Here is a 56,097-nt window from a genome sequence, read left to right as displayed (position 1 = left end):
GAAGATCGGCGAGCGGCTCGCGCGGCGGGTCTCGGTGGTGCTGGCCGCGGTGATGTTCGTGGAGCAGGCGCTGATCCTCATGCAGGTGGTGCGGGGTCGGGGTAGCCACTTCAACGTGCTGACGCCGTTCGACTCGACGGTGTTCGGGGTCATGGGGGTGTCGATCGCGGTGCTGTGGACCGGCACGCTCATCCTCACGGTCCTGGTGCTGCGGACGCCGTTCGCCGACCGGGCGACGCGCTGGGCGTTGCGGATCGGCGCGGTGGTCTCGCTGGCGGGCATCGGCACGGGGGCGCTGATGACGTCGCCGACGTCGACCCAGCTCGACTCGATGAAGGACGGGACGTTCAAGGGGGTCATCGGCGCGCACACGGTCGGGATGGAGGACGGCGGCCCGGTCATGCCGGTCACGGGCTGGAGCACGACCGGTGGCGACCTGCGCGTCCCGCACTTCATCGGCATGCACGCCCTCCAGGTGCTGCCGCTGCTGGTGCTGGTCCTGGCGCTGCTGGCGACCCGCGTGCCCGCACTGGCCGACGGCGCCGTGCGCGCCCGTCTGGTCGTCGTGGCGGGCGTGGGGTACGGGCTGCTGTTCGGCCTCGTGCTGTGGCAGGCGGAGCGCGGGCAGCCGCTGCTGGAGCCGGACGCCCTCACGCTCACCGCGGCGGCCGCGATCGTGGTCGGCGTGGTCGTCGGCTCGGTCGTGGCCGTGACCGCCCGGACCAGGGTGGCCGCCTGATGAGCACCGAATTCCTGTTCGACATCACGTTCTACCTCGCGGTGCCGTTCTGGGCGCTGATGATCTTCGCTCCCACGTGGCGCGGGACGGCGCGGGTCATGAGCACGCCGTGGGTCGCGGCGGTCCCACTGGTCGTGTACTTCGTCCTCGCGCTCCCGCACCTCGGCCAGCTCTGGGACGTGGTCAGCAGGCCGAACCTCGGTACCCTGATCGACTTCGTCGGCGAGCCGTACGGGGCTGCGGCGATCTGGGCCCAGATCATCTCGTTCGACCTGTTCATCGGCCGCTGGATCCACCTCGAAGCCCGCGAGCTCGGCCTGCACCCGCTGGTCGTGGGCCCGATCCTGGTGTTGACGATCCTGCTGTCGCCGTTCGCGCTGGTCGTCTTCCTCGCGCTGCGGACGGTCGCGGCGAAGCGGAAACTGGACGCGGTGGGCCCGGCACCAGCGACGGCGTAGAAACCTACACCGATCCGACACCCGATCTGCTCTGGTCATCTGTCTGGGTTCACCCAGAGGGCTGATCGGTCTAGCGTCGAGCACCCCCTCGATGCTCCGATCGACGGCACCTGTTGTCGACCAGGTAGGGAGCGTGCCCGTGAACGACCTCGACGCCCAGGGTCCGTCGCCAGTGCAGGAACCCGCCGAAGAGCAGGTGAAGCCCCAGGCGCCGCAAGCGCAGCGGCCGAAGAACGGCCTGGAGTGGTTGGTCAAGCAGGCCGAGCGCAAGCGTCCCGGCCAGGCACAACCCGAGTAGGCAGACACCACCGCGCGAGGGCCACCCGTCACCCCGACGGGTGGCCCTCGCGGCGTCCGGCCACCACCGGGTCTAGCCCGCTTCGGCTTGGAACGCCGCCCACAGCAGGTTCAACGGGTGGTCGGCCGGGAACTTGGCCCGCTCCTCCTTGCGCGCGAACACGCCCACCAGCCGCTCCAGCACGGGCTCGCGGTCGTTCTTCAGCTCCACGACCCGCAGCCCGGTGCCCTCGCGCAACTCCTGGTTCGCCGCGACGACGCCCAGCCCGGACGTGACGATCATGCAGCCCTGCACGAGCCCCGACCGCAGCAGCGACATGCCGTACTGGATCTCGTCGATCTCGGCCGCGATGTCCAGTTCGTTGCGGTAGTCGGGCCCGAACCAGCCGCGCAGGAACTCGGCGATCAGCCCGTCACCCGGCACCACGAGCGGCAGCCGCGGCAGTTCGCCGACGCCCGCGCTCTCGCCGAGGCGCTTCTCCGGCAGGTTCGTCAGCAGCGCCAGCCCGCCGCGCCGCCACTCGATGACGTCGAACTCGTCGAGGTGCCCGGTGCGGCCCGCGTGCGTCACGACGCTGCCGCACACCACGTCCACCTCCTTGCTCTCCAACTTCGTCCAGATGTCCCGCGTGCGGATGTGCACGACCTTCAACTCGACATCGCGCTCCTTGAACTCGTCGGCCACGTGGTGCCACGCCTTGGCCAGCGAGTCGAGCATGAAGCGGGTCGTGCCGACGGTGAGGGTCGTGCCGAGCTTTCGCCTGCACTCGTGAATTGAGTCGAGCCAATCGCCCAGCGTGGTGCGCGCCAATTCCACCAAGGCTTCGCCGGTTTGCGTGATGAGCACATCTTTTCCGCGACCCTGCTTGACGACGAGAGGTTCGCCGCACAGCGATCGGAAGTTCCGGTTCAACGTGTCGATCTGCTTCTGCACGCTCGACTGCTCGCGGCCGAGTACCCGCGCCGCCCGGAGCGCTGACCGGGTCTCGTGCACGGCGAGCAACGTCCTGAGCTGGTCCAACGTCGTGTCCAGCAGCGCGTTCGGGGAGTGCAGGAGTCTGCTGAGCTGGTTTCCCGCCGGAAGCAGAAGCTGTGCCGAGCTGGACATGGAGGCCTCTCAGGTCGTCGCGTCGGGCCGCGAGATGTTCTACCGATCAGTTGTACTGAACCTGACCACAGTTCGGCTACAAATAACCCTTAGATTCTGACCCATTTCCCTGGACACGTATAGGCGTTCCGTAAGAGACTTCCAACGCAACCAGCGCCAGTTCGCGGGATGCAATCCTATGGGGGGATTTGGGGGGTTGGGGGCTCGCCGGGCGGAAGCCAGGCGGGCCCCCACGTATTAGCCTTCCGGACCGTGACCGTTTCCACGCCCGCCGAGCGCGGGCCGCGCCTCGACTGGGGCACCACCTACCGGATCACCGTGCTGGACCTCGGGCTCGCGTGCTGCGGCGTCGAGGTGATGGCCGCCTTCGACGGCCGTGGTGCCGCCGATCTCGCGGCGCTGGGGGTCGACCCGGTGCGCGACGGGGGAGAGGCGCACGTGCTCATCGTCTCCGGCACGGTCACCGACGTCATGCTGCCCGCGGTGATCGCGACCTACGAGGAGATGCCGGAACCGCGGTACGTGCTGTCCGTGGGGGCGTGCAGCAACACCGGCGGCCCGTACTGGGACTCCTACAGCGTCACCAAGGGCGTCGACCAGGTGCTGCCCGTCCACGTCGCCGTGCCCGGCTGCCCCCCGCGCCCCGAGGCGCTGCTCGAAGGCCTCGCGGCGCTGCACCGGCTGGTCTCCTCGTGAGCGCCGCCTCCGCGGAGCTGGCCGCGCTGGTCCCCGACGCCGTGGTGAAGACGGCGTTCGGCCAGAGCACCGCGCACGTCCCGCTGGACCAGTGGTCCACGGCGGCGCGCTTCGCGCACGACGACCTCGGCTGCCTCGCGTTCGACTGGCTCGGCGTCGAGGACGCCGGTCGTCCGGGTGCCAGCGGGGTGCGGCACGCCGTGCTGCTGCACGTCCTGCGCCCCGACACCGGGAACGGGCTGCTGCTGCGCACCGAACTGGGCGCGGACGAGGTGCTGCCGAGCGTCGCGGGCCTGTGGGCGGGTGCCGCGTGGCACGAGCGCGAGGCCGCCGAGATGTTCGGCGTCGAACTGACCGGGCCCACGCCCCACCTGCTGCTGCCGGACGCGTTCGCGGGCCACCCGCTGCGCAAGGATTTCGTGCTGGCCGCCCGCGTCGTGCGGCCGTGGCCGGGCAGCCTCGAACCGGGGGAGGACTCCACGTCCTCGCCGAGCCGCCGCCGCACGCTGCCGCCCGGCGTCCCCGACCCGTCGACCTGGGGCCCACGACACGAGGAGGACCAGCGGTGACCGCCGAACTCCCGCCCCGGACCCGCGGCGTGATCGCGCTGCTGGAGTCCAACTGCACGGTCTGCATGATCTGCGCCCGCGAGTGCCCGGACTGGTGCATCCACATCGAGTCGCACACCGAGACGGTCGAGACCCCCGGTCACGCCCGCCCCCGCGCGCACAACGTCCTCGACCGCTTCGCGATCGACTACGGCCAGTGCCTCTACTGCGGCATCTGCGTCGAGGTGTGCCCGTTCGACGCCCTGCACTGGGCCCCGGAGTTCGGCTACCCCGGCACCGGGAGCGCCGACGGCGACGGCGCGGTCGCCGAACTCGTCCACGAACGCGACGTGCTGGGCACGTGGGCCGCCGAGGTGCCCCCGCCCCCGCCGCTGGACGCCGCCGCCGACCCCGCGCCGGAGACGACCGCCACACGTCCGGTACGGGGCGGTTCAGGAACCGCCGGCAGGCCGGGAGCGTTGAGGAGGAGGACGTGAACCCGGAGGCGAACCAGCGTGCACAAGCACTACAACGGGTTGAAGACCGCGCTGCTGCTCGGCGCGATGGGCGGCCTGATCCTCTTGATCAGCTCGTTCTTCGGGCGCACGGCGCTCTACTTCGGTCTGCTGCTGGCGCTGGGCGTCAACGCGTACGCGTACTTCAACTCGGACAGGCTGGCGCTGCGGGCGATGCGCGCCAGGCCCGTGTCGGAGGTCGAGCAGCCGTCGATGCACCGCATCGTCCGCGAGCTGTCGATGGCCGCCCGGCAGCCCATGCCGCGCCTCTACATCAGCCCCACGCAGGCGCCCAACGCGTTCGCCACCGGCCGCAACCCGCGCACCGCGGCCGTCTGCTGCACCACGGGCATCCTGGAGCTGCTGGACGAGCGTGAACTGCGGGCCGTCCTCGGGCACGAGCTGTCGCACGTCTACAACCGCGACATCCTCATCTCGTGCGTCGCGGGCGCGCTGGCGTCCGTCGTCAGCCTGGTCGCCAACATCGCGATGTTCGCCGGGATCTTCGGCGGGAGCGACGACGACCGGCCGAACCCGCTCGCGCTGCTGCTGATCGCCCTGCTCGGACCGGTCGCCGCGGGCATCGTGCAGATGGCCGTCAGCCGGTCCCGCGAGTTCCAGGCGGACGCCTCCGGCGCCGAGCTGACCGGCGACCCGCTGGCGCTCGCGTCGGCGCTGCGGAAGCTGGACCTCGGCACCAAGGCGGCCCCCCTGGCGCCGGAGCCCGCCGTCGTGGCCCAGTCCCACCTGATGATCGCCAGTCCGTTCCTGCCAGGCGAATCCCTCAGCAGGCTCTTCTCCACCCACCCGCCGATGGCGGAGCGCATCCGGCGGCTGGAGGAGATGGCCGACCGCCGCTAGACGGTCGCGCCCGCCTCTCGTGCGACGTTCATCACGTACTGGCCGTAGCCCGACTTCGCGAGCGCCGAACCGAGCCGGTAGCACGCGTCCGGCGTGATGAACCCCATCCGCAGCGCGATCTCCTCGAGGCACGCGATGCGCACGCCCTGCCGGTGCTCCAGCACCTGCACGAACTGGCCCGCCTCCAGCAGCGAGTCGTGCGTCCCGGTGTCCAGCCACGCGAAACCGCGGCCGAGGTCCACCAGGTTCGCCCGACCCTGGCGCAGGTAGGCGAGGTTCACGTCGGTGATCTCCAGCTCGCCGCGGGGCGACGGCTCCAGCTCGCCCGCGATCGACACGACCTGGTTGTCGTAGAAGTACAGGCCGGTGATCGCCTTGTTCGACTTCGGCTTCGCGGGCTTCTCCTCAATGGAGATCAGCGTCCCGCCCGCGTCGACCTCGCCGACGCCGTACCGCTCCGCGTCCTTCACCGGGTAGCCGAACAGCACGCACCCGTCGAGCTTCGCCACCTGCTCCTGGAGCATCCGCGAGAAGCCCTGGCCGTAGAAGATGTTGTCGCCCAGCACCAGCGCCACCGTGTCGCCGCCGATGAAGTCCGCGCCGATCACGAACGCCTCGGCCAGCCCGTTCGGCTCGGCCTGCTCGGCGTACTCGATGCGCAGCCCGAACTGCGACCCGTCGCCGAGCAGCCGCTGGAACTGCGGCAGGTCGTTGGGTGTGGAGATCAGCAGGATCTCGCGGATCCCGGCGAGCATCAGCACCGAGATCGGGTAGTAGACCATCGGCTTGTCGTAGACGGGCAGCAGCTGCTTCGAGACCGCTTGCGTGATCGGGTGCAGCCGTGTGCCGCTGCCGCCCGCCAGGACGATGCCCTTCACGCCGCTACCGGTAGTTCGTGAACTGGAGGGCGATCCCGAAGTCCGAGCCCTTGAGCAGCGAGATGATCTCCTGGAGGTGGTCCTTCTTCTTGCCGGAGATCCGCAACTGGTCGCCCTGGATCTGCGCCTGCACGCCCTTCGGGCCCTCGTCGCGGACCTTCTTCGCGATCTCCTTGGCCTTCTCCGACGTGATGCCCTGCACCAGCGTGCCGGTCACCTTGTAGACCTTGCCGGAGATCGACGGGTCCCCGATCTCGAACGCCTTCATCGAGATGCCGCGCTTCACCAGCTTCTCCTGGAAGACGTCGATCGCCGCCCGGCACCGCTCCTCGGTCTCCGACTGGAACGCGATGGCCTCCTCGCCGGACCACGACACCTCGGTACCGGTCCCCCGGAAGTCGAACCGCGTACCCAGCTCCTTGGCCGCCTGGTTGAGCGCGTTGTCGACCTCCTGCCGATCGACCTTGCTCACCACGTCGAATGACGGATCTGCCACGTGCTCGGTACCTCCGCGTAGATGGGCTTTTGACGAGCCACGATGTTACCGGGGTATCCCGGTTGCGAACCCCTCCACGGGGTTATGTAGTCTCTTGTTCGCACCCGGCACCACCGGGCGCAAGGCGGGTTGCCCGAGCGGCCAATGGGAGCGGACTGTAAATCCGTCGGCTTACGCCTACGTAGGTTCGAATCCTACACCCGCCACATTTGGGTAACACCCCGTGACCTGGGAAAACAGGTCACGGGGTGTTTTTTGTCCCGGTGTTGTCACATTCGTGTCCCGCTGTGCGCGCCATTCCCGCCAGGGCTGACGCGTTCGGCCGCCTAGCGCTCCGAGGCCAGCGTTCCGCCGATCGCCCAGTTCTCCGGTTCGACCTCGCGCAGCACCACCCACACGCCTTCGGGCTTGGCGTCGCACGTCCGCACCATCGCCTCGGTCAGTTCGCGCACCAGCGCGCGCTTCTGCTCCGCGGTCCGGCCGGGGAACATGTCTACGGTGATCATGGGCATGCACGGACCTTGAACTGGACGAGGCCTGCGCGCAAGGGCTTCCTCTCCCTTGCGTGCAGGCCTCGCGCGAGCAGCATAACGCATGTCGAACACATGTTCGACTGGTCACGCCGCTCCGAGTGCCGCCCTGCCCTCGTCGGTGAGCTCGGCGCGCACCCGCAGGCCCCACGCGACCACCGAGGTGGGGCGGAGGAGGCCTGCGTGGACGAGGTCGTGGGTGACGGTCTGGTCGCAGCAGGGGAGGCCGTCGACGTAGAGGTCCGGTTCGCGGGCGCTGGTCAGTTCGGCGCGGCCCGCGCCGACCGCGCGCAGCGTCGCGAGCGCTCTGCCGGACAGTTCTCGTGTCGTGGTGGTCATCGGGTTCCCCCTGCTCTACCGGTCGTGCTCCCTGTTCGATAGGAGGCAGGACCTGCACCGCGAAATACCTCCGCGGGTCGCGCGCTCCCACCTTGCTCCGGTCGGGCGTCCGGATCATGTCGCCACGCCGATCGGCCGGGCTGTTCAGCCCAACCGAAGTTCGGCGACCGGCCGGCGCTCGGTTCGGACCCGTTGCCGCGCGAGGGGGCCGTGAGCCGGTGCCCGCTGCCGATGACCGGGACATGAGCGAAATGCTGATCGCACTGGCCGCCCTCGCCGCCGGGGTGCTGCTGGGTCTGTTCCTGCGTCGGCCGCGGCCCCGCTCAACCCCGCTCCCCGGACCGCCCCGGCCGCGTTCCGCCCACCGGGAACTCCTCAACGCCGCGGACGACCTCGGGTACGCCCTGGACACGATCCGGAACTTCGGCCCCCTCTGCGCCTCCGAGCTCCGCAACGTCGACCTGCCCGCGAAACTCGACCGGCTCGCCGCGGCGGGCGCGCCGCCGGACGTGTTCGCGGAACTGCGGGGGAGGACCGAGCAGATCGCGTTGCACCCGTTCCCCGAGCAGCGCGAGCTGGTGTCGGCGGTGCGCTCGGACGAGCAGCCGTCGCCGCTGTCGGCGGTGTGGCTGCTGATCCGGGAGGCGTCGGGCAGCGGTGCGGCGCAGCACCTCGCCGCCGGGCAGGCGAAGACGTGCCTGGACGCGCTGAGGCTGGAACTGGCGCGGAACGCGCCCGAGGACGAGCCGGTGCTGGTCTAGCCTTGAGCCGCGTGGAGATCTTCGTGGTGGACGCGTTCACCGACCGCCCTTTCTCCGGCAACCCGGCCGGAGTCGTCCTGCTCCCCGAACCGGCCGATCCCGCGTGGATGCAGTCCGTCGCCGCGGAGATGAAGCACGCCGAGACCGCCTTCGTGGAGGTCGGCGGCGCCGACCCGCTGCCGCTGCGCTGGTTCACCCCGACGACCGAGGTCGACCTGTGCGGCCACGCGACCCTCGCGACGGCGCACGTGCTGGGCGGCTCGGCCGTGTTCAGCACCCGCAGCGGGTTCCTCACCTGCAAGGCGGGGCCGGACGGCTGGGTCGAGATGGACTTCCCGGCCGACCCGCCGGTGCCCGTCGAGGCGACGCCGCTGCTGCGCGCGGCCCTCCCCGGCGTGACGGTCAAGGCCGTCGCCCAGGGCGTGTCGGACGTGCTGGTGGAGGTCGGGTCGGCCGAGGAGGTGCGGTCCCTGCGGCCGGACCTCGTGCTGCTCGCCGACGTGCCGGGCCGGGGCGTCGTCGTCACGGCGCGCGGCGACCGGCCGGACGTCGACGTGGTCAGCCGGTGCTTCTACCCGTCGTTCGGCGTGCCGGAAGATCCGGTGACCGGATCCGCGCACTGCACGCTCGCCGCGTGGTGGGCCCCACGCCTCGGCCGAGTGTCGTTGCTCGGCGAACAGGCCTCCCCACGCGGCGGACGTGTCCAGATGACGCTGCGTGATGACAGGGTCGGATTGGCGGGTCAAGGTGTCACCGTGTTGCGCGGAGAGCTGACCGTGTGACCGGTTTCGTCACTTCCCGTGGTATATGCCTCGTCGACCTGCCATTTCATCGCCCAACCGAGGTACATTGATGCTCTTAGAGGGGTCCTGGTCACTGTTCGGGACCCCTCAGTCACGCCGAGTTCGACGGCCGCGACCCGGCCCACCGACACGAGGGCCGACGAGGAGGCTGGATGTCCGACCGCGCGTCGGCCACGCTGTCGGACTCGGCAGTTCGCGGGTCAGGCAGGTCCGCCAACAGGTCGTTGAACTTCAACCTCTTCGCCGCCGTCCTCCTGGTCGCCGGGGTCGCCTCCGCGGTCGCCGTCGGCGGCTGGCTGCCCGACCACCCGGTCGACGCCCGCCTGTTCTGGACGGGGCCGCTGCTCGTCATCGGCTTCCTGCTCGCCGAACAGCTCGCCATCAACGTCGACGTCCGCAGCGGCGTCGCGTGGACCATCTCCTTCACCGAGATCCCGCTGGTGCTCGGCCTGCTGGTGGCGCCGTTCGAGGTCGTGCTCGCCGCGCACGTCGTCGCGGGCGTCGGCACGCTGCTCGGCCGCCGCGTGCTCAACCGCGTCGCCTACAACGCGGGCCTGATGTTCATGGAGATCTCGGTGGCCTTCGCGGTCGCCCACGGCGTCAAGCAGTTCCTCGGCCCCGAAGGCCCGTTCTGGGCGGGCCCGTTCCTCGGCACGATCGCCGTCCCGCTGCTGGCCAGCGTCCTCGGCCTGACGGCGTTGCGGATCATGGGCAAGGGGATGCGGGTCACCGCGAGCCTCCGGCTGGTCGGCCAGACCCTGATCGTCGCCCTGCTGAACACCTCCGCGGGCCTCGTGGCCTACGAGATCGCGTCGACCACCCAGTGGGGCGGCCTGCTGATCGCGCTGGTGTTCGCGGGCATCACCGCCATCTACGTGGCGTACTCGTCCCTCCTGCGCGAGCAGCGCGACCTGGAGGCGCTCAGCGAGGTCTCGCTCCGCGTCGCCCGCTCCGGCCAGAACGCGACCGGCCCGCGCAACGCGCCCGGCCAGGACGAGGACGGCGACGAGGACGACGAGTGGCAGCTCATCGCGGACCGCATCCGCGAGCAGCTCAACGCCAACCGCGTCGTCCTGCGGCTGCGCACCGACCCGCAGGAGCCGATGCGGACGCTCGTCGCCGGTGAGCCGCTGCCGGACGGCATGCGCGAGGCCGACTCCCGCGTGGTCCGCGAAGACCCGATGCTCCAGCTCCCCGGCACGCACGTCCGCTACTTCCGGGTCGTCGACTCGAACGAGGACGTGACCGAGGCGCTGGCCCGCCGGGACGCGCAGGAGGCGCTCGTGGTGCCGTTGCGCGGCGCGACGCAGCTCCTCGGCGCCGTCGAGGCGCACGACCGGCTCAGCCGGTGGCGCGGTTTCGGCAAGGCGGACATCCAGCTCCTGCGCACCCTCGCGAGCCACCTCGCCACCGCCGTCGACAACCGCAGGTTGCTCGCCCGCCTGCGCCACGACGCGTACCACGACCCGCTGACCGGCCTGCTCAACCGCGCGGGCTTCCGCGAGGCCGCCGCCGAACCGCTGCACGAGCACACCGGCGCCGTCGTCCTGCGGATAGACCTCGACGTCCTGTCGACCGTGTCCGACGCGCTCGGCCAGGCCTGGGGCAACCGGATGGTCGTCGCCGCGGGCCGCAGGCTGCGCGACGAGCTGGGCCCGGAGGTCTCCCTCGCCAGGCTGGAGGGCGGCATGTTCGCCGCGCTCCTGGTCGACCGCAAGGCCGAGAAGGCCCAGGAGATCGCCGAGGTGCTCCGCTCGGCCCTCTCCGTGCCGTACCCCGTCGACCGCCTCACCGTCGAAGCCAGCGCCGTCGTCGGCTACGTCTCGACGGACGAGTCCGAGGACGACCCGGACGTCGACGTCCTGCTGCAACGCGCGGACGTCGCCGTCCGCGCGACCAGCGAGGCCGAGCCGGTGCGCTCGTACGCGCCGAGCATGGGCCAGATCTTCCTGCGCCGCTTCCAGCTCGTCACCCAGTTCCGCCAGGCGCTGGAGAGCGGCCAGATCTCCGTGCACTACCAGCCGAAGGTCGCGCTCCCGAGCCGTCAGGTCGTCGGCGCGGAAGCGCTGGTCCGCTGGAAGCACCCCGAGTTCGGCCGCGTCGACCCGGACGAGTTCGTCCCCGCCGTCGAGGCCACCGGCCTGGTCGACGTGCTCACCGACTTCGTCATGGACAAGGCGCTCGAACGCGTCCGCGGCTGGATGGACCGGGGCCTGCGGATGTCCATCGCGGTCAACCTGTCCGTGCGCACCCTCGCCGACGAGGAGTTCCCGGACCGCGTCGCGAAGGCGTTGGAGCACCACGACGTGCCGCCCCAGCTCCTCACGTTCGAGCTGACCGAGTCCGGCGTCATGGCGGACCCGGAACGCGCACTCCCGGTGCTGCGCAGGCTTCACGCGCTCGGCGTCGTGCTGGCCGTCGACGACTTCGGCACCGGCTACTCGTCGCTCGCGTACCTCCGCCAGCTCCCGGTGGACGAGGTCAAGATCGACAAGAGCTTCGTCCTCGGCATGGGCACCGATCTCGGCGACATGGCCGTCGTCCGCTCGATCGTCGAACTCGGCCACTCGCTCGGCCTCACGGTCGTCGCCGAGGGTGTGGAGGACGACGCCGCGCGCGACCAGTTGGTCAGCATGGGCTGCGACATCGCCCAGGGCTACCTGATCTCCCGGCCGCTGTCCGAGGAGCGCTTCGAAGCGTGGCTGGGAGCGCGAACGGTGCAGGTCAGGGGAGCCCGCGATGAGACGGTGCTCACCTTGGTCCACTAGAGGGACCCCCCGATTTCCCTTGGGCGGCACCCATTGTGTAGAGTTCTTCTTGCCCCGCAAGGAGCAAGTGCCCCAATAGCTCAGTCGGTAGAGCGTTTCCATGGTAAGGAAAAGGTCTACGGTTCGATTCCGTATTGGGGCTCCACAACCCGGCCGCGGTGCAGAGCAGTAAGCACCGCGGCCGAGTCGTGTAAAGCGGTGTAGCTCAGTTGGTAGAGCAAGCGGCTCATAATCGCTGTGTCGCCGGTTCAAGTCCGGCCACCGCTACACAGTTCCTCCCAGCCAGGCTCGTCCTGGATCCACAGCCGGGCGACTGGGCGCCCGGACCTCGCCGCGGGGGTAAGCCCTCCGCGGAGTCTTCGAGGCGAAGCGAGCTCTAGAAAGGCAAGGCCGTGGCTGCAACCGACGTACGTCCGAAGATCACTCTCGCGTGCGAGGAGTGCAAGCACCGGAACTACATCACCAGGAAGAACCGTCGGAACGACCCTGACCGCCTGGAGATCAAGAAGTTCTGCCCGAACTGCAAGACGCACCGCGCGCACAAGGAAACCCGCTGACACCAGCGTTTCCCCGAGTTCACGAAGAGGCCGTCCCCGTCCGGGGGCGGCCTCTTCGCGTAACCTGCCCCGGTGGCACTGGACCAATCGTTCATCGGACGTTCCTACCCCCCGTCACCCGCGTACGAGGTGAGCCGGGAGAAGATCCGCGAGTTCGCCGACGCGGTCGGCGAGCGGAGCGAGATCCACCGCGACCCCGAAGCGGCGAAGGCCGCGGGCTACCCCGACGTGATCGCCCCACCGACCTTCGCGATCCTGGTGTCGATGAAGGCCAACGAGGTCCTCGTCATGGACCCGGAACTCGGCCTCGACTACACCCGCGTCGTGCACGGCGACCAGACGTTCGCCCACCACCGCCCCATCCAGGCGGGCGACCGCCTGGTGGTGACGACCCACGTGGACGCCATCAACTCGCGCATGGGCAACGACATCGTCTCCGTCCGCGCGGAGATCAGCACGGAGGACGGCGAACAGGTGACCACCGCCCGCTCGACCCTGGTCGCCAGGGGCACCGCAGCTACGGAGGACCAGGCGTGATCCGCGCGGCGGACGTCACCGCGGGCGACCAGCTCCCCCCGCTGACCCTCACCATCACCCGAGCCGACCTGGTCCGCTACGCGGGCGCGTCGCTCGACTTCAACCCGATCCACTGGAACGAGCGCTTCGCCCAGGAGGTGGGCCTTCCGGGCGTCATCGCCCACGGCATGCTCACGATGGGCATGGCGGCGCGGGTGGTCACGGACTGGACCGGCGACCCCGGCGCGGTGGTCGAGTACGGCGTCCGCTTCGGCAGGCCCGTACCTGTGCCCGACGACGCCGAGGGCGCCCGCGTGGAGGTCACGGCCAAGGTCGCCAAGGTCCTGGACGACGGCACCTTCAAAATCGCGATCACGGCCGCCTTCGAGGGCAAGTCGGTGCTCGGCGGCGCGACCGCCCGCGTTCGCCTACCGTAGCCGGCACCGCGCGGCGGCCACCGGGTGGCCGCCGCGCCACGGCGGTGGGCGCCCGTCAGAACCCGCTGCACAGGGCCGTGCTGAAGGCCCCGGACCCCGTGGCCGACTTCTTCTCCACGCCGTCCACCGTGATCCGGCAGGCCACGGCACCGCCCTCGGCGGGCGAGGTCACCGTCAGCGTGCCCCCGCCCAGCAGCCCCTTCACCGTCATCTCCTTCTTCCACGGCAGCGACGTCACGGTCTCCTGGTTGGTGGACCCGCCATCGGCCCCGAACGTCGAGTACGTGATCGACGCGCCGACCGCGTCCCCGGACACCTCGTAGACGACGAGGTGCTCTTGGTCCGCCTGCTTGTCGACCTCGGTGGCCACGGCGCCGAACAGCGCCGTCCACAGCACGCACACGACCAGCCCGATCACCGACAGCACCGCTCCGGCGATGGCCAGCCCGCGGTTGTTCGCGATCCCCTTGGACGCCCTGGAGAAACCCACGAGCGACAGCACCAGGCCCACGATCACCAGCGGCCAGGCGATGACGCCGATGATCGGGACGAAGCTGAAGAGGAACCCGAGCAGCCCGAGCACGAACCCGGCGGTCCCCACCCCGTTGCGCGGTTGGACGACCAGTTGGGGCTGAAAGATCGGCGCGCTCATCTACGTCTCCCTCGAACCGGCGATACGACTGAACAGACCATCGCGATGGTCCGTTAGGCGGTTACGCCATTCACCCGTTCAGGGAACGAGGGAGACTCCGTGTGGGCTACTCGACCTCACCCAGGAGCGCGGCCATCCGGGTCACGCCCTCGACCAGGTCCTCGTCGCCCAGCGCGTACGACAGCCGCAGGTACCCCGGCGTCCCGAACGCCTCACCGGGCACCACCGCCACCTCCGCGTGCTCCAGCACCAGCGCCGCCAGCTCGGCCGAACTCCCGATCACGGCACCCCGCAGCGTCCGCCCGACGAGCGCCTTGACCGACGGGTAGACGTAGAACGCCCCGCGCGGGGTCGGGCACTCCACGCCGGGGATCCCCGACAGCAGCGACACGATCGTCCGCCGCCTCCGGTCGAACGCCGCGCGCATCTCGTGCACCGCGTCCAGCGACCCCGAAACGGCCTCCAGCGCGGCCCGCTGCGACACGTTGGCCACGTTCGACGTCAGGTGCGACTGGAGGTTCGCCGCGGCCTTGACGACGGCGGCGGGCCCGATCAGCCACCCGACCCGCCACCCGGTCATCGCGTACGTCTTCGCCACCCCGTTGACCACGATCGTCCGCTCGGCGGCGGCGGGCACAGCGGCGGGCAGCGACACCGCCTCCGCCCCGTCGTACACCAGGTGCTCGTAGATCTCGTCCGTCACGACCCAGAGCCCGTGCTCGACGGCCCACTCGCCGATCGCCACGACCTGGGCGCGCGAGTACACCGACCCCGTCGGGTTCGACGGCGAGCACAGCAGCAGCACCTTCGTGCGCGGCGTCCGAGCCGCCTCCAGTTGCTCCACCGTCACCAGGTAGTCGGCCGACTCGTCCGCTGTGACCTGCACCGGGACCCCGCCCGCGAGGGTGATCGCCTCGGGGTACGTCGTCCAGTACGGCGCGGGCAGCAGCACCTCGTCGCCGGGGTCGACGATGGTCGCGAACGCCTGGTAGACGGCCTGCTTGCCGCCGTTGGTGATGAGCACCTGGCTCGCCGAGACCTCGTGGCCGGAGTCGCGCAGCGTCTTGGCCGCCACCGCCTCGCGCAGCTCGGGGAGGCCCGCCGCGGGCGTGTAGCGGTGGTTGCGCGGGTCGGCGCACGCGGCCTGCGCGGCGGCGACGATGTTCGCCGGGGTCGGGAAGTCCGGTTCGCCCGCCCCGAAGCCGATCACCGGACGGCCCGCGGCCTTGAGCGCCTTCGCCTTCGCGTCGACCGCGAGGGTCGCGGACTCGGCGATCCCGCCGATCCGCCTCGACACCCCGGAAGCGGGAGAAGTGCTGGTCGCGGTGGTCGTCTCAGGTGTTGGCATGACTCCCATCGTGGCAGACCGCGCCGTTTTCGAGGCCCTCGGCGGCACGCCTTCCCGAGGTGTGGGTAGGCTGTCGCTCGACAGTCCAGTCAGTGCGCTGACCGGGGCAGTTGGAGTGTGCGGGTGTTCGTGCCGTATGCTTCCGGACTTGGAAGTCCAACCAGGTGCCCCATGGGTAGCTATGGGGAGGCTGGAAGGCGTCCAAAGCCAGGGGCAGTGGTCGGGTCCCAAAGGGGCGTAGCTCAATTGGCAGAGCAGCGGTCTCCAAAACCGCAGGTTGCAGGTTCAATTCCTGTCGCCCCTGCGTCGAAATGCACGGCGAGTGGAGGACGGCATGAGCGACGACCGCGAGCAGGATCAGCCGGAGGAGCGCGAGAGCGCGGCTCGGCCGGTCACCGCTGCGGCCCGGCGTGAGCGTCGTGCTTCCGCCCGTCCGGCTTCCCGCAAGGACGACGCCAAGAAGGTGTCCAAGTCCGAAGAGGACGAGGATGCGGCGTCGAAGAAGGGCCGTGCCACGCGGGCTCGGGACGCCCAGGAGAAGCGGCCTTCGCTGATCTCCAGGGGTTTCCGCTACATCCGCGAGGTCGTCAGCGAGCTGCGCAAGGTCATCTGGCCGACGCGCAAGCAGCTCGTCACGTACACCGGGGTCGTGCTGGTCTTCGTGACCTTCATGGTCGCCCTCGTGTACGGACTCGACGTTGGCTTCGGCTGGGCCGTGTTCGAGCTGTTCGGCTGAGCCGAGCAGCGACGGCCCCCGGTGAGGTGGCCGAACACGTGATGCACGAAAGGAAGCGAGACCCGCAGTGACCTCCGAGAACGGCGTTGACGCCCACGAGCTGACCGACCTGACCGACGAAGAGGTGTTCGCGGCCGCTCAGGACGGCGACTCCGTGCACGTCGAGCCGGTTGGTGAGCTGGAGGACACCGAGGAGTCCGCGACCGACACCGTCGACGGTGACGAGCCGACCGACGTCGAGCCCGAGTCGGGTGGCGACGTCGAGTCGGTCGAGGGTGACGAGGCGGCCGCTGCCGAGCTGCCGGACATCCACGCCGAACCCGCCGACCCGGTGGCCGAGATGCGCGACGCACTCCGTGCGGCGCCCGGCTACTGGTACGTCGTGCACTCGTACGCCGGGTACGAGAACAAGGTCAAGACGAACCTCGAGACGCGCATCCAGACGCTCGACATGGAGGACTACATCTTCCAGGTCGAGGTGCCGACCGAGGAAGTCACCGAGATCAAGAACGGCCAGCGCAAGCAGGTGCAGCGCAAGGTGCTGCCCGGCTACATCCTGGTCCGCATGGAGCTCAACGACTCGTCGTGGAGCGCGGTGCGCAACACGCCTGGCGTGACCGGCTTCGTCGGTGCGACGTCCAAGCCCTCCCCGTTGACCATCGACGAGGTCCTGAAGTTCCTCCTCCCGCAGGTGGAGCCGAAGGCGGCCGAGGGCAAGAAGTCGACGTCCGGCCCGGCCAAGTCCACCATCGAGGTCGACTTCGAGGTCGGCGAGTCGGTCACCGTCATGGACGGCCCGTTCGCGACGCTGCCCGCGACGATCAGCGAGGTCAACGCCGACGGCCAGAAGCTGAAGGTCCTGGTGTCGATCTTCGGTCGCGAGACCCCGGTCGAGCTGTCGTTCAGCCAGGTTTCCAAGATCTGACCGATCCCCTCGGGGATCGTCGGCCACGCTGCGGCTGGCAGGGCCGCGCGCGGACACTGCAATAACAGGAAGTATTGAGATGCCTCCCAAGAAGAAGAAGCTTTCAGCGATCATCAAGCTCCAGATCAAGGCCGGCATGGCGAACCCCGCCCCGCCGGTCGGCCCCGCGCTGGGTCAGCACGGCGTCAACATCATGGAGTTCTGCAAGGCCTACAACGCCGCGACCGAGTCGCAGCGCGGCACCGTCGTGCCGGTCGAGATCTCCGTGTACGAGGACCGCACGTTCGACTTCAAGCTCAAGACCCCGCCCGCCGCGAAGCTGCTCCTCAAGGCCGCAGGCGTCGAGAAGGGCTCGGGCGAGCCGCACCGCGTCAAGGTCGCCAAGGTGACCATGGCCCAGGTCCGCGAGATCGCCGAGGGCAAGATGGTCGACCTCAACGCCACGAACGTCGACCAGGCCGCGAAGATCATCGCTGGCACCGCCCGTTCCATGGGCATCACGGTCGAAGGCTGATCCACCAAATACATCGTTGTACGTGGGAGAGCTCAGCGCAGCTCGCACCACAACTGATCCACTGAGTTAGGGAACAGACATGAAGCGCAGCAAGGCCTACCGTCAGGCCGCCGAGCTGGTTGACCGTGAGCGGCTGTACTCGCCGCTGGAGGCAGCCAAGCTCGCCAAGGAAACTTCCAAGGTGAAGCTCGACGCGACCGTCGAGGTCGCCATCCGCTTGGGCGTCGACCCTCGCAAGGCCGACCAGATGGTCCGCGGCACCGTGAACCTGCCGCACGGCACCGGCAAGACCGCTCGCGTCATCGTTTTCGCGACCGGCGACAAGGCGACCGAGGCTGAGGCCGCGGGCGCCGACGCCGTCGGCTCGGAAGACCTGATCGAGCGCATCCAGGGCGGCTGGCTCGACTTCGACGCCGCCATCGCGACCCCCGACCAGATGGCCAAGGTCGGTCGCATCGCCCGCATCCTCGGCCCGCGTGGCCTGATGCCGAACCCGAAGACCGGCACCGTGACGCCCGACGTCACCAAGGCGGTCCAGGACATCAAGGGCGGCAAGATCAACTTCCGTGTCGACAAGCAGGCCAACCTGCACCTCGTCATCGGCAAGGCGTCGTTCGACACCGAGAAGCTGGTCGAGAACTACGCGGCCGCGCTCGACGAGGTCCTCCGCGCCAAGCCCTCCGCGGCGAAGGGCCGGTTCCTGAAGAAGGTCACCGTCTCGACGACGATGGGCCCCGGCATCCCGGTCGACCCGAACCGCACGCGCAACCTGCTGGTCGACGAGGTCTGATCGACCCGCAATTCTGACGAAGAGCCCCCGGCGACCTCGGTCGCCGGGGGCTTCGTCGTTCAGGGGCCGACGCAGTCGGCGGGCTCGGCCTCGTAGTCGGTGATGATCCAGGCACCGCTACCGGTCTGCTTGGTCAGCACGAACTTCCCCAGCAGCGGCCCGCCCTTGACGATCAGGTCCTTGCAGGAGCTGATCTCGGTGGTGGTCGTCAGCGGTTCCTTCAGCATCGTGTCGGGGAAGTACGGCTGCTCGTAGGCCGCGACGTCCCGCACCTTCCCGCGCAGTTCGCGGATGGCCGCTTCGCAGTCCGGCGCGGAGAACGCCGTCGTGAACTTCTGCCGCGCCCGCCCGTCGTCGGCGAACAGGTTGCACGCGCGCCCGTCCGACCCCTGCGACACGTGCTTGTAGAAGATCCCGACGGTGCCCTGGAGGCCGTAGGCGTTGGTCGGGGCGATGACGTTCCCCTTGTTGCCCCCGCTGTCGACGGCCTTGTCACCGGGATCGTCGCCGCCGCCGAACCACCTGTTGTAGCCGTAGTTCGCCAGCAGCAGCAGGATCACCAGCATCACCAGCCACCGCACCAGCTTGCTGCCCAGGATGATCTGCCACACCGGCTTCGGCGCGGGCTTCACGTAGATCGTCTGCCCCGGCGGCAACGCGGTGGGCGGAACCTGCCCCGGCGGCAATGCGGGCGGTCCGGGCACGCCACCGTTCTGGCCTTGGGCGGCTTGGAACTTCTGGTACTCCTGGAAGCGCTGGAACTCCTGGAACTGCCGCAACTGCTCCGCGTCGATCTCCGCGGGCGGCTGCGGTCCGCTGCCCGTCCCACCCGTGCTGCCAGTGCTGTCCGTCACCCGTACATCATGCCGCCTCGATTTGGAGCCGCGACCGCCCATCAGCTACCTTTGACGTGTTCCACCAAAGACCGCCGGTCTTCCCGCAAGGGAACGAAGGCCCCGTTGCAATGGGGGCGGCCCGCGCAGGAGGACGAGGAAGCATCCCGGTCGCGGTTCGCCGCGTCTGAAGATCCACGCCCCGTGCCCGTTCTGCGCCGGGGCGTTTTTGTTGTTTCGGGACCTCTCAGGCCGCGGTAACACCCAGCCCAGAGAGGAGGCGATCATGGCGAAGCCCACCAAGGTGTCGGCCGTCGCCGAGATCACGGAGAAGTTCCGTGGCAGCTCGGCAGCAGTCATCACCGAGTACCGCGGCCTCTCCATGGCGCAGCTCACGACGCTGCGTCGCGCTCTCGGCACGGGCGCCACGTACACCGTCTCGAAGAACACGCTGGTCAAGCGTGCCGCTCAGGACGCCGGCGTGGAGGGCATCGAAGCCCTCCTCATCGGCCCGACCGCCATCGCCTTCATCGATGGCGAGCCGGTCGACGCGGCCAAGACCCTGCGCGACTTCGCGAAGGACAACAAGGCCCTGGTCATCAAGGGCGGCTACATGGATGGCCGCTCCCTCTCGGTGGACGAGGTCACCCGCATTGCGGACCTCGACTCCCGTGAGGTGCTGCTCGCCAAGCTGGCGGGCGCGATGAAGGGCAACCTGTCGAAGGCTGCGGGCCTGTTTGCCGCCCCCGCCTCCCAGGTCGCTCGCCTGGCCCAGGCACTTGCGGACAAGCGCGCCGCGGAGGGGTCCTCGGACACCGCCGCTCCGGCCGCCGACGCCGCAGAGCCCGCCGAGAGCTGATCACACACCCAAGCACTCGCGTCCCCTAACCGGGACGTGGTTACCGAAAGGACCGCCACCATGGCGAAGCTCAGCAACGACGAGCTGCTCGACGTCTTCAAGGACATGACCCTCCTGGAGCTGTCCGCGTTCGTGAAGCAGTTCGAGGAGACCTTCGAGGTCACCGCCGCTGCCCCCGTCGCCATCGCGGGCCCCGCGGGCCCCGGCGCCGCGGCAGCCGAGGTCGAGGAGCAGGACGAGTTCGACGTCGTCCTCGAGTCGGCTGGCGACAAGAAGATCCAGGTCATCAAGGTCGTCCGCGAGGTCGTCTCGGGCCTCGGCCTGAAGGAGGCCAAGGAGCTCGTCGAGTCCGCTCCCAAGGCCATCCTGGAGAAGGTCGCGAAGGACGCCGCAGAGGCCGCCAAGGAGAAGCTGGAAGCCGCTGGCGCCAAGATCACCGTCAAGTGATCTAGCAGCACACCAAAAGCGGGTGTCCCACGGGACACCCGCTTTTTTGCTGCAACAAAAACCCGACCACCACAGACCTCAGCCTCACCGCAGCGCCAGGGGGCCCGGCCGCAACCCGCCCTCCCGGACCTACCGCAGCCGCTCGTTTGGGCCCCCGGCCGCAACCTGCCCCCGGACCTACCGCCGCTTGATCGGCCCCCGGCCGCAACCCGCCCCGGACCTACCGCCACCGTTCGTTGGGCCCCCGGCCGCAACCAGACCCCGTCCCAAGTCTGGCTACCCACCGCTTTTCCAAACCCTTCCCCCGGCCGGATCCCGATTCTTAGCGCACGTCGTGCCTCTTTTGCTTTGTCAAGGCATCTTTCCCGCCTTGACAAAGCAAAAGAGGCATCGAGACAATCGCGCAATCGGGGTTCGACCGACCCACCCAAACCAAAACCGGGGTCCCCCGGCCGTGAGAACCCCCCGATTCACACGCTAGACCAGGGGTCTGACAATTCCTGAAACTCGCCGCCATGTGACCTGACGACGCAGGTCACAGCCCTGTCGAACGACGAGCCGCGGCCCTGCCTGAGCAGAGCGGCGGCCAGGCAGAGCGGAGTGGTGACCCTGTCGAACGCGATGCTGACCTTGGCGTGGTCGACGACGCTGCTATCCAAGGACGGCCGACCTCGACGCAACTAAGGCACAAGACGGCCGGACGCAGGACGGCTAACCGCAAAATGGTCCACCGCAAACCGGCAAAAAACCAGTGCGACCGAGCACCGGACCTAACAACGGCAACCTCGCACATATCCAGACTCAAACCCAAACCCGCCCCACCCAACCCACCCCAACCCACCCCCCCGTTACCGCTCCGCAACCCCACTAGGCCAACTGGTGAGTAACCTCCCCGCCCCACACTCGTTGCACCTGTGTGCCATAACCCGATCCGGGAGGTGTGATGGGCGTCGAGGTGGTCGTCGAAGGTCTCACGAAGTCCTTCGGCAAGCAGACCATCTGGCGGGACGTGACGCTCAGCATCCCGCCAGGCGAGGTCAGCGTCATGCTCGGCCCTTCGGGCACGGGCAAATCCGTCTTCCTCAAATCCCTCGTAGGTCTCCTGAAGCCCGAACAGGGCAAGATCGTCATCAACGGCACGGACCTCGTCCGCTGCTCCGAGCACAAGCTCTACGAGATCCGGAAGATGTTCGGCGTCCTCTTCCAGGACGGTGCCCTCTTCGGCTCCATGAACCTCTTCGACAACGTCGCCTTCCCCCTCCGCGAGCACACCCGCAAGACGGAGGCCGAGGTCCGGCGGATCGTCCTCGAGAAGATGGAGATGGTCGGTCTCGTCGGCGCCGAGAAGAAGCTCCCCGGTGAGATCTCCGGCGGTATGCGGAAACGAGCGGGTCTGGCACGGGCTCTCGTCCTCGACCCCGAGATCATCCTCTGCGACGAACCCGACTCGGGCCTGGACCCGGTGCGCACCGCGTACCTGTCCCAGCTCCTGATCGACCTGAACGCGCAGATCGACGCCACGATCCTCATCGTCACCCACAACATCACCGTGGCCCGCACGGTCCCGGACAACCTCGGCATGCTGTTTCGCCGCGAACTGGTCATGTTCGGCCCCAGGGAAGTCCTCCTGACCAGCGACGAACCGGTCGTGGAGCAGTTCCTCAACGGCCGCAGGATCGGTCCGATCGGCATGTCGGAGGAGAAGGACCAGGCGACGATGGCGGCCGAGCTCGCCCACCGCGACGCGGGCCACTCCGACGGGTCCCCGGACGAGGACGTGCGCGGGGTGGTGCCGCAGATCGAGCCGACCCCCGGTCTGCCGAACCGGGACGCCGTGCGGCGGCGCAAGGACCGGGTCATGAGCATCATCCACACGCTCCCGCACGACGCCCAGCAGGGCATCATCGCCAGCCTCACGCCCGCCGAGCAGAGCAAGTACGGCGTGCTGGCGGGCGCCCCGAGGACGCCGACCCCCTACCCGCGCGGCCAGGACACCGAGTGGCAGCGCCGGGCGGGTGACCTGTGAGCAGCCCCGTCTCGTTCCCCGGCGCGGGAGCCCTGCGGGAGACCGGGAAGCTGTTCGCCCTCGGCATCGACGTGACGCGCAGCGCCTTCAAACGCCCGTTCCAGCTACGCGAGTTCATCCAGCAGAGCTGGTTCATCGTCAGCGTCACGGTCCTGCCGACGGCACTGGTCTCCATCCCGTTCGGCGCCGTCATCGCCCTCCAGCTCGGTTCGCTGACCAGGCAGATCGGCGCGCAGTCGTTCACCGGCGCCGCCAGCGTGCTGGCGATCATCCAGCAGGCCAGCCCCATCGTGACGGCCCTGCTGATCGCGGGCGCGGGTGGCAGCGCGATCTGCGCGGACATCGGCTCGCGCAAGATCCGCGAGGAGATCGACGCGATGGAGGTGCTCGGCGTCTCGCCGATCCAGCGCCTCGTCGTGCCGCGCGTGCTGGCCGCGATGCTGGTCAGCGTCCTGCTCAACGGCATGGTCAGCGTCGTCGGCGTGATGGGCGGCTACTTCTTCAACGTCGTCCTCCAGGACGGCACGCCCGGCGCGTACCTGGCGAGCTTCTCCGCCCTCGCACAGCTCCCCGACCTGTGGATCAGCGAGTTCAAGGCGTTGATCTTCGGGTTCATCGCGGGCATCGTCGCCGCCTACCGCGGCCTCAACCCGGCCGGTGGCCCGAAGGGCGTCGGCGACGCCGTGAACCAGGCCGTGGTCATCACGTTCCTGCTGCTGTTCTTCGTGAACTTCGTGCTGACCACGATCTACCTGACGGTCGTCCCGGCGAAGGGGAGCTGAGGTGGCCATCGACTTCCGCAGGGCCGCGGGTCGTCCGCTCCGGGCGCTGGACGGCTTCGGCGACCAGCTCTGGTTCTACCTGCGCGCCCTCGCGTGGACGCCGCGCGTGCTGCGCCGCTACCTGCGCGAGACGCTGCGGCTGCTGGCCGAGGTCAGCTTCGGCAGCGGCGCGCTGGCGGTCATCGGCGGCACGATCGGCGTGATGATCGGCCTGTCGGTGTTCACCGGCACGGTCGTCGGCCTCCAGGGCTTCACCGCGCTGAACCAGATCGGCACGTCGGCGTTCGCGGGCTTCGTCAGCGCGTACTTCAACACCCGCGAGATCGCCCCGCTGGTCGCGGGCCTCGCCCTGTCGGCGACGGTCGGTTCCGGGTTCACCGCGCAGCTCGGCGCGATGCGGATCTCCGAGGAGATCGACGCGCTGGAGGTCATGGGCATCCCGTCGATGCCGTTCCTGGTGACGACCCGGATCATCGCGGGCTTCGTCGCGATCATCCCGCTGTACGTGATCGGCCTGCTGACCAGCTACCTCGCCGCGCGCACGATCACCGTGCAGTTCTACGGCCAGTCCGCTGGCACGTACGACCACTACTTCAACCTGTTCCTACCGCCGATCGACGTCCTCTGGTCGTTCGGCAAGGTCCTGGTGTTCGCCGTCGTGATCATCATGACCCACTGCTACTACGGCTACCGCGCCAGCGGCGGCCCGGCGGGTGTCGGCGTGGCCGTCGGCCGCGCGGTCCGCACCGCCATCGTCACCACGAGCCTGCTCGACTTCTTCCTGAGCCTGGCGATCTGGGGCACCACCACGACGGTGAGGATCGCGGGCTGATGATCAGGCAACGGTTGCTCGGCGTCGTGTTCCTCACCGTCATCGTCCTGTTCCTGGCGCTCACGGTGGCGTTCTACGACAACGCTTTCACCAAGGTCGTCACGGTCACGCTGAAGACCGACCACGTCGGGAACCAGTTGCTCACCGCGTCGGACGTGAAGGTGCGCGGGCTGATCGTCGGCGAGGTCCGCGAGATCCGCAGCACCGGCGACGGCGCCGAGCTGGAACTGGCGCTGCAACCGGACAAGGTCGACCTGATCCCGAAGGACGTGTCCGCGCGGCTGCTGCCGAAGACGCTGTTCGGCGAGCGCTACGTGAACCTGGTGCTGCCCGCCACGGCGGGCGCGGGTCACCTCACCGAGGGCTCGGTCATCGAGCAGGACCGGTCCAGCAGCGCCATCGAGCTGGAGCAGGTGCTCAGCGACCTGATGCCGGTGCTCCAGGCCGTGCAGCCGGAGAAGCTCGCGACCACGCTCACCGCGGTGTCGCAGGCGCTGGACAACCGCGGCAAGCCCCTCGGCCAGACCCTCGTGCAGCTCGACGCGTACCTCGGTGAGCTGAACCCGCAGCTCCCCGCCCTCAAGGAGGGCATCAGCAGGCTCGCCGACGTCAGCGACGTCTACTCCGACGCCGCTCCGGACCTCGTGCAGGCCCTCACCGACGCGACGACGACCAGCCGCACCATCGTCGAGCAGCGCGACAACCTGCTGGCGATGTACGGCGACCTGACGACGACCGCGCGTGACCTGGACAGCTTCCTGACGGTCAACAAGAACAACATCATCGGGCTCGCCGACACCAGCCGTCCGACGCTGGAGCTGCTCGCCAAGTACGCCCCCGAGTACCCGTGCCTGCTCAAGGGGCTCACGGAGTTCGCACCGGTGATCAGCGAGGCGTTCGGTGCCGGCACGAGCAAACCCGGCCTGCACATCACCATGGAGATCACCGCGAACCGCGGCAAGTACCTGCCGAACCAGGACGAGCCGGTGTACGGCGACAAGCGCGGCCCGCGCTGCTACGACATCATCCCGCGGCCGAACCCGTTCCCGCAGTACCCGCCGGAGGGACCGCTGGTCGACGGCTCGAAGCCGCCGCCCGCCGCCCGCAGCGCGAACGACGGGATCCTGCCGCCCGCCACGGCCGCCAACGGGGGCACCACGAGCCCGTCGGCCGTGTCGGCCACGAGCCTGGCGAACTCGCCGGAGGAGCAGCGGATGCTCGCGGTGCTGCTGAGCGCCGAGGTCGGCGTGCGCAGCGACCAGATGCCCAGCTTCACCAGCCTGCTGCTCGGCCCGCTCTACCGCGGAGCGGAGGTGACGGTGAAGTGAGAGGTCTCGTCGCCCCGCTGGTCAAGCTGATCGTCTTCGCCGTCGTCACGATCCTGGCGACCACGCTGCTCGCGGTCACGATCGCCAACGTGAGCCTCACGAACGCCACCGGGTACACCGCGCGCTTCACCGACGTGACGGCGCTGAACCAGGGCGACGACATCCGCATCGCGGGTGTCCGGGTCGGCCAGGTCGAGGACATCCGCGTCGTCGACCGGCGGCTGGCCGAGGTCGAGTTCAGCATCGACGGCGACCGCGCGCTGCCCGCGTCGACCACCGCGACGATCAAGTACCGCAACCTCGTCGGCCAGCGGTACATCGCGCTGGAGCAGGGCGTCGGCGACGTGGGCGCGGTGCTCGCCGAGGGCGGCGTGATCCCGGTGGAGCGCACCAAGCCCGCGCTCGACCTGACCGTGCTGTTCAACGGGTTCAAGCCGCTGTTCCAGGCGCTCAACCCCGAGGACGTCAACAAGCTGTCCTACGAGATCATCCAGGTCCTCCAGGGCGAGGGCGGCACGATCGACAGCCTCCTGCGGCACACCGCCTCGCTGACGTCGACGCTCGCGGGCAAGGACCAGGTCATCGGCGAGGTGGTCGACAACCTCAACTCCGTGCTGGACACGGTGAACTCGCGCGGCGAGCAGCTCTCGACCCTCGTCACCACCGTGCAGCAACTCGTGTCCGGCCTGGCGCAGGACCGGCAGCCGATCGGTGACGCGATCACCGCGCTCGGCGACCTGACGAGCACCACCGCCGGGCTGCTCGACCAGGCGCGGCAGCCGTTGAAGGACGACATCGCCGCGCTCGGCCTGGTGTCGAAGAACCTCGCCGACAACGAGGCCGTCGTAGAGGGCGCGATCCAGCGGCTGCCGAACAAGCTGGAGACGATCACCCGCACCGCGACCTACGGCTCGTGGTTCAACTTCTTCCTCTGCGAGGGCACCGGCCAGGTCGCCGTGCCACCGGTGATCCCCAACCCGATCCCGATCACCGCACTGCCCGTGACCCAGCAGAGGTGTCGACGATGAAGCCCGAACGGAACCCGATCACCATCGGCGCCGTCAGCCTCACGCTGATCGGGCTGCTGCTGGTCGCCGCGTTCTACTCCGACGACCTGCCGATCATCGGCGGCGGCACCACGTACTCCGCCGAGTTCAGCGAGGCCGCGGGCCTGGTGTCCGGCAACGAGGTCCGGGTCGCGGGCGTGAAGGTCGGCAAGGTCACCAAGGTCGAGCTGGACCGCGACGTCGTGCGGGTGTCGTTCAAGGTGAAGGACGCCTGGGTCGGCGACCGCACCACCGCGACCATCCGGATCAAGACGCTGCTGGGCCAGAAGTTCGTGGCGCTGGACCCGCAGGGGTCGCTGCCGCTCGATCCCGGCGACCCGATCCCGAGGAACCGCACCCTCGCCCCGTACGACGTGCAGGAGGCGTTCAACGGCCTCGCGACCACGGTCGGGCAGGTCGACACCAAGCAGCTCGCCGACAGCTTCGACGTGCTCTCCCAGACGTTCGAGGGCTCGTCGGACAGCGTGCGCGGCGCGCTGGACGGCCTGTCCGCGCTGTCGAAGACGATCTCCTCGCGCGACGAGCAGCTCGCGAAGCTGCTCGGGAACACCAGGGCCATCACCAAGACCCTGTCCGACCGCAACGAGCAGTTCGAGAAGCTGCTGTCCGACGGCAACCTGCTGCTGGGCGAACTGCGCAAGCGCAAGGACGCCATCTCGTTGCTGCTCAAGGGGACCCGCGACCTGTCGACCGAGCTGACCGGGCTGGTGGCGGACAACGGCGCGCAGCTCCGGCCCGCGCTGGAGCAGCTCGAACGGGTCACCACCATGTTGCAGCGCAACCAGGACAGCCTCGACAAGGGCATCGCACTGATGGCCCCGTTCTACCGGGTGTTCGCGAACACCCTGGGCAACGGGCGCTGGTTCGACGTGTACATCTGCGGCCTGCTGCCCCCCTCGGTGAACCTCGGCGTGGTCGGGTTCAACGAGGAGGGCTGCCTGCCCCCCGGCGTGCAGAGGGGGAAGTAGTGGCGACCACGAAAGCGGGCCGCGACCTCGGTCGAGCGCTGGCGATGGCGTGCGCGCTGGTGCTGGTCGTGACGGCGGCGCTGTGGTGGACCTTCTCCGGCGTGAACGAGCGGAAGGTCACCGCGCTGTTCGGCGCCGCGGTCGGGCTCTACCCCGGCTCGGACGTCCGGGTGCTCGGCGTGAAGGTCGGCTCCATCGACGACGTCACGCCGGAGGGCAAGCTCGTGCGGGTCGTCATGACGCTGGACCGCGACGTGGAGGTGCCCGCCGACGCGCAGGCCGTCGTCGTCGCGCCGAGCGTCGTCAGCGACCGCTACGTGCAGCTCGCCCCGGCCTACACCGCCGGGCCCACGATGGGCGACAACGCCGTGATCCCGCGCGAGCGCACCGCGACCCCCGTCGAGCTGGACGAGCTGTACGCGAGCCTGGACAAGCTCACCACGGCGCTCGGCCCGAACGGCGCCAACCGGGACGGCGCCCTGTCGGACCTGCTGACCAGCGCCGCGAAGAACCTCGACGGCAACGGCCAGGCCCTCAACGACACCATCAAGAACCTCGGCGACGCCACCAGGACCCTCTCCGGCTCGAAGGAGGACCTGTTCGCCACCGTCGACAACCTGTCGAGCTTCACCGCCATGCTGGCGGCCAACGACAGCCAGGTCCGCGACTTCAACGTCCAGCTCGCGGAGGTGGCCGGGTTCCTCGCCGACGAGCGGGAGAACCTCGGGGCGGCGCTGACCGAGCTGGCCACCGCGCTCGGCCAGGTGCAGGGGTTCATCAAGGACAACCGGGCCGTGCTCAAGTCCAACGTGGACAAGCTGGCGTCGATCACCGGCGTCCTGGTGAAGCAGCGCGCGGCGCTCGCCGAGACCCTGGACGTCGCCCCGCTGGCGCTCGGCAACCTCCAGAACTCCTACAACGCCGCGTCGGGGACCCTCGACACCAGGGCCGACATCAACGAGCTGAACCAGCCGCCGATCGTGCTCGTCTGCAAGCTGATCCAGCAGGTCGAGCCGGGCAGCGTCCCGCTCGCGCTGTCGCAGGTGTGCTCGCAGCTCGAACCCGTGCTGACCGGAGCCCTGCCGCTGCCCACGCCCGCCGAGGCGCTCGGCTCGCTCAGCCAGGGCAAGCTGCCGCTCCCGCTGCCTCTGGGAGGTGTGCCGCAGTGAGGTCCCTGATCACGGTCCTGGCCTGCGCCGCGCTGCTCGCGGGCTGCGGGTCCGGCGGCTTCGACGGCGTCTACACGATGCCGCTGCCCGGCGGCGCCGACCTCGGCGACCGCCCGTACCGGGTGACGGTGCGGTTCAAGGACGTCCTCGACCTCGTGCCGCAGGCGGGCGTGAAGGTCGACGACGTCGCCGTCGGCAAGGTGGAGAAGATCGACCTCGCCCCGGACGGCTGGACCGCCGAGGTCACCGTGGCCGTGAACGGCGACGTGGTGCTGCCCGCGAACTCCGTCGCGAAGCTCCGCCAGTCCGCGCTGCTCGGCGAGAAGTTCATCGAGCTGGCGAAACCCGCCGAGGGCAAGGGGGAGGGCAGGCTGTCCGACGGCGCCCTCATCCCGATCGACCGCACCAACCGCAACCCCGAGGTCGAAGAGGTCTTCGGCGCCCTGTCGCTGCTGCTCAACGGGGGTGGCGTGGCGCAGCTCCAGGACATCGCCAAGGAGCTGAACGCCGCCACCGAGGGCAACGAGCCGGAGATCCGGTCGCTGCTGGCGAACCTGGACACGCTGGTCACCCAGCTCGACGGGCACAAGGCCGAGATCACCAGGGCCCTGGACGGCGTGAACCGGCTCGGCGGCACGCTCAACGCCCAGCGCGACCAGATCGGGGGAGTGCTCGACACCCTCGAACCGGGCCTGAAGGTCCTCGCCGACCAGCGCACCCAGCTCGTCACGCTGCTCCAGGCGCTGGACGAGCTGTCCGGCGTCGCCGTCGACACGGTCGACAAGAGCAAGGAGGACCTGGTCGCCGACCTGAAGGCGCTGACGCCGACGCTCCAGAAGCTCGCCGAGGCTGGCACCAACCTGCCGAACGCGTTCGAGCTGCTCCTCACCTACCCGTTCCCGGACGCGGCGGTCGACGGCATCAAGGGCGACTACACGAACCTGTACGCGAACATCGACCTGGACCTGGGCAACATCGTCGACAACCTGGGCTCGTCCCGGCAGGGCCTGGTGCCCGGCATCCCCGGCCTCGACGGCAAGCCGCTCCCGTCGCTGCCCCTGCCGCTGCCGAACCTCCCCGTGCCCGGCATCGGCACGGGGACCGGTCTCGGCGACCTGCTCGGCGGACTGCTGGGAGGTGGCCGGTGATCCCCCGCAGGATCAAGCTCCAGATCGGCGCGTTCCTGGTGATCGCGCTGGTCGGCGTCAGCTTCGTCGGAGCGAAGTACGTGGGGCTCGGCAGGCTGGTCGGCTCGTCCGGCTACGTCGTGACGATGAGGCTCGCCGACTCCGGCGGCATCTTCAGCAACGCCGAGGTCACCTACCGGGGCGTCGCGATCGGCCGGGTCGGCGCGCTGCGGCTGGCCGCGGACGGCGTCGAGGTCGACCTGGACATCGACCCGGACGCGCCCCGCGTCCCGGCGGACCTCAACGCCGTGGTCGCGAACCGGTCCGCGGTCGGCGAGCAGTTCGTGGACCTGCGCCCCAAGAGCGACGGCGGGCCGTACCTGGAGGCGGGCGCGGTCATCCCGCGCAGCGCCACCAAGACGCCGCCACCGGTCGACGACCTCCTCTCCAACCTCGACGCGTTCGCCAAGTCCGTGCCGACGGACGCGCTGCGCACCGTCGTGGACGAGCTGGACATCGCGTTCAGCGGCACCGGCCCCGACCTGCAAGCCCTGCTGGACAGCACCCGGTCGTTCACCCAGACCGCGACCGACCACCTGCCGCAGACGAAGGCGCTGCTCCAGGACGGGGTGACCGTGCTGACCACCCAGGCCCAGCAGGGGAGCGCGATCAGGTCGTTCAGCGGAGACCTGCGGCTGCTCGCCGAGCAGCTCAAGAAGTCCGACGGCGACCTGCGGAACCTGATCGCCGTGAGCCCGCAGGCCGCCGCCCAGGTGTCCGCGCTGTTGCGGGAGAGCGGCCCCAACCTCGGCGTGGTGGTCGCGAACCTGCTGACCACGTCGAACATCCTGGTCAGCAGACTGGACGGCCTGGAGCAGATCGCCGTCACCTACCCGGTCGTGGTCGGCGGCGGGTTCACCGTCGCGCCCGGCGACGGCACCGCCCACTTCGGCCTCGCGATCAACGTGTTCGACCCCGCGCCGTGCACCGCGGGCTACGAGGGCACGCCGATCAGGCAGGGCACCGACACCACACCGGTCGCGTTGAACACCCAGGCGTACTGCGCGCTGGCACGGGGCAGCGCCACCACCGTGCGCGGAGCCCAGAACGCCCCGTACGGTGGCCAACCGACCACTCCCCAAGGCGGCGTGACCACGCAGCCGGGGCAGGAGCAGACCGGGACCGCGGCCGCCGCCGCGCCCGTGCTGACCAGCCTCGGCCAGTTGCTCGGCCTGCCGGGCTAGGAGGACGCATGACCACCGGAATCCGCCGCTGGGCGCTGCCGCTGAGCGCGGTGCTCGTGGTGCTCGCCGCGGGCTACGCGGCCTGGGCCGGGGTGTCCTGGCTGAGCGGGTCGACCGGCGACGGCGTCGAGTACGCGCGGGAGCGCGACGAGGTGCTGCGCGTCGGCCAGGTGGGCATCGCGAACTTCACCACCCTCGACTACCGCAAGGTCGACGAGGACCTGGCCCGCTGGACGGACTCCTCCACCGGCGACCTGCACCAGGAGATCGAGAGCGGCAAGGACACGCGGAAGAAGCAGATCCAGGACGCCAAGACGGTCACCACCAGCCGGGTGCTCGACGCCGCGGTCACCGAACTCGACGACCGCGCGGGCCAGGCCCACCTGATCGCCGTCGTCGAGACCACCGTGACCCCCGACGGCGGCCAGTCGGTCAAGAAGGTCAACCGCTACCAGACGGACCTGACCCGCACGGACGCCGGTTGGAAGCTCAGCGCGCTCGGCCCCGTCGCGGCCGGCGGCGCCTGATCAGATTGGACTCCCCAGTGCCCCCGCCGCCCCGCCGCCGCCCGGTCCCGTCGACGCCCGCGCACCGCCCGAAGGTCGCGGGCCTGCACCGCCCGCCGACCTCCGAGCCGACGCCGGGGGAGCGAGCCGACCGCCAAGCCCCCGCGAACACCACCGCCGAAGCGCGGGCGGTCGAGGAGTCCGCGCAGGTCACGACCCCGGACGCGACCGCCGTCACCGCCGCTCCCGAGCCGACGGCCGACCCCGAGACCGCGGACCTCGCCGAGCCCACCCCGGCCGAACCCGACACCGCGGACCCCACCGAGCCCAGGACCGCCGCCCCGGCCGACCCCGACGGCACGTCCGACCCCCTGGCCGACCCTGGCACCCCGGCCGACCTCGACGGCACATCCGACACCCTGGCCGACCCTGGCACCCCGGCCGACCTCGACGGCACGTCCGACACCGGTGCCGAGGCCGCTCCCAAGCCGACCGGCCGCAAGCGCACCTCGACCAGGGTCCCGTCACCCGCGCCCAGGAAGACCGCCACGCCCGCCGCCACCACCACCGACGTCGACGCCGACGCCGAGTCGGACGCGGCGGACGCCGCCGACGAGGAGTCCGAGGCCGCCGCAGAGGCGGGCCGGACCCGGTCCCCGCTGCTCCTCCCGCTGGTCCTGGTGCTGGTCGCCGCGGTCCTCGGCGGCCTGGGCCTCTGGTTCCAGACCCGGAACCGGGACGTCCGGCTCAACCAGGCGCTGGTCGACACCGGTGCCACCACCGAGGTCAGCGGGCAGGCCCGCGAGGCGGTGGAGAAGGCCTTCTCCTACAACTTCGCCGACGTCACCGCCACCGAGCGGGCGGCGAACGAGCTGCTGGTCGGCAAGGCGAAGTGCCAGTACAACGCGATCTTCGGCCCGGTCCGGACCCTCGCTCCCGAGCAGAAGCTCGTGGTCACGGTCAGGGTCGTGAGCAGCGGCGTCACGTCGCTCGAAGGCGACCGCGCCACCGTCCTGCTGTTCATCGACCAGGTCACCACCCGCACGACCGACAACCAGACCGGCGGGGGCATCGCGATGATGCGCGTCGGCGCCCAGCGCTCGGACGGGCGCTGGAAGGTCGACAACATGGAGATGTTCGGCCAGACGGGCGACCAGTCGACCGAGATGGCCAAGTGCGCGGGGTAGACGTCCTATCAGTGGATCAGGCTACAAGGGCCCTGCAACCGTTCACAGAGACGAAGAAGATCCACTTCAAGCCCCTGAACGCGTGACTCCGGCCACACTTTTGGGCAAGTTTCTGTCCATGGTGTACCCGGTCCGGTGGGGCTGTTCCGGACAGCGTTGTTGATCACTGACGCTGCTCCGCTCGTGTTTGTGCTGGTCAAAGAGGTTACTTCCGGTAAACATGGCTTGCGCCACCGGAGTGATCGGGGCGTGGCATCTTGACTGTGGGCGCAGGCAGGGTCACTCTGTTTCCGAACACGAGAAAGGTCCTTCCAGGTGCCTCTCGACAGTCGCCGTGTGTGTGGCTAGACTGCTCCTTTGCGCTGCCCTCATCCCGTTTTGCCCCCTTGTTGGGCCCCTCCTCGCCGGGAGGAAGCCTGTCGAGACCAGGATGCGCACGGCGGCGCCGCACCCTTGACAGCCGTGCTAGTCCGCTGCTAGCCAGCTAATTAGTCCCTGGAAGGACGCATCTTGGCGATCTCTCGCGCGACCAAGGCCACTGCTGCGACCAACTCCACGTCGGGGATCCCTGGAGCGCCCAAGCGGGTCTCATTTGCGAAGATCCACGAACCGCTCAAGACGCCCAACCTGCTTGACCTGCAGATTCAGTCCTTCGAATGGCTCACCGGTGATGAGGCGTGGTTCCAGCGCCGCATCGACGCCGGTGACGAGGCGCCGACGGGCGGCCTCGAAGAGGTCCTCAACGAGATCTCGCCGATCGAAGACTTCTCGGGCTCGATGTCCCTCTCCTTCTCCGACCCGCGCTTCGACGAGGTCAAGGCCTCGACCGAGGAGTGCAAGGACAAGGACATGACGTACGCCGCCCCGTTGTTCGTCACGGCGGAGTTCACCAACCACACCACTGGCGAGATCAAGAGCCAGACGGTGTTCATGGGTGACTTCCCGATGATGACCGACAAGGGCACGTTCATCATCAACGGCACCGAGCGGGTCGTGGTTTCCCAGCTCGTCCGATCGCCCGGCGTCTACTTCGACACGAACGTCGACAAGACGACGGACAAGGACGTCTTCAGCGTCAAGATCATCCCCTCGCGGGGTGCTTGGCTGGAGTTCGACGTGGACAAGCGCGACACCGTCGGTGTGCGCATCGACCGCAAGCGCCGCCAGCCGGTCACCGTGCTGCTGAAGGCGCTGGGCTGGTCCACCGAGCAGATCCGTGAGCGCTTCTCGTTCAGCGAGACCCTCCTCACGACGCTTGAGAAGGACCACACCGCGGGCACCGACGAGGCACTGCTCGACATCTACCGGAAGCTGCGCCCCGGCGAGCCCCCCACCAAGGAGAGCGCGCAGGCCCTTCTGGAGAACCTGTTCTTCAAGGAGAAGCGCTACGACCTCGCCAAGGTCGGCCGGTACAAGGTCAACAAGAAGCTGGGCCTGGCCAGCCCGATCAGCACCGGTGTGCTCACCGAGGACGACGTCGTCACGACGATCGAGTACCTCGTGCGCCTGCACGCCGGCGAGACGACCATGCAGCCCGGCGAGACCGAGGTGCCCGTCGAGGTCGACGACATCGACCACTTCGGCAACCGTCGCCTGCGCACGGTCGGCGAGCTGATCCAGAACCAGATCCGCGTGGGCCTGTCCCGCATGGAGCGCGTGGTCCGCGAGCGGATGACGACCCAGGACGTCGAGGCGATCACGCCCCAGACCCTGATCAACATCCGTCCCGTCGTGGCCGCGATCAAGGAGTTCTTCGGGACCTCCCAGCTCTCGCAGTTCATGGACCAGACCAACCCGCTCGCGGGCCTGACCCACAAGCGCCGCCTGTCGGCGCTGGGTCCGGGTGGTCTGTCCCGTGAGCGCGCGGGCATGGAGGTCCGGGACGTCCACCCGTCGCACTACGGCCGCATGTGCCCGATCGAGACGCCGGAAGGCCCGAACATCGGCCTGATCGGCTCGCTGTCCTCCTACGGGCGGGTCAACCCGTTCGGCTTCATCGAGACGCCGTACCGCAAGGTCGTCGACGGTCGGGTCACCGACCAGATCGACTACCTGACGGCCGACGAGGAGGACCGGTACGTCAAGGCGCAGGCGAACGCCCAGATCGACCTCGACGGCAACTTCATCGAGGAGCGCGTCCTCGTCCGCAAGAAGGGCGGCGAGGTCGAGCTGATCCTGCCCGAGGACGTCGACTACATGGACGTCTCGCCGCGGCAGATGGTGTCGGCCGCGACCGCGATGATCCCGTTCCTCGAGCACGACGACGCGAACCGCGCCCTGATGGGCGCGAACATGCAGCGCCAGGCCGTCCCGCTGCTCCGCAGCGAGGCGCCGCTGGTCGGCACCGGCATGGAGCTGCGCGCCGCGGTCGACGCGGGCGAGGTCGTCGTCGCCAAGAAGACCGGCGTCGTCGAGGAGATCTCCGCCGACTACGTCACGGTGATGGCCGACGACGGTTCCCGCCAGACCTACGGGATGCACAAGTTCCGCCGGTCGAACCAGGGCACCTGCATCAACCAGAAGCCGATCGTCCACGAGGGTGACCGCGTGGAGCAGGGCCAGGTCCTCGCGGACGGCCCCTGCACCGAGAACGGCGAGATGGCCCTCGGCAAGAACCTGCTCGTGGCGATCATGCCGTGGGAAGGCCACAACTACGAGGACGCGATCATCCTGTCGCAGCGCCTCGTGCAGGACGACGTGCTCACCTCGATCCACATCGAAGAGCACGAGATCGACGCCCGCGACACCAAGCTCGGTGCCGAGGAGATCACGCGGGACATCCCGAACGTCTCCGAGGAGGTCCTCGCGGACCTCGACGAGCGCGGCATCATCCGCATCGGTGCCGAGGTCCAGCCCGGTGACATCCTGGTCGGCAAGGTCACGCCCAAGGGCGAGACCGAGCTGACCCCGGAGGAGCGCCTGCTCCGCGCGATCTTCGGCGAGAAGGCGCGCGAGGTGCGCGACACGTCGCTGAAGGTGCCGCACGGCGAGTACGGCAAGGTCATCGGCATCCGCGTGTTCAGCCGCGAGGACGACGACGAGCTGCCTCCGGGCGTGAACGAGCTCGTCCGCGTGTACGTCGCGCAGAAGCGCAAGATCCAGGACGGCGACAAGCTCGCCGGGCGCCACGGCAACAAGGGCGTCATCGGCAAGATCCTCCCCGCGGAGGACATGCCGTTCCTGGAGGACGGGACGCCGGTCGACATCGTCCTGAACACCCACGGCGTGCCGCGTCGTATGAACATCGGCCAGGTTCTGGAGACCCACCTCGGGTGGATCGCCAAGCAGGGCTGGAGCATCGACGGCGAGGCCGACTGGGCGAAGAACCTGCCCGAGGACCTCTACCACGTGGAGCCGAACACGAACACGGCCACGCCGGTGTTCGACGGCGCGCAGGAAGAGGAGATCACCGGGCTGCTCGGCTCGACCATCCCGAACCGCGACGGTGAGCGGATGGTCAAGCAGAACGGCAAGGCGCAGCTCTTCGACGGTCGCTCCGGCGAGCCGTACCCGCACCCCGTGTCGGTCGGCTACATGTACATCCTGAAGCTGCTGCACCTGGTGGACGACAAGATCCACGCGCGCTCCACCGGCCCGTACTCGATGATCACGCAGCAGCCGCTGGGTGGTAAGGCGCAGTTCGGTGGCCAGCGCTTCGGTGAGATGGAGTGCTGGGCGATGCAGGCGTACGGCGCCGCGTACACGCTCCAGGAACTCCTCACCATCAAGTCCGACGACGTGCTCGGCCGCGTGAAGGTCTACGAGGCCATCGTCAAGGGCGAGAACATCCCGGAGCCGGGTATCCCGGAATCCTTCAAGGTGCTGCTCAAGGAGCTCCAGTCGTTGTGCCTCAACGTCGAGGTGCTGTCTTCGGACGGCGCCGCGATCGAGATGCGCGACGGCGACGACGAGGACCTGGAGAGGGCTGCCGCCAACCTCGGCATCAACCTCTCGCGGTCCGAATCGCCGTCAGTCGACGACGTCGTCAACTGACCTCGCCGGTCATCGGTCGGGAGCCTGCCTCCCGCGGGCTCCCGACCGAGTGACCCGACCCACACTCCTGAGTAGCAAAACAACCGAAGGGGAGAAGAGAAGACGTGCTCGACGTCAACTTCTTCGATGAGCTCCGCATCGGTCTCGCGTCCGCCGATGACATTCGCCAGTGGTCGTTCGGCGAGGTCAAGAAGCCCGAGACCATCAACTACCGCACGCTCAAGCCTGAGAAGGACGGCTTGTTCTGCGAGAAGATCTTCGGTCCCACGCGGGACTGGGAGTGCTACTGCGGCAAGTACAAGCGCGTGCGCTTCAAGGGCATCATCTGCGAGCGCTGCGGCGTCGAGGTCACTCGCGCCAAGGTGCGTCGCGAGCGGATGGGCCACATCGAACTGGCCGCCCCGGTCACGCACATCTGGTACTTCAAGGGCGTTCCCAGCCGGTTGGGCTACCTGCTCGACCTGGCCCCCAAGGACCTCGAGAAGATCATCTACTTCGCCGCCTACGTGATCGTGGGCGTCAACACCGAGCTGCGCCACAACGACCTGTCCACGTTGGACAGCGAGATGCAGGTCGAGCGCAAGCGCGTCGAGAACAAGCGGGACGCCGACGTGGAAGGCCGGGCGCAGAAGCTCGAGGCCGACCTCGCCGAGCTGGAGGCCGAGGGCGCCAAGTCCGACGTCCGCCGCAAGGTCAAGGAGGGCGGCGAACGTGAGATGCGCCAGCTCCGCGACCGCGCCCAGCGCGAGCTGGACCGGCTGGACGAGATCTGGTCCACGTTCACCAAGCTCGAGCGCGCCCAGTTGATCGCGGACGAGATGCTGTACCGCGAGCTGTACGACCGCTACGGCGACTACTTCACCGGTGCCATGGGCGCGGAGGCGATCCAGCGACTGCTGGGCGACTACGACGTCGACGCCGAGGCCGACGTGCTGCGCGAGACCATCCGCAGCGGCAAGGGCCAGAAGAAGCTGCGCGCGCTCAAGCGGCTCAAGGTCGTGGCCGCCTTCCAGGCGACCCGCAACAACCCGCAGGGCATGGTCCTCGACTGCGTCCCGGTCATCCCGCCGGACCTGCGCCCGATGGTGCAGCTCGACGGTGGCCGCTTCGCCACGTCGGACCTGAACGACCTGTACCGCCGCGTGATCAACCGGAACAACCGCCTCAAGAGGCTGATCGACCTCGGCGCGCCCGAGATCATCGTCAACAACGAGAAGCGGATGCTCCAGGAGGCCGTCGACGCGCTGTTCGACAACGGCCGCCGCGGTCGCCCGGTGACCGGGCCGGGCAACCGCCCGCTCAAGTCGCTGTCCGACCTGCTGAAGGGCAAGCAGGGCCGGTTCCGCCAGAACCTGCTCGGCAAGCGCGTCGACTACTCCGGCCGTTCGGTCATCGTGGTCGGCCCGCAGCTCAAGCTGCACCAGTGCGGTCTGCCAAAGCAGATGGCGCTGGAGCTGTTCAAGCCGTTCGTGATGAAGCGGCTGGTCGACCTCAACCACGCGCAGAACATCAAGTCCGCCAAGCGGATGGTCGAGCGCGCGCGCCCGGCCGTGTGGGACGTGCTGGAAGAGGTCATCACCGAGCACCCCGTGCTGCTGAACCGCGCACCCACGCTGCACCGCCTGGGCATCCAGGCCTTCGAGCCGCAGTTGGTCGAGGGCAAGGCCATCCAGTTGCACCCGCTCGTGTGTGAGGCGTTCAACGCCGACTTCGACGGTGACCAGATGGCGGTCCACCTGCCGCTGTCCGCCGAGGCGCAGGCCGAGGCGCGCGTGCTGATGCTGTCGTCGAACAACATCCTGTCGCCCGCGTCCGGCAAGCCGCTGGCCATGCCGCGACTCGACATGGTGACCGGTCTCTACCACCTCACCCGGCACAAGGAGGGTGACCTCGGCGAAGGCCACGCGTACTCCTCCCCGGCCGAGGCGCTGATGGCGTTCGACCGCAAGGTCCTTGGCCTCCAGGCGATGGTGAAGATCCGCGTCACGGACAAGAACCCGCCGAAGAACGAGACGCCCGAGGACTGGGAGCCCGGTCAGCCGTGGCTGGCCACGACCACCCTGGGTCGCGTCCTGTTCAACGAGGTCCTCCCGCAGGACTACGCGTTCATCAACGAGGTCATGCCGAAGAAGCGGCAGGCCACGATCATCAACGACCTGGCCGAGCGGTACCCGATGGTCACCGTCGCCCGGACGCTGGACAAGCTGAAGGACGCCGGTTTCTACTGGGCCACCAGGTCCGGCGTCACCGTCGCCATCTCGGACGTCCTCGTGCCCGCTGCCAAGCAGGGCATCCTCGAGGAGCACGAGAAGCTCGCGGAAGCGGTCGAGAAGCGCTACCAGCGCGGTCAGCTCTCCTACGTGGAGCGCAACAACGAGCTGGTCAAGGTGTGGACCAAGGCGACGGAAGAGGTCGCCGAGGTCATGGAGGCCAACTTCCCGGACGACAACCCGATCCGCATGATCGTGAAGTCGGGCGCGGCGGGCAACATGACCCAGGTCCGTTCGCTGGCCGGTATGCGCGGTCTGGTGACGAACCCGAAGGGCGAGTACATCCCGCGTCCGATCAAGGCCTCGTTCCGCGAGGGCCTGTCGGTGCTGGAGTACTTCATCGCCACGCACGGTGCCCGCAAGGGTCTGGCCGACACCGCGCTGCGCACCGCCGACTCGGGTTACCTGACCCGTCGTCTGGTGGACGTGTCGCAGGACGTCATCATCCGCGAGGTCGACTGCGGCACCACCCGCGGCGTGACCCTGCCGGTCGGTGAGAAGGTCGGCGACAAGGTCGTCATGCACGAGTTCGCGCAGACGAGCGTGTACGCCCGCACCATCGCGGACGACCTGAACGACCACAACGGCAACCTGCTCCTCAACCGCGGCGACGACCTGGGCGACCCGGCCCTGGCGAAGCTGGTCGAGGCGGGCATCATCAAGGTGAAGGTCCGCTCGGTCCTGACCTGCGAGACGCCGGTCGGTGTGTGCGCGAGCTGCTACGGCCGCTCGATGGCGACGGGTCAGCTCGTCGACGTCGGCGAGGCCGTCGGCATCGTCGCCGCGCAGTCGATCGGTGAGCCCGGCACGCAGTTGACGATGCGCACCTTCCACCAGGGTGGTGTCGCAGGTGACGACATCACGACCGGTCTGCCCCGTGTGCAGGAGCTGTTCGAGGCTCGTGTGCCGAAGGGCAAGGCGCCCATCGCGGACGTCGACGGCCGGGTTCGCCTTGAGGACGGCGACCGCTTCTGGAAGATCACCCTCATCCCGGACGACGGGTCCGAGGAGATCGTCTTCGAGAAGCTGTCGAAGCGCCAGCGGCTCGCCAACACGCCCACCGGCCCGCTCGCGGACGGCGACCACGTCACCGTCGGCCAGCAGCTCCTGGAGGGCACGCCCGACCCGCACGAGGTCCTTCGTGTCATGGGTCCGCGCGAGGCCCAGCTCCACCTCGTGGACGAGGTGCAGAAGGTGTACCGCGCACAGGGCGTGGCGATCCACGACAAGCACATCGAGGTGATCGTCCGGCAGATGCTCCGCCGGGTCACGATCATCGACTCGGGTGCCGCGGAGTTCCTCCCCGGTTCCCTGGTCGAGCGCGCCGACTTCGAGGCGGGCAACCGCAAGGTCGTCGCCGAGGGCGGCGAGCCCGCTGCCGGCCGTCCGGTGCTGATGGGCATCACGAAGGCGTCGCTCGCGACGGACTCGTGGCTGTCCGCGGCCTCCTTCCAGGAGACCACCCGAGTCCTGACCGACGCGGCCATCAACGGCCGTTCGGACAAGCTCATCGGTCTGAAGGAGAACGTGATCATCGGTAAGTTGATCCCGGCTGGTACGGGCATCAACAGGTACCGCAACATCCAGGTCCAGCCGACCGAGGAAGCGCGGGCCGCGGCCTACGCGATCCCCTCGTACGACGACGGGTACTACACCCCCGACGTCTTCGGCACGGGCACGGGTGCGGCGGTGCCGCTGGACGACTACGACTTCGGTCGCGACTACCGCTAGTCGAGTTTGTGCGAAAGGCCCCGTGGACCTCGGTCCGCGGGGCCTTTCCGCGTTCTGCCACCGATCTCCGGTTCTGTGAGAATCGGGGTATGGACGCGCTCTTGGAACAGGACGCCTTGCAGGCCGAGTCGGACGCCGTCGTGGACGCGCTGGGGTTGAACCAGTCGTTGGCCGTGGTGGGGGAGCCCGTGCGGGTGGGCAGTTCCGCGCTCGGGCTGCTGGTGAAGCGCGACATCGACATCACCGTGGTGTGCCAGGAACTGGGCAAGTCCGTCCACGAGGCCGTGGCGAACCTGGGCGCCGAGCTGGCGCGGCACCACCGCGTAGAGCGGGTGCTGTTCCGCAACGACACCGGGTCGTGGAACACCGACGCCACCTACCCCGACGGGTTCTACCTCGGCGCCACGTACCGGTCCGCCGCGGGCGACGACTGGAACCTGGACATCTGGTTCGTGGACGAGCCCGAACGCCAACCGGACCTCGACCACGTCAGGTCGATGCCCGCCCGGCTGACCCCCGAGATCCGCGCGGCGATCCTGGAGATCAAGAAGGCCTACCTCGGCAGGCCCGAGCACGGGAAGTCCGTGAACGGCTACGAGATCTACCGGGCGGTGCTGGACGACGGCGTCCGCACGCCCGAGGCGTTCGAGCTTAACCGCGTTAAGGACCCGCTTAACGCCGATGGGCGAACGACGCCAACGCCGTCCTGATCCGCTCGCTGAACTCCGGGCTGCCCTTGTGCCCGGCGTCGGCGACCGTGTGCAGCTCCGATCCCGGCCACCCCCGGTGCAGCCGCCAGGCGGCCTCCACCGGGCAGCTCAGGTCCCGCAGCCCGTGGACCAGCACACCGGGGATGCCGTCGAGCCCGCCGACGCCGCGCACGAGCGCGTCCTCCTCCAGCCACGACCCGTGCCGCCAGTAGTGCGAGCAGATCCGCGCGAACGCGACCGCGTCCGACGGGGGCTTCCCGCTGAACTGGTCAGGTCTCCCGTGCGACTCCAGCGACAGCACGGTGTCCTCCCAGAGCAGCCACTCCGCCGCCGCCCGCTCCCGGACCTCGCGAACGGGATCGGCCAGCAGCCGCGAGTAGCCCGCGAACAGGTCGTCCTCCTCCGCCGCAGCCCGGAACCGCTCCCACGCCTCGGGGAAGAACCGCCCCACCCCTCGGTACAGCCAGTCGTTCTCGGCCCGCGTGCTCGTGGTCACGGCGACCAGCACCAGCTCACCGACCCGCTCCGGGAACCGCTGCGCGTAGGCGAGCGCCAACGTGGACCCCCACGACCCACCGAACACCAACCACCGCTCCACCCCGAGGTGCTCCCGCAACAACTCGACGTCACTCAGCAGGTGGTCGGTGGTGTTCACGCCCAGGTCCGTGGCCGGGTCGCTGGCGTGCGGCGTACTGCGCCCGCACCCCCGCTGGTCGAACAGCACCACGCGGTACTCCGCCAGGTCGAAGTAGTGCTGGGTCTTCTTCGGACTACCGCTCCCCGGACCGCCGTGCAGCACGACGGCGGGCTTGCCGTCCGGATTGCCGAAGACCTTCCAGTAAACGGAGTTCCCGTCACCCACGTCCAGGAAGCCCTCGCCGTACGGCTCGCTCGTCATGCACCCGAACCTAGCGCCGCCGGTGGTGTGGCCGGATTCCTTGCTATAACCTTGGCGGTGTCGCCGGTCTGCGGACTCGGTTGAAAGTGAGCCCGGATGTGCCTGCGTTGTCGTGGGACTCCGGGCTTCGCGCTGTCAGGGGAACGTGAGTACATCCACCGCGTGAGCTGTCGTGATCAGCTCCCAGGGCTCTGGCTGGTCGTGGTACCGCGCCGCGAAGTACGCGCCGGCGACGAAATCGGGAAGCCAGACCAGTGCTGACTCGCCCTTCTTGACGTGGTCCATGCGCAGTTCGGCGGACACGACACGTGATCTACGCAGCCTGTCGAGGGTGCGGCGGTCGTGCCGGTCGGAACCTGATCGCGACTCGAGCACCACGTGGCGCACGTGCTGCTCGTGTTGCAGACGCGGCAGCAGTTGGGACAGCAGTCGCGTCCGTGCTCGTTCTTGGCGTTGAGCGGTCGTGGTTTCCATGACGATGAGCGCGCCGTCGAGCGGGAGTTCCGAGATGATCTTCGCGATCATCAGCCTCCGATCGCTCGTTTCGTCGTAGTGGTGCAGGTAGGTCCGAGTCGGCAACAGTGTCGACGTCAAGGCGTCAGCGATGATCGGATGGGTATCCGTGCAGGTCAGGACGGCCGCGATGCCGTACATGCTGATGTTGTTCCCCAGGTGCACGCTGGTTTCGTCGACGTGTGCGACCTCGGTCGGGCTGAAGCGCCCAGGCGAGTCGATCACTTGATCGTCGCCAGTCGATTGATCAACTGCTCGACCAGGTCGGTGTCGTCCTCGTTGAGCTGATCTATCCCGTGAGCGAGCCGCGCTACCCGTGATGAATGGCCCGAAGTCTGGCCGACCTGGTACCAGTCCTGGGCGACCATGGCGCTGACGCGTTCGGTCGTGGTGCCGAACAACTTGGCGATGCCCTGGATGGCTTCGGGTGTCGGCGGGCCGACCCTGGTCTCGCCTGGCCCGTTCCACGGTCCGAACTCGACGACGTTGCGCCACCAGCCGTGCGAGCGTGCCCGATCGCTGTGCACGGACATGCTGATGTAGTCCATCCGCTCGGACAGCCTGCGCGCCGTATCCCTAAAAGGGGTATCACTCACTTGTTCATGATACTAAAAAGGATGATTCATCCACAAAACATGCTAGCGCCGCCGCGCCCTCGTGATCGCTCGGGCGCGGGCCACCAGGTCGTCGATCAGGTCCGCGTCCACCACGGGTGGTGCGCCGGTCTCGTCGTCGCAGCAGCGGGGTTTGGTGCGCTTGTCGCCCGTGCGCGGCCGGACGCCCGCCAGTTCGTACAGCGCGTCGTACAGGTTGCGGCCGGGGTCGTCGTCGTGCGGGCCGACCAGCAGCACCCACACGGTTTCCGGTGCGGGGAACGCGACCACGACGCGGTCCGCGCCGCGGAGGTGCTTCACGCACAGGCGGGGGAGTGGTTCGGGGCCGGTGACGCGGTAGCCGAGCGCCGCGCAGCCGCTGTGCGCGAGCTCGTCCAGGAACCGGTCGTAGGCCTGGCGGGCGGGCCCGCGCAGGCCGGACGCCTGGGAGCTGGCGACTGGGGTTTCGACGACCTGGATCAACCGGTGCGGACCACGCGTCCTTCGCCCCGGTGCATCTGCTCCAGGCTGGCGGCGAGGTCGGTGCGGTCGAGCAGGGCCAGGTCACTGAGCCTGCGGTGGACCTCGTCGAGCAGGCCGCGGCTCTTGCCCGCGCGGCGCAGGTCGGAGACGAGGTGCAGCACCTCGTGGAGGCGTTCGGCGTCGAGCAGCATCCGCGGCTCTTGGCTGCTGATGGCGAGCACGCCCTCACGCGCCCACGCCTTCACGGTCTTCTCGGTGAGGTCGAGCAGTTCCCCCGCCACGACGGGCCGGATGGGCGGCGCCTGTCGCAGCGCTCTGGCGACGACGCCCGCGAGCTTGTGCCTGCGCACGTCGTCCTCGTGCAGCGTCAACGCGACTTCCTCGATCTCCTCGATCTGCTCGAACAGATCGCGGATCTGCGCTGCCTCGGTCGCTACGGACATGACGACCTCCCCTCAGTCACTACCAAGTATCAACCACATTCTCGGTAGTCGCAACCGCTGAGTGGCGGGGGCCCCCCCCCGGGCCCCCCCCCCACCACGGGTGGATCAGGAGGAGTAGAAAAGACCTGCCAGGCCGCCGTGCTTCCGACGGTGGCCGTGGTGCCCGTAGTGGACCTGCGGCGCGCCCCACGCGGGAGCGGGCTGCGCGTAACCGGGCGGCGGGTAGGCGGCCGGCGGCGCGACGGGCGGCGGGGTCGCCATCTGGGTCTCCAGCCGCGTGATGGCTTCCAGCTCGCCGTAGTCGAGGAACACGCCGCGGCAGCCATCGCACTGGTCGATGTGCACCCCCATGCGGTCGTAGGTGCGCATGTTCGCGTGACACTTCGGACACTGCATCGTGTGGGCCTCCTGCTCGTACACGCCCCTTCGGCGATACGTCCGATATTAGCCGCGAGCCATGTGTGGATGTGCCGCGACGATCCGATCGCACGCCTCCAGGAGCGCTTCCTGCGCTTCGTCCAGCACCTTTTCGTCGCGCTGCGCAGCCACCAGCGCACGCGCCGCCATCTGGATCACCAACGCCCGCGCGGGCACGTCCAACGCCACCCACGGATCCCGAGCGTCAACAGCCACCCCACCCGCGGCCACGTACGAGTCGAGGAACCGCCCCCAAGTCTCCGGATCCAGCACCCCCGCCGCGTACAGCGCGGCAGGCCGCGCCAAGTCCCAAGCAGGATCACCGAACCCCAGGTCGTCAACATCGATCAACCGCCACCCCCCGGCCAAAACCATCTGCCCGAGATGCCAGTCCCCATGACAAACCACCACCCGCGCAGGCGCCTCCACCAAGGGCAAGGTCCCAAACGCCCGCAACACCACGTCCGCCCGCCTACCAAGCCCAGCACGACGCAACTCGTCAACCGCACGCACCATCCGCTGAGGCGCCCCGGACACCGGCCCAACCCCACCAAAATCCGCAGGCCCAAACCGGTGCAACGCCGCCAACAACCGCCCGGCTTCCTCAAGCGGCGCAGAAACCGGATCCCGCTCAGGCACAGGCACCCCCAACGGCCAAACGGTCACAACCCGCCCCTCAACCACCGAGGGAGACACCGACAACGGCGGCAACACCAGTTCCCGCAACCGCAAATCCCCGGCCAACCGCAACCGAGCAGACAGCTCAACAACACCAGCCCCAGGCTCATGCGCCTTGAGCACAACATCCCCAACCCGCACAACCACAACAGCCCCACGCACAGCCAACACCACCGGCGCCACCCCACCAGGCACAAGCGCGGCCATACCGGCAACAAGATCTGAGGTCACCACCCCAGTCAATCACCCAACCAAGACAAACCGGAGGTCCCCCAGAAGTGAGGACCCCCCGACACACACGCTACGACGGGGGTCCGACATTTTTCGAAACACACAACCGCCACACAAAATTCAGCACCACATATCCAGAACCACGGACAGCCACCGACCTGCCGGGCAAAGCCGCACACCACGCGCCCAACTTGCCAAAGCCTCGCAACAAACCTGGGGATCACCACCAACCAACCCATGCCAGTAATCAGCAGGAGCACCCCACTTGACCTGGCCATACGCAACCGTGGCCGGTTTTACTTGGGGGATTTGCCCCTTAAACTTGCGTCGGACGGCGGCTTCACCTCCCCGCCGTTTTGGTCCGACGAAGGGGCAAATCTAGGGGCCCCAAGTCAAACCGGCCACCCACGCTGGAACCCGCTGCCCGTGCCCCCACCCAAACCGCCAGCCGCCCACCCACCTCGAATTCGCCTCACCACCGCGAACCCCAGGACCACCACAAACCAGAGGTCCCCCGACCGTGAGGACCCCCCGATACACACGCTACGACCAAGGTCCGACAAAAACCGACCACCGACCGGCCCGACCGGGCAACTGGCCGGCCGACCAGCCAACCCGACTGATCAACCGGCTCGGCTGACCGACCCGACCGGCCGACTGATCGACTGGGCCGACCCGACTCGACCTGCTCGACCGACCAGCCCGACCCGACCGGCCCGACCGGCCCGACCGGCCAGCCCGCAGCCTGCCTCGACCGACCAGACCTACGGGACTGACCTACCGAACTGACCGACCAACCAACCCGACTGCCCAGCCGACTGAAACGCCACCTCTACGACCCACACGCCCAAGCCGGAACCCGTGGTCCGCGCGGACGACTTCGGCCCGATGAACCTGACGCCACCCAACAGCGAAGCAACAACAGCCGCCCACACCACCACGCCGAGCCACACACCACCTACAGCCGCCGCGACAACGCGAACTACACGCACCGCGCTCAACCCGCCCCCAAATCCCATCCCGCCACAAGCCCGCCACCCCCACCCAGCCCCTCACCCAGCCGTTACCCCATGGCCAACCTCACCCCACCCACCCCCCACCCACGAGCAAAGATGGCCCACGTGCCACCCCGCCCCCACCCCCCAACCCCCCTCACCACAGCAGCCATCACCATCGCCCTCCTGGCCGTCTCCTCCTCCGGCCCCTTGATCGCCTTCGCCGCCGCCCCCGCCCTGGCCCTGGCCTTCTGGCGCAACACCCTCGCCGTAGCCGTCCTAACCCCTTTCACCCTCACCAGCCCCACCCGCACCACCGAACTCCGCTCCCTCACCACCACCCGCAAACGCGAAGGCCTCCACTGCGTCCTGGCGGGCATAGCCCTGGCCGCCCACTTCGCCACCTGGATGCCCAGCATCCAGCTCACGAGCGTCGCCACCGCCACCGCGCTGGTGGCCACCCAACCCATCTGGCAGGCCCTCATCGCCCGCCTCCAGGGCCACCGGGTCCCCATCACGACCTGGCTGGGCACCGTCCTCGCGGTCGCCGGGGTGGTCATCGCCACCGGCGCGGACCTCACCGTCGGCGGCCCAGCTCTGGCGGGTGACCTCCTGGCCCTCGCGGGCGGTGCCTGCGCCGCCGTCTACACCGCCTTCGGCGAACGCGCCCGCACCGCCGCGGTGACCACGACTACCTACACGCTCGTCTGCTACTCGGTCTGCGCCGCGCTGCTCCTGGCGGGCTGCCTGGTGTTCCGCGTCCCGCTCGTCGGCTTCGACGCCACCACCTGGCTCGCCATCGCGGGCCTCGCCGTCGGCGCGCAGCTCCTCGGCCACTCGATGTTCAGCTACGCGCTGCACAAGGTGTCCGCGAGCACGGTCAGCCTGCTGATCCTGCTCGAGGTCCCCGGCGCGGCACTGATCGCGTGGCTGTGGCTCGGTCAGGTCCCGCGGCCGGAAGCTCTGCCGGGCCTGGTGCTGCTGCTCACGGGCATCGCTGTGGTGGTCGTCACGAGGTCGCGGGCGAACCGGGTGGCGGCCGTCCCCTCGTAGTCCGCATCGCGAGACCTCGCACGTGGGAGCGGGGGAGCGCGGGTACCCCCGTTTTGACCCCGGTCGACGAAGCGAGGTATCTTTGATACTCGTGCCCGACCCATGTCGGGCCGCTCCGTGTGCCTATGCAGCGGCAACGCCCTCTCGTGGCGGTGCCGGTTTGCCTGAAGCACCGGTGTCCTCCACTCGCTGGAACACCTGCGGTGTTACCCGCGGACCTTGGGATCCGGGCGACACGCCCGACCTCGGGTGCAGAGAGGGATCAAGTAAACAGAGCTCGCCAGCACGTGTGACGAGACGCAACAACGGAAGAAGCAGCCGGCGTATGCCAACGATCCAGCAGCTGGTCCGCAAGGGCCGCACTGACAAGGTCGCCAAGCAGAAGACCGCGGCCCTCAAGGGGAGCCCGCAGCGGCGCGGTGTGTGCACCCGCGTCTACACCACGACCCCGAAGAAGCCCAACTCGGCGCTCCGCAAGGTTGCCCGCGTGAAGCTGACCAGTGGCATCGAGGTCACCGCCTACATCCCCGGCGAGGGTCACAACCTGCAGGAGCACTCGATGGTGCTCGTGCGCGGCGGTCGTGTGAAGGACCTGCCGGGTGTTCGCTACAAGATCATCCGCGGTTCCCTGGACACCCAGGGCGTGAAGAACCGCAAGCAGGCTCGCAGCCGTTACGGCGCGAAGAAGGAGAAGAGCTAATGCCCCGCAAGGGACCGGCCCCGAAGCGGCCGCTGATCTCCGACCCGGTCTACAGCTCTCCGCTGGTGACGCAGCTCATCAACAAGGTGCTGGTCGACGGCAAGCGCTCGGTCGCCGAGAAGATCGTCTACGAAGCGCTCGAGGGTGCTCGCGAGAAGACCGGCACCGACCCGGTCGTCACGCTGAAGCGCGCCCTGGACAACGTCAAGCCGACCCTCGAGGTGCGCAGCCGCCGTGTCGGTGGCGCCACCTACCAGGTGCCGGTCGAGGTTCGTCCGTCGCGCTCCACCACGCTGGCGCTCCGCTGGCTCATCACCTTCTCCCGGCAGCGTCGTGAGAAGACGATGGTCGAGCGCCTGATGAACGAGCTGCTCGACGCGAGCAACGGCCTCGGCGCGAGCGTCAAGCGTCGCGAGGACACGCACAAGATGGCCGAGTCCAACAAGGCCTTCGCTCACTACCGCTGGTGATGTGATGCCCGGCCCGCACTCGCGGGTCGGGCTCTCCCAGCCCTAGCGAGCACTGCTACCAGCTGCTCAAAGACAGGGGAAGACACCCGTGGCACAGGAAGTGCTCACCGATCTGGCCAAGGTCCGCAACATCGGGATCATGGCGCACATCGACGCGGGCAAGACCACGACGACCGAGCGAATCCTCTTCTACACGGGGAAGAGCTACAAGATCGGCGAAGTGCACGACGGCGCTGCGACGATGGACTGGATGGAGGAGGAGCAGAAGCGCGGCATCACGATCACGTCCGCCGCGACGACCTGCTTCTGGAAAGACCACCAGATCAACATCATCGACACGCCGGGCCACGTGGACTTCACGGTCGAGGTCGAGCGTTCGCTGCGCGTTCTCGATGGCGCTGTTGCCGTGTTCGACGGCAAGGAAGGCGTCGAGCCCCAGTCCGAGCAGGTCTGGCGGCAGGCGACCAAGTACGACGTGCCCCGCATCTGCTTCGTCAACAAGATGGACAAGCTGGGCGCCGACTTCTACTTCACCGTGCGCACCATCCAGGAGCGGCTCGGCGCCAAGCCGCTGCCGATCCAGCTCCCCATCGGCTCGGAGAGCGACTTCATCGGAGTCGTCGACCTGGTCGAGATGCGCGCCCTCACGTGGCGCGGCGAGGTGGAGAAGGGTGAGGACTACACGGTCGAGGAGATCCCGGCCGACCTCGCCGACAAGGTCGCCGAGTTCCGCGAGAAGCTGATCGAGGCCGTCGCGGAGACCGACGACGACCTGATGGAGCTGTACCTCGGTGGCGAAGAGCTGTCGGTGGAGCAGATCAAGACCGGTATCCGCAAGATCGTGACCAACAGGTCCGCGTACCCGGTCCTCTGCGGTTCCGCGTTCAAGAACAAGGGCGTCCAGCCCATGCTCGACGCGGTCATCGACTACCTGCCGTCCCCGCTGGACGTGCCGCCGGTCGAGGGCACCCTCCAGGACGGCGTCACGCCCGCGTTCCGCAAGCCCTCGAAGGAAGAGCCGTTCGCGGCCCTCGCCTTCAAGATCGCGGCGCACCCGTTCTTCGGCAAGCTGACCTACATCCGGGTCTACTCGGGCAAGCTCTCCGCGGGCACCCAGGTCATCAACTCGACCAAGGACCGCAAGGAGCGCATCGGGAAGCTCTTCCAGATGCACGCCAACAAGGAACAGCCAGTGGACGAGGCCCAGGCGGGCCACATCTACGCGGTGATCGGTCTCAAGGAGACCACCACCGGCGAGACCTTGTCGGACTCGCAGAACCCGATCGTCCTCGAGTCGATGACGTTCCCCGACCCGGTGATCCGGGTCGCGATCGAGCCGAAGACGAAGGCCGACCAGGAGAAGCTGGGCACGGCGATCCAGAAGCTGGCCGAGGAGGACCCGACCTTCCAGGTCCAGTTGGACGAGGAAACGGGTCAGACCATCATCGCGGGCATGGGCGAGCTGCACCTCGAGGTGCTCGTCAACCGCATGAAGTCGGACTACAAGGTCGAAGCCAACATCGGCAAGCCTCAGGTGGCGTACCGGGAGACCATCCGCGGAACCGTGGAGAAGTACTCCTACACCCACAAGAAGCAGACCGGTGGCTCCGGCCAGTTCGCCAAGATCCTCATCACCCTGTCGCCTCTGGAGAGCACCGACGGTGCGCTCTACGAGTTCGACAACAAGGTCACCGGTGGCCGCATCCCCAGGGAGTACATCCCCTCGGTGGACGCGGGCGCCCAGGACGCCATGCAGTACGGCGTGCTGGCGGGCTACCCGCTGGTGGGCATCAAGCTGACCCTGCTCGACGGTGCGTACCACGAGGTCGACTCCTCCGAGATGGCGTTCAAGATCGCGGGTTCCATCGCGCTCAAGGAAGCCGCTCGGAAGGCCAACCCCGTGCTCCTCGAGCCGGTCATGGCGGTCGAGGTGACCACGCCCGAGGACTACATGGGCGACGTCATCGGTGACCTCAACTCCCGCCGTGGTCAGATCCAGGCCATGGAGGAGCGCAGCGGTGCCCGCGTCGTCAAGGCGTTGGTCCCGCTGTCGGAAATGTTCGGGTACGTCGGCGACCTGCGGTCTCGCACCCAGGGTCGCGCGAACTACTCGATGGTGTTCGACTCCTACGCCGAGGTTCCGACCAACGTGGCGAAGGAAATCATCGCGAAGGCGACGGGCGAGTAACCCAAACCGGAGCACCGCAGTTCTAGCGGGCTCTCCGGGGGTCTCCCTGGGGTCCGCACAATCGACCCTGACGTGTAGTCCGGCGGGCGCGAAGCCGCCCGCCGGACAAGCAATACGAAGTCCAGGAGGACAATCCAGTGGCGAAGGCGAAGTTCGAGCGGACGAAGCCGCACGTCAACATCGGCACCATCGGTCACATCGACCATGGCAAGACCACGCTGACTGCTGCTATTTCCAAGGTTCTGCACGACAAGTTCCCGGACCTGAACCAGGCGTCCGCGTTCGACCAGATCGACAAGGCGCCGGAAGAGAAGCAGCGCGGCATCACGATCTCGATCGCGCACATCGAGTACCAGACGGAGAAGCGCCACTACGCGCACGTCGACTGCCCCGGTCACGCGGACTACATCAAGAACATGATCACGGGTGCGGCGCAGATGGACGGCGCCATCCTGGTCGTGGCCGCGACCGACGGCCCGATGCCGCAGACCAAGGAGCACGTGCTCCTGGCCCGCCAGGTCGGCGTGCCCTACATCGTCGTCGCGCTGAACAAGTCCGACATGGTGGACGACGAGGAGATCCTGGAGCTCGTCGAGCTCGAGGTCCGCGAGCTGCTCTCCGAGTACGAGTTCCCCGGCGACGACCTCCCCGTGGTCCGCGTCTCCGCGCTCAAGGCCCTCGAGGGCGACGCCGAGTGGGCCGAGAAGCTCATGGGCCTCATGGACGCGGTCGACGAGGCCATCCCGGAGCCGGAGCGCGAGGTCGACCGCCCGTTCCTCATGCCGGTCGAGGACGTCTTCACGATCACCGGCCGCGGCACCGTGGTGACCGGTCGCATCGAGCGCGGCATCCTCAAGGTCAACGAGGAGATCGAGATCGTCGGTATCCGCGAGACCTCGCGGAAGACCACGGTCACCTCGATCGAGATGTTCAAGAAGTTCCTCGACGAGGGCCGCGCGGGCGACAACGCCGCGCTGCTGCTCCGCGGCATCAAGCGCGAAGACGTCGAGCGCGGCATGGTCATCGTGAAGCCCGGCACCACGACTCCCCACACGGAGTTCGAGGCGCAGGTGTACATCCTCTCGAAGGACGAGGGTGGCCGCCACACGCCGTTCTTCAACAACTACCGCCCGCAGTTCTACTTCCGCACCACGGACGTGACCGGCGTCGTTGACCTCCCCGAGGGCACCGAGATGGTCATGCCGGGTGACACCACGGGCATGAGCGTGAAGCTGATCCAGCCCATCGCCATGGACGAGGGCCTGCGCTTCGCCATCCGCGAGGGTGGGCGCACCGTGGGTGCGGGCTCGGTCACCAAGATCATCAAGTAAGTGATCCTGGTCTAATTCCAGACCCCGATTTGGATCGCCGCACACCCGTGTGGCATCCTTAACGGGTTGCTCGTCGGGGCGGCCGCGTTCGTAAGAATTCGGCCGCCCCGTCACGAGCGGTCCGCGCCCTGAGTCATTGGACATCGGTTAACCCCGCTGGCTGATCAGGGTGCTGCGGGTCAGGCAAGACCCATCCCACGGAGTTATCTCAGTGGGACCGGCTTATGCATCGGGCGCGACACGCCCGACCGCGTGGACCGGGCACCGTGACATTTGAACAGGGGCGGAGCGCGCCAAGGGTCCCCAGTGACCCCCATTAGGCACCGCACCGCAGCGGTACGAGAAGCAGAGGAACGGCAAGCCACTATGGCGGGACAGAAGATCCGCATCCGGCTCAAGGCCTACGACCACGAGGCGATCGACGCGTCCGCGCGCAAGATCGTCGAGACCGTGACGCGCACCGGCGCTCGGGTCGTCGGGCCTGTGCCGCTGCCCACTGAGAAGAACGTTTACTGCGTCATCCGCTCGCCGCACAAGTACAAGGACTCGCGCGAGCACTTCGAGATGCGCACGCACAAGCGTCTGATCGACATCCTCGACCCGACGCCGAAGACGGTGGACGCGCTCATGCGCATCGACCTGCCGGCGAGCGTCGACGTCAACATTCAGTAAGTGGACGCGGCAGTGTTGATCCCATTTGGGGCGGAGAGTAACGAGACCCATGTCTGACAGGCAGGTTAAGGGGCTCCTGGGCACCAAGCTCGGCATGACTCAGGTCTTCGACGAGAACAACCGGATCGTTCCGGTTACCGTCGTCAAGGCCGAGCCGAACGTGGTCACCCAGGTGCGAACCCAAGAAATCGACGGCTACACGGCTGTGCAGCTGGCCTTTGGCGCTATCGACCCGCGCAAGGTCAACAAGCCCGTGACGGGCCACTTCGCCAAGGCAGGCGCGACTCCTCGTCGCCACTTGGCGGAGCTGCGCACCACGGACGCGACCGAGTACCAGGTCGGCCAGGAGCTCACCGCTGAGGTGTTCGAGGCCGGCGCTGTTGTCGACATCATCGGCACCAGCAAGGGCAAGGGCACCGCGGGCGTCATGAAGCGACACGGCTTCAAGGGCCTCGGCGCGAGCCACGGCACCCAGCGCAAGCACCGCTCGCCGGGTTCCATCGGCGGGTGTGCCACTCCTGGTCGCGTGTTCAAGGGTGTCCGCATGGCTGGCCGCATGGGCCACGAGCGCGTGACCACTCAGAACCTGACCGTTCACCGCATCGACGCCGAGGCGGGGCTGCTGCTCATCAAGGGCGCTGTTCCCGGTCCCAAGGGCGGTGTGGTGTTCATCAAGAGCGCTGCGAAGGGTGGTGCCTGATGACGAACACCGTTGAGGTGCACACGCCGGACGGCAAGACCGACGGCAGTGTCGAGCTGCCCGCCGCGATCTTCGACGCGCAGGCGAACATCTCGCTGCTGCACCAGGTCGTCGTGGCCCAGCGGGCCGCGGCTCGCCAGGGCACGCACAGCACGAAGACCCGCGGCGAGGTCTCCGGTGGCGGCAAGAAGCCGTACCGGCAGAAGGGCACCGGCCGCGCCCGTCAGGGCTCGACGCGTTCGCCCCAGTTCGCCGGTGGTGGTATCTCGCATGGCCCGCAGCCGCGCGACTACACCCAGCGGACGCCCAAGAAGATGAAGGCCGCCGCGCTCCGCGGTGCCCTCTCCGACCGGGCCCGCGCCGGCCAGCTGCACATCGTGAGCGCTCTGGTGAACGGGGACACCCCCTCCACCAAGACCGCCCGCAAGCTGCTGGAGTCGGTGACGGAAGCACGTCGCGTTCTGGTCGTGCTCAACCGCACCGACGAGGTTTCGTGGGTCAGCCTGCGCAACCTCGACCGTGTGCACGTGATCGCGCCCGACCAGCTCAACACCTACGACGTGCTGGTCAACGACGACGTGGTGTTCACCAAGGACGCGTACGACGTGTTCATCGCCGGACCGGCCCGTGGCCGCTCCGCGAAGGCCGTCGCCCGCTCCTCCGAGGTGTCCGAGGAGGCCGAGAAGTGATCCCCGACCACAGGGACATCCTGCTCGCGCCGGTGATCTCCGAGAAGTCCTACGGACTGCTCGAGGAGAACAAGTACACCTTCGTGGTGGCGCCCGGCTCGAACAAGACTCAGATCAAGATTGCCGTTGAGAAGGTCTTCGGCGTCAAGGTCGTCAGCGTCAACACGCTCAACCGGCAGGGCAAGCGCAAGCGCACCCGGTCCGGCTATGGCAAGCGCAAGGACACCAAGCGCGCCATCGTGACGCTGTCTGCCGAGAGCAAGCCGATCGAGATCTTCGGCGGCCCGGCCGCCTGATGACGACGAGGACTGCGTAGAGATGGGCATTCGCAAGTACAAGCCGACGACCCCCGGTCGTCGCGGTGCGAGCGTCTCCGACTTCGCCGAGATCACTCGGTCGACGCCGGAGAAGTCGCTGGTCCGTCCGCTGCACGGCAAAGGTGGCCGTAACGCGTCGGGCAAGATCACCACGAGGCACAAGGGTGGCGGTCACAAGCGGGCATACCGCTTGATCGACTTCCGCCGCACCGACAAGGACGGCGTGCCGGCCAAGGTCGCTCACATCGAGTACGACCCCAACCGCACGGCGCGCATCGCACTGCTGCACTACTTGGACGGCGAGAAGCGCTACATCATCGCCCCCGAGAAGCTGCGCCAGGGCGACATGGTGGAGAACGGGCCCAAGGCTGACATCAAGCCGGGCAACAACCTCCCCCTGCGCAACATCCCGGTCGGTACGGTCATCCACGCGATCGAGCTCCGCCCCGGCGGCGGCGCGAAGATCGCCCGTTCCGCGGGCGTGAGCGTTCAGCTCGTCGCCAAGGACGGCCCCTACGCCCAGCTGCGCCTCCCCTCGGGTGAGATCCGCAACGTGGACGTCCGCTGCCGCGCGACTGTTGGTGCGATCGGCAACGCCGAGCACAGCAACATCAACTGGGGCAAGGCAGGCCGCATGCGCTGGAAGGGCCGCAAGCCCACGGTGCGTGGTGTCGCCATGAACCCGGTCGACCACCCGCACGGTGGTGGCGAGGGCAAGACCTCCGGTGGTCGCCACCCGGTGAACCCGGCTGGTAAGCCCGAAGGCCGTACCCGCCGCCGCAAGCCAAGCGACAAGCTCATCGTCCGGCGTCGTCGCACCGGTAAGAAGCGCTGAGCAGGAAGGGAGTGAAGGATGCCTCGCAGCCTTAAGAAGGGCCCCTTCGTTGACGACCACCTGCTCAAGAAGGTGGACGTTCTCAACGAGTCGGGCAAGAAGACCGTCATCAAGACCTGGTCCCGCCGGTCCACGATCATTCCGGACATGCTGGGGCACACCCTCGCGGTGCACGACGGCCGGAAGCACGTCCCGGTGTTCGTGACCGAGGCCATGGTTGGGCACAAGCTGGGCGAGTTCGCCCCGACGCGCACCTTCAAGGGCCACATCAAGGACGACCGGAAGTCGCGCCGCCGCTAGGCGACGAACTAGGAAGAAGCTAAGGGGAAGCAGCGATGAACGCCCGCAACGATGCCAGTGCGCCGGAGTACCCGCGCGCCGTGGCTCGGGCTCGCTACGTCCGCGACACGCCGATGAAGGTGCGTCGCGTGATCGAGCTCATCAGGGGCCGTAGCGCCAGCGACGCCCTGGCCGTGCTCCAGTTCGCGCCTCAGGCGGCAAGTGAGCCGGTCGCGAAGGTGCTCGCCAGCGCCGTGGCCA

General features: G+C 68.5%; 60 protein-coding genes and 4 tRNA genes (2 of these 64 only partly in view). 49 read left to right on the top strand and 15 right to left on the bottom strand.

The window, feature by feature from the left end; genetic code table 11:
* The 3 genes from NZH93_RS36655 to NZH93_RS36645 form a co-directional block, all read left to right on the top strand.
* Nucleotides 1-739, top strand: partial view of a hypothetical protein gene (locus NZH93_RS36655; RefSeq protein WP_259627871.1) — the 3' portion only. Its footprint begins 218 nt before the window's first position; the window shows 739 of its 957 coding nt (coding positions 219-957); the start codon falls outside the window, past its left edge; the stop codon is at nt 737-739.
* Nucleotides 739-1,197: an ABA4-like family protein gene (locus tag NZH93_RS36650; RefSeq protein ID WP_259627870.1), complete on the top strand. Its 459-nt coding sequence runs from the start codon at nt 739-741 to the stop codon at nt 1,195-1,197. The genes NZH93_RS36655 and NZH93_RS36650 overlap by 1 nt, the downstream gene beginning before the upstream one ends.
* A 139-nt stretch (nt 1,198-1,336) precedes the next feature.
* Nucleotides 1,337-1,495, top strand: a complete 159-nt coding sequence (locus NZH93_RS36645; RefSeq protein ID WP_259627869.1) for a hypothetical protein — start codon at nt 1,337-1,339, stop codon at nt 1,493-1,495.
* A 72-nt stretch (nt 1,496-1,567) separates the two neighbouring features.
* On the opposite strand, the gene NZH93_RS36640 is transcribed toward NZH93_RS36645, so the two are convergent.
* A complete protein-coding gene (locus tag NZH93_RS36640) occupies nt 1,568-2,602 on the bottom strand; it encodes a LysR family transcriptional regulator (RefSeq protein ID WP_259627868.1) in 1,035 nt (344 codons plus the stop codon).
* 252 nt (nt 2,603-2,854) lie between these two features.
* Between NZH93_RS36640 and NZH93_RS36635 the strand changes: the two genes are divergently transcribed.
* The 4 genes from NZH93_RS36635 to htpX are packed head-to-tail and all read left to right on the top strand — an operon-like array spanning nt 2,855 to nt 5,222.
* The gene (locus tag NZH93_RS36635) at nt 2,855-3,298 is read left to right on the top strand and encodes an NADH-quinone oxidoreductase subunit B (protein WP_259627867.1); all 444 of its coding nucleotides are present in this window, start codon (nt 2,855-2,857) and stop codon (nt 3,296-3,298) included.
* A complete protein-coding gene (locus tag NZH93_RS36630) occupies nt 3,295-3,867 on the top strand; it encodes an NADH-quinone oxidoreductase subunit C (RefSeq protein WP_259627866.1) in 573 nt (190 codons plus the stop codon). Before NZH93_RS36635 ends, NZH93_RS36630 begins: the two co-directional genes overlap by 4 nt.
* Nucleotides 3,864-4,343 (top strand): 4Fe-4S binding protein, encoded by a 480-nt coding sequence (locus tag NZH93_RS36625; protein ID WP_259627865.1) that lies wholly within the window; start codon nt 3,864-3,866, stop codon nt 4,341-4,343. Before NZH93_RS36630 ends, NZH93_RS36625 begins: the two co-directional genes overlap by 4 nt.
* 18 nt (nt 4,344-4,361) lie before the next feature.
* Nucleotides 4,362-5,222 carry a zinc metalloprotease HtpX gene (gene htpX / locus NZH93_RS36620; RefSeq protein ID WP_259627864.1) on the top strand — a complete coding sequence of 287 codons (861 nt, stop codon included), beginning with the start codon at nt 4,362-4,364 and terminating at the stop codon, nt 5,220-5,222.
* Here htpX and rfbA read toward each other — a convergent pair.
* Both rfbA and NZH93_RS36610 read right to left on the bottom strand, forming a co-directional pair.
* The gene (gene rfbA, locus NZH93_RS36615; RefSeq protein ID WP_259627863.1) at nt 5,219-6,100 is read right to left on the bottom strand and encodes a glucose-1-phosphate thymidylyltransferase RfbA; all 882 of its coding nucleotides are present in this window, start codon (nt 6,098-6,100) and stop codon (nt 5,219-5,221) included. The genes htpX and rfbA overlap by 4 nt on opposite strands.
* A 4-nt stretch (nt 6,101-6,104) precedes the next feature.
* On the bottom strand, nt 6,105-6,596 hold the full coding sequence (locus NZH93_RS36610; RefSeq protein ID WP_259627862.1) for a YajQ family cyclic di-GMP-binding protein: 492 nt from the start codon (nt 6,594-6,596) through the stop codon (nt 6,105-6,107).
* Between the two features lie 123 nt (nt 6,597-6,719).
* Between NZH93_RS36610 and NZH93_RS36605 the strand changes: the two genes are divergently transcribed.
* Nucleotides 6,720-6,802, top strand: a tRNA-Tyr gene (locus tag NZH93_RS36605).
* 120 nt (nt 6,803-6,922) lie between these two features.
* On the opposite strand, the gene NZH93_RS36600 is transcribed toward NZH93_RS36605, so the two are convergent.
* Nucleotides 6,923-7,102 (bottom strand): tautomerase family protein, encoded by a 180-nt coding sequence (locus NZH93_RS36600; RefSeq protein ID WP_259627861.1) that lies wholly within the window; start codon nt 7,100-7,102, stop codon nt 6,923-6,925.
* Between the two features lie 111 nt (nt 7,103-7,213).
* Nucleotides 7,214-7,465: a hypothetical protein gene (locus NZH93_RS36595; RefSeq protein ID WP_259627860.1), complete on the bottom strand. Its 252-nt coding sequence runs from the start codon at nt 7,463-7,465 to the stop codon at nt 7,214-7,216.
* A 242-nt stretch (nt 7,466-7,707) separates the two neighbouring features.
* Here NZH93_RS36595 and NZH93_RS36590 point away from each other — a divergent pair, with 242 nt between their 5' ends.
* From NZH93_RS36590 to NZH93_RS36555, 8 genes are all read left to right on the top strand, one after another.
* On the top strand, nt 7,708-8,226 hold the full coding sequence (locus NZH93_RS36590) for a hypothetical protein (protein WP_259627859.1): 519 nt from the start codon (nt 7,708-7,710) through the stop codon (nt 8,224-8,226).
* Nucleotides 8,227-8,237: 11 nt separating this feature from the next.
* Nucleotides 8,238-9,008 (top strand): PhzF family phenazine biosynthesis protein, encoded by a 771-nt coding sequence (locus NZH93_RS36585; RefSeq protein WP_259627858.1) that lies wholly within the window; start codon nt 8,238-8,240, stop codon nt 9,006-9,008.
* A gap of 173 nt (nt 9,009-9,181) precedes the next feature.
* A complete protein-coding gene (locus NZH93_RS36580; RefSeq protein WP_259627857.1) occupies nt 9,182-11,797 on the top strand; it encodes a putative bifunctional diguanylate cyclase/phosphodiesterase in 2,616 nt (871 codons plus the stop codon).
* Nucleotides 11,798-11,866: 69 nt separating this feature from the next.
* A tRNA-Thr gene (locus tag NZH93_RS36575) sits at nt 11,867-11,942 on the top strand.
* A 49-nt stretch (nt 11,943-11,991) separates the two neighbouring features.
* Nucleotides 11,992-12,064, top strand: a tRNA-Met gene (locus NZH93_RS36570).
* Nucleotides 12,065-12,189: 125 nt separating this feature from the next.
* Complete coding sequence (gene rpmG, locus NZH93_RS36565; RefSeq protein WP_015105301.1) at nt 12,190-12,354, top strand: 50S ribosomal protein L33; 165 nt, start codon at nt 12,190-12,192, stop codon at nt 12,352-12,354.
* 72 nt (nt 12,355-12,426) lie between these two features.
* Nucleotides 12,427-12,891 (top strand): MaoC family dehydratase N-terminal domain-containing protein, encoded by a 465-nt coding sequence (locus NZH93_RS36560; RefSeq protein WP_259627856.1) that lies wholly within the window; start codon nt 12,427-12,429, stop codon nt 12,889-12,891.
* Nucleotides 12,888-13,307, top strand: coding sequence for a MaoC family dehydratase (locus NZH93_RS36555; RefSeq protein ID WP_259627855.1), 420 nt, complete (start codon nt 12,888-12,890; stop codon nt 13,305-13,307). The genes NZH93_RS36560 and NZH93_RS36555 overlap by 4 nt, the downstream gene beginning before the upstream one ends.
* A gap of 55 nt (nt 13,308-13,362) precedes the next feature.
* Here NZH93_RS36555 and NZH93_RS36550 read toward each other — a convergent pair whose 3' ends face one another.
* Both NZH93_RS36550 and NZH93_RS36545 read right to left on the bottom strand, forming a co-directional pair.
* Entirely contained in the window at nt 13,363-13,959 is a 597-nt protein-coding gene (locus tag NZH93_RS36550) for an MmpS family transport accessory protein (protein WP_259627854.1), read from the bottom strand.
* 106 nt (nt 13,960-14,065) lie between these two features.
* Nucleotides 14,066-15,307: a pyridoxal phosphate-dependent aminotransferase gene (locus NZH93_RS36545; RefSeq protein WP_259627853.1), complete on the bottom strand. Its 1,242-nt coding sequence runs from the start codon at nt 15,305-15,307 to the stop codon at nt 14,066-14,068.
* Between the two features lie 231 nt (nt 15,308-15,538).
* Between NZH93_RS36545 and NZH93_RS36540 the strand changes: the two genes are divergently transcribed.
* The 5 genes from NZH93_RS36540 (at nt 15,539) to rplA (ending at nt 18,272) form a co-directional block, all read left to right on the top strand.
* Nucleotides 15,539-15,611, top strand: a tRNA-Trp gene (locus NZH93_RS36540).
* 30 nt (nt 15,612-15,641) lie between these two features.
* Nucleotides 15,642-16,043: a preprotein translocase subunit SecE gene (secE, locus tag NZH93_RS36535; protein WP_259627852.1), complete on the top strand. Its 402-nt coding sequence runs from the start codon at nt 15,642-15,644 to the stop codon at nt 16,041-16,043.
* Between the two features lie 67 nt (nt 16,044-16,110).
* Complete coding sequence (nusG, locus tag NZH93_RS36530) at nt 16,111-16,968, top strand: transcription termination/antitermination protein NusG (RefSeq protein ID WP_259627851.1); 858 nt, start codon at nt 16,111-16,113, stop codon at nt 16,966-16,968.
* A gap of 79 nt (nt 16,969-17,047) precedes the next feature.
* On the top strand, nt 17,048-17,482 hold the full coding sequence (rplK, locus tag NZH93_RS36525) for a 50S ribosomal protein L11 (RefSeq protein ID WP_106187086.1): 435 nt from the start codon (nt 17,048-17,050) through the stop codon (nt 17,480-17,482).
* A gap of 79 nt (nt 17,483-17,561) precedes the next feature.
* A complete protein-coding gene (gene rplA / locus NZH93_RS36520) occupies nt 17,562-18,272 on the top strand; it encodes a 50S ribosomal protein L1 (protein WP_259627850.1) in 711 nt (236 codons plus the stop codon).
* A gap of 59 nt (nt 18,273-18,331) precedes the next feature.
* On the opposite strand, the gene NZH93_RS36515 is transcribed toward rplA, so the two are convergent.
* Nucleotides 18,332-19,126, bottom strand: coding sequence for a hypothetical protein (locus NZH93_RS36515; RefSeq protein WP_259627849.1), 795 nt, complete (start codon nt 19,124-19,126; stop codon nt 18,332-18,334).
* A 265-nt stretch (nt 19,127-19,391) separates the two neighbouring features.
* Between NZH93_RS36515 and rplJ the strand changes: the two genes are divergently transcribed.
* The 16 genes from rplJ to NZH93_RS36435 all read left to right on the top strand — a co-directional run bounded on the left by rplJ (nt 19,392) and on the right by NZH93_RS36435 (nt 41,351).
* Complete coding sequence (gene rplJ / locus NZH93_RS36510; RefSeq protein ID WP_259627848.1) at nt 19,392-19,964, top strand: 50S ribosomal protein L10; 573 nt, start codon at nt 19,392-19,394, stop codon at nt 19,962-19,964.
* A gap of 60 nt (nt 19,965-20,024) precedes the next feature.
* The gene (gene rplL / locus NZH93_RS36505) at nt 20,025-20,411 is read left to right on the top strand and encodes a 50S ribosomal protein L7/L12 (protein ID WP_259627847.1); all 387 of its coding nucleotides are present in this window, start codon (nt 20,025-20,027) and stop codon (nt 20,409-20,411) included.
* Nucleotides 20,412-21,354: 943 nt separating this feature from the next.
* A complete protein-coding gene (locus NZH93_RS36500) occupies nt 21,355-22,437 on the top strand; it encodes an ABC transporter ATP-binding protein (RefSeq protein ID WP_259627846.1) in 1,083 nt (360 codons plus the stop codon).
* Nucleotides 22,434-23,219 carry an MlaE family ABC transporter permease gene (locus NZH93_RS36495; protein WP_259627845.1) on the top strand — a complete coding sequence of 262 codons (786 nt, stop codon included), beginning with the start codon at nt 22,434-22,436 and terminating at the stop codon, nt 23,217-23,219. The genes NZH93_RS36500 and NZH93_RS36495 overlap by 4 nt, the downstream gene beginning before the upstream one ends.
* Before the next feature lies 1 nt (nt 23,220).
* Nucleotides 23,221-24,051: an MlaE family ABC transporter permease gene (locus NZH93_RS36490; protein WP_259627844.1), complete on the top strand. Its 831-nt coding sequence runs from the start codon at nt 23,221-23,223 to the stop codon at nt 24,049-24,051.
* Complete coding sequence (locus NZH93_RS36485) at nt 24,051-25,379, top strand: MCE family protein (RefSeq protein WP_259627843.1); 1,329 nt, start codon at nt 24,051-24,053, stop codon at nt 25,377-25,379. Before NZH93_RS36490 ends, NZH93_RS36485 begins: the two co-directional genes overlap by 1 nt.
* Nucleotides 25,376-26,407 carry an MCE family protein gene (locus NZH93_RS36480; protein WP_259627842.1) on the top strand — a complete coding sequence of 344 codons (1,032 nt, stop codon included), beginning with the start codon at nt 25,376-25,378 and terminating at the stop codon, nt 26,405-26,407. Before NZH93_RS36485 ends, NZH93_RS36480 begins: the two co-directional genes overlap by 4 nt.
* Nucleotides 26,404-27,414 (top strand): MCE family protein, encoded by a 1,011-nt coding sequence (locus NZH93_RS36475; protein ID WP_259627841.1) that lies wholly within the window; start codon nt 26,404-26,406, stop codon nt 27,412-27,414. The genes NZH93_RS36480 and NZH93_RS36475 overlap by 4 nt, the downstream gene beginning before the upstream one ends.
* Nucleotides 27,414-28,583, top strand: coding sequence for an MCE family protein (locus NZH93_RS36470; RefSeq protein ID WP_259627840.1), 1,170 nt, complete (start codon nt 27,414-27,416; stop codon nt 28,581-28,583). Before NZH93_RS36475 ends, NZH93_RS36470 begins: the two co-directional genes overlap by 1 nt.
* On the top strand, nt 28,580-29,731 hold the full coding sequence (locus NZH93_RS36465) for an MCE family protein (protein ID WP_259627839.1): 1,152 nt from the start codon (nt 28,580-28,582) through the stop codon (nt 29,729-29,731). The genes NZH93_RS36470 and NZH93_RS36465 overlap by 4 nt, the downstream gene beginning before the upstream one ends.
* Nucleotides 29,728-30,954: an MCE family protein gene (locus NZH93_RS36460; protein ID WP_259627838.1), complete on the top strand. Its 1,227-nt coding sequence runs from the start codon at nt 29,728-29,730 to the stop codon at nt 30,952-30,954. Before NZH93_RS36465 ends, NZH93_RS36460 begins: the two co-directional genes overlap by 4 nt.
* Before the next feature lie 8 nt (nt 30,955-30,962).
* On the top strand, nt 30,963-31,481 hold the full coding sequence (locus NZH93_RS36455; protein WP_259627837.1) for an Rv1363c family protein: 519 nt from the start codon (nt 30,963-30,965) through the stop codon (nt 31,479-31,481).
* Between the two features lie 17 nt (nt 31,482-31,498).
* Nucleotides 31,499-32,647, top strand: coding sequence for a hypothetical protein (locus tag NZH93_RS36450; protein WP_259627836.1), 1,149 nt, complete (start codon nt 31,499-31,501; stop codon nt 32,645-32,647).
* 510 nt (nt 32,648-33,157) lie between these two features.
* Entirely contained in the window at nt 33,158-36,640 is a 3,483-nt protein-coding gene (gene rpoB, locus NZH93_RS36445) for a DNA-directed RNA polymerase subunit beta (protein ID WP_259627835.1), read from the top strand.
* A gap of 104 nt (nt 36,641-36,744) precedes the next feature.
* Nucleotides 36,745-40,641 (top strand): DNA-directed RNA polymerase subunit beta', encoded by a 3,897-nt coding sequence (locus NZH93_RS36440; protein WP_259627834.1) that lies wholly within the window; start codon nt 36,745-36,747, stop codon nt 40,639-40,641.
* Nucleotides 40,642-40,730: 89 nt separating this feature from the next.
* Entirely contained in the window at nt 40,731-41,351 is a 621-nt protein-coding gene (locus NZH93_RS36435) for a hypothetical protein (protein WP_259627833.1), read from the top strand.
* On the opposite strand, the gene pip is transcribed toward NZH93_RS36435, so the two are convergent.
* The 7 genes from pip to NZH93_RS36400 form a co-directional block, all read right to left on the bottom strand.
* Entirely contained in the window at nt 41,314-42,249 is a 936-nt protein-coding gene (pip, locus tag NZH93_RS36430; protein WP_259627832.1) for a prolyl aminopeptidase, read from the bottom strand. The two genes, NZH93_RS36435 and pip, sit on opposite strands and share 38 nt — an antisense overlap.
* A gap of 135 nt (nt 42,250-42,384) precedes the next feature.
* Nucleotides 42,385-42,987 (bottom strand): hypothetical protein, encoded by a 603-nt coding sequence (locus NZH93_RS36425; protein ID WP_259627831.1) that lies wholly within the window; start codon nt 42,985-42,987, stop codon nt 42,385-42,387.
* The gene (locus NZH93_RS36420; protein WP_259627830.1) at nt 42,984-43,358 is read right to left on the bottom strand and encodes a hypothetical protein; all 375 of its coding nucleotides are present in this window, start codon (nt 43,356-43,358) and stop codon (nt 42,984-42,986) included. The genes NZH93_RS36425 and NZH93_RS36420 overlap by 4 nt, the downstream gene beginning before the upstream one ends.
* A 42-nt stretch (nt 43,359-43,400) precedes the next feature.
* Nucleotides 43,401-43,838, bottom strand: coding sequence for a hypothetical protein (locus NZH93_RS36415; protein WP_259627829.1), 438 nt, complete (start codon nt 43,836-43,838; stop codon nt 43,401-43,403).
* Nucleotides 43,835-44,281 (bottom strand): hypothetical protein, encoded by a 447-nt coding sequence (locus NZH93_RS36410; RefSeq protein WP_259627828.1) that lies wholly within the window; start codon nt 44,279-44,281, stop codon nt 43,835-43,837. Before NZH93_RS36410 ends, NZH93_RS36415 begins: the two co-directional genes overlap by 4 nt.
* A 105-nt stretch (nt 44,282-44,386) precedes the next feature.
* Entirely contained in the window at nt 44,387-44,677 is a 291-nt protein-coding gene (locus NZH93_RS36405) for a TFIIB-type zinc ribbon-containing protein (protein ID WP_259627827.1), read from the bottom strand.
* Between the two features lie 48 nt (nt 44,678-44,725).
* The gene (locus tag NZH93_RS36400; protein WP_259627881.1) at nt 44,726-45,583 is read right to left on the bottom strand and encodes a phosphotransferase family protein; all 858 of its coding nucleotides are present in this window, start codon (nt 45,581-45,583) and stop codon (nt 44,726-44,728) included.
* Nucleotides 45,584-46,728: 1,145 nt separating this feature from the next.
* On the opposite strand from NZH93_RS36400, the gene NZH93_RS36395 reads away from it, so the two are divergent.
* The 12 genes from NZH93_RS36395 to rplV form a co-directional block, all read left to right on the top strand.
* Nucleotides 46,729-47,655: a DMT family transporter gene (locus NZH93_RS36395; protein ID WP_259627826.1), complete on the top strand. Its 927-nt coding sequence runs from the start codon at nt 46,729-46,731 to the stop codon at nt 47,653-47,655.
* A 325-nt stretch (nt 47,656-47,980) separates the two neighbouring features.
* Nucleotides 47,981-48,355, top strand: a complete 375-nt coding sequence (gene rpsL, locus NZH93_RS36390) for a 30S ribosomal protein S12 (RefSeq protein ID WP_090015396.1) — start codon at nt 47,981-47,983, stop codon at nt 48,353-48,355.
* On the top strand, nt 48,355-48,825 hold the full coding sequence (gene rpsG, locus NZH93_RS36385) for a 30S ribosomal protein S7 (protein WP_106187108.1): 471 nt from the start codon (nt 48,355-48,357) through the stop codon (nt 48,823-48,825). Before rpsL ends, rpsG begins: the two co-directional genes overlap by 1 nt.
* 88 nt (nt 48,826-48,913) lie before the next feature.
* Nucleotides 48,914-51,013 carry an elongation factor G gene (gene fusA, locus NZH93_RS36380; RefSeq protein WP_259627825.1) on the top strand — a complete coding sequence of 700 codons (2,100 nt, stop codon included), beginning with the start codon at nt 48,914-48,916 and terminating at the stop codon, nt 51,011-51,013.
* Nucleotides 51,014-51,150: 137 nt separating this feature from the next.
* The gene (gene tuf, locus NZH93_RS36375; protein ID WP_259627824.1) at nt 51,151-52,344 is read left to right on the top strand and encodes an elongation factor Tu; all 1,194 of its coding nucleotides are present in this window, start codon (nt 51,151-51,153) and stop codon (nt 52,342-52,344) included.
* Nucleotides 52,345-52,710: 366 nt separating this feature from the next.
* A complete protein-coding gene (gene rpsJ, locus NZH93_RS36370; protein ID WP_003938093.1) occupies nt 52,711-53,016 on the top strand; it encodes a 30S ribosomal protein S10 in 306 nt (101 codons plus the stop codon).
* Nucleotides 53,017-53,065: 49 nt separating this feature from the next.
* On the top strand, nt 53,066-53,716 hold the full coding sequence (gene rplC, locus NZH93_RS36365) for a 50S ribosomal protein L3 (protein WP_259627823.1): 651 nt from the start codon (nt 53,066-53,068) through the stop codon (nt 53,714-53,716).
* Entirely contained in the window at nt 53,716-54,405 is a 690-nt protein-coding gene (rplD, locus tag NZH93_RS36360) for a 50S ribosomal protein L4 (protein ID WP_259627822.1), read from the top strand. Before rplC ends, rplD begins: the two co-directional genes overlap by 1 nt.
* Nucleotides 54,402-54,701: a 50S ribosomal protein L23 gene (gene rplW, locus NZH93_RS36355; RefSeq protein ID WP_259627821.1), complete on the top strand. Its 300-nt coding sequence runs from the start codon at nt 54,402-54,404 to the stop codon at nt 54,699-54,701. The genes rplD and rplW overlap by 4 nt, the downstream gene beginning before the upstream one ends.
* 22 nt (nt 54,702-54,723) lie before the next feature.
* Nucleotides 54,724-55,557, top strand: a complete 834-nt coding sequence (gene rplB, locus NZH93_RS36350) for a 50S ribosomal protein L2 (protein WP_259627820.1) — start codon at nt 54,724-54,726, stop codon at nt 55,555-55,557.
* Between the two features lie 18 nt (nt 55,558-55,575).
* The gene (gene rpsS, locus NZH93_RS36345; protein WP_086669030.1) at nt 55,576-55,857 is read left to right on the top strand and encodes a 30S ribosomal protein S19; all 282 of its coding nucleotides are present in this window, start codon (nt 55,576-55,578) and stop codon (nt 55,855-55,857) included.
* 35 nt (nt 55,858-55,892) lie between these two features.
* Nucleotides 55,893-56,097, top strand: partial view of a 50S ribosomal protein L22 gene (gene rplV, locus NZH93_RS36340; RefSeq protein WP_259627819.1) — the start only. It continues 224 nt past the right edge of the window; only the first 205 of its 429 coding nucleotides appear in the window; the start codon lies at nt 55,893-55,895; the stop codon falls past the right edge of the window.

The sequence above is a fragment of the Umezawaea endophytica genome, from assembly GCF_025061645.1.
Taxonomy (GTDB): Bacteria; Actinomycetota; Actinomycetes; order Mycobacteriales; family Pseudonocardiaceae; genus Umezawaea; species Umezawaea endophytica.
Note: the sequence above shows the minus strand (reverse complement) of the source record. Positions and strands in the feature narration are given on the sequence as shown.

What these genes read in the sequence shown, in the direction of transcription:
- NZH93_RS36650 (WP_259627870.1), top strand. Translation starts at nt 739, where the DNA reads ATGAGCACCGAATTCCTGTTCGACATCACGTTCTACCTCGCGGTGCCG.
- NZH93_RS36640 (WP_259627868.1), bottom strand. Translation starts at nt 2,602, where the DNA reads ATGTCCAGCTCGGCACAGCTTCTGCTTCCGGCGGGAAACCAGCTCAGC.
- NZH93_RS36600 (WP_259627861.1), bottom strand. Translation starts at nt 7,102, where the DNA reads ATGATCACCGTAGACATGTTCCCCGGCCGGACCGCGGAGCAGAAGCGC.
- NZH93_RS36595 (WP_259627860.1), bottom strand. Translation starts at nt 7,465, where the DNA reads ATGACCACCACGACACGAGAACTGTCCGGCAGAGCGCTCGCGACGCTG.
- NZH93_RS36590 (WP_259627859.1), top strand. Translation starts at nt 7,708, where the DNA reads ATGAGCGAAATGCTGATCGCACTGGCCGCCCTCGCCGCCGGGGTGCTG.
- NZH93_RS36580 (WP_259627857.1), top strand. Translation starts at nt 9,182, where the DNA reads ATGTCCGACCGCGCGTCGGCCACGCTGTCGGACTCGGCAGTTCGCGGG.
- NZH93_RS36550 (WP_259627854.1), bottom strand. Translation starts at nt 13,959, where the DNA reads ATGAGCGCGCCGATCTTTCAGCCCCAACTGGTCGTCCAACCGCGCAAC.
- NZH93_RS36545 (WP_259627853.1), bottom strand. Translation starts at nt 15,307, where the DNA reads ATGCCAACACCTGAGACGACCACCGCGACCAGCACTTCTCCCGCTTCC.
- secE (WP_259627852.1), top strand. Translation starts at nt 15,642, where the DNA reads ATGAGCGACGACCGCGAGCAGGATCAGCCGGAGGAGCGCGAGAGCGCG.
- rplK (WP_106187086.1), top strand. Translation starts at nt 17,048, where the DNA reads ATGCCTCCCAAGAAGAAGAAGCTTTCAGCGATCATCAAGCTCCAGATC.
- rplA (WP_259627850.1), top strand. Translation starts at nt 17,562, where the DNA reads ATGAAGCGCAGCAAGGCCTACCGTCAGGCCGCCGAGCTGGTTGACCGT.
- rplJ (WP_259627848.1), top strand. Translation starts at nt 19,392, where the DNA reads ATGGCGAAGCCCACCAAGGTGTCGGCCGTCGCCGAGATCACGGAGAAG.
- rplL (WP_259627847.1), top strand. Translation starts at nt 20,025, where the DNA reads ATGGCGAAGCTCAGCAACGACGAGCTGCTCGACGTCTTCAAGGACATG.
- NZH93_RS36500 (WP_259627846.1), top strand. Translation starts at nt 21,355, where the DNA reads ATGGGCGTCGAGGTGGTCGTCGAAGGTCTCACGAAGTCCTTCGGCAAG.
- NZH93_RS36485 (WP_259627843.1), top strand. Translation starts at nt 24,051, where the DNA reads ATGATCAGGCAACGGTTGCTCGGCGTCGTGTTCCTCACCGTCATCGTC.
- NZH93_RS36475 (WP_259627841.1), top strand. Translation starts at nt 26,404, where the DNA reads ATGAAGCCCGAACGGAACCCGATCACCATCGGCGCCGTCAGCCTCACG.
- NZH93_RS36455 (WP_259627837.1), top strand. Translation starts at nt 30,963, where the DNA reads ATGACCACCGGAATCCGCCGCTGGGCGCTGCCGCTGAGCGCGGTGCTC.
- NZH93_RS36435 (WP_259627833.1), top strand. Translation starts at nt 40,731, where the DNA reads ATGGACGCGCTCTTGGAACAGGACGCCTTGCAGGCCGAGTCGGACGCC.
- pip (WP_259627832.1), bottom strand. Translation starts at nt 42,249, where the DNA reads ATGACGAGCGAGCCGTACGGCGAGGGCTTCCTGGACGTGGGTGACGGG.
- NZH93_RS36410 (WP_259627828.1), bottom strand. Translation starts at nt 44,281, where the DNA reads ATGTCCGTAGCGACCGAGGCAGCGCAGATCCGCGATCTGTTCGAGCAG.
- NZH93_RS36405 (WP_259627827.1), bottom strand. Translation starts at nt 44,677, where the DNA reads ATGCAGTGTCCGAAGTGTCACGCGAACATGCGCACCTACGACCGCATG.
- NZH93_RS36400 (WP_259627881.1), bottom strand. Translation starts at nt 45,583, where the DNA reads ATGGCCGCGCTTGTGCCTGGTGGGGTGGCGCCGGTGGTGTTGGCTGTG.
- rpsL (WP_090015396.1), top strand. Translation starts at nt 47,981, where the DNA reads ATGCCAACGATCCAGCAGCTGGTCCGCAAGGGCCGCACTGACAAGGTC.
- rpsG (WP_106187108.1), top strand. Translation starts at nt 48,355, where the DNA reads ATGCCCCGCAAGGGACCGGCCCCGAAGCGGCCGCTGATCTCCGACCCG.
- rpsJ (WP_003938093.1), top strand. Translation starts at nt 52,711, where the DNA reads ATGGCGGGACAGAAGATCCGCATCCGGCTCAAGGCCTACGACCACGAG.
- rplC (WP_259627823.1), top strand. Translation starts at nt 53,066, where the DNA reads ATGTCTGACAGGCAGGTTAAGGGGCTCCTGGGCACCAAGCTCGGCATG.
- rplD (WP_259627822.1), top strand. Translation starts at nt 53,716, where the DNA reads ATGACGAACACCGTTGAGGTGCACACGCCGGACGGCAAGACCGACGGC.
- rplB (WP_259627820.1), top strand. Translation starts at nt 54,724, where the DNA reads ATGGGCATTCGCAAGTACAAGCCGACGACCCCCGGTCGTCGCGGTGCG.
- rpsS (WP_086669030.1), top strand. Translation starts at nt 55,576, where the DNA reads ATGCCTCGCAGCCTTAAGAAGGGCCCCTTCGTTGACGACCACCTGCTC.